Genomic DNA, 44406 nt, shown 5'->3' on the forward strand with positions numbered 1-44406 from the left:
CACCCCCAGGCACCCCCCGGAGCCGCCGCCGGGGCGGCACACCAAGCCCAGGGCCAGGGCGCGTACGCACCCGGACAGCATGGGACCGACGCGTACGGACCCGGACAGGCTGGAGGGCCCGCTGACGGGGCTGAGCCGCCGGACGGCGCTCAGGGCGCGGCGGAGCAGGCCCCGCCGCCCAAGCGGCCGCGTACGGTGCTGCTGGGGGTCGGCGCGGTGCTCGCGCTCACGTTGAGCATCGGCCTGCCGACGGCCGACCGCTACCTGTTCTACACGAGCGGCCAGCCGACCGAGACCGTCCACGTGGTGCCCGCCGGCCAGGAGAAGACGTTCGAGCACGTGACGTGGAAGTCGTCGATCGGCCCGATGGAGCCGCCGGCCAACTCCAGGCACAACACGCCCGACAAGCAGTGGCTCAAGATCGTGGTCACGCGCAAGGCGGCCGACGAGACGGGGTCGGTGCTCACCGGCGTGCCGAAGCTGACCCTGCAGGACAGGCAGGAGCGGGTCTGGCAGGTGGAGATCGTGGACGACGACCTGCCCACCGACAAGCACCCGGTCGGCGCCCCCTACTCCTACACCGCCGCGGCGATCGTCCCCAAGGCGGTGGCCGAGCAGGTGGAGCTGCACCTGGCGCCGAACATCACCTACCGCGCCGACACCCCGGTCGACAAGCTCATGCTGGTCACGCCGGAGGACGAGGCGAAGGTGGCGCGCAACGACGTGCTGGTCTTCAGGCGGTGATGTCCTCGCCCTGCAGCCGTGCCCTGCTGGCGGCGATGTCGAAGGCCGCCGCCAGCACGCTGTAGCTCAGGATGGTCACCAGGAGTTCCTTGACGAAGGTCACGGGCATGCCGGTGTAGAGCCACATGAACGGCACGTCCGACCCGATGAGCGTGCGCACGGCCCGGTCCAGGTAGTCGGCGCCGACGTGGATGCCCGTGTAGAGCAGGCACATGAGCCCGAACAGCGCCGCCCCGCCCTTGATGGTGATCCGGAAGGCGTTGACCACCGGCACCCAGCGCTCCATGAAGCCGCCGGCGACGCGGTCCACGGCCGACTGGGTGATCGTGTGCGACTGCTCCAGCCTGTCGACGCCCCGCTCCAGCCTGGTGCCGCGCAGCGCCCTGCGGGTGTCGTCCATGGATCCGCCGAACACCAGGACGGCCACCGCCAGCCAGGTGAGCGGCACGGCCAGCGCCTCGGTGATGTGCGGCCAGACCTCGGCGAACCAGTTCCAGAACGCCTCCCATCCGGGCACGCTGGTCTTGGCCTGCTCCCAGAAGTTCTTCGTGCTGTCGACGACGGCCCGCTGCTCGGCCCATTCGCCGCGGGCCAGCGCGATGTTGTAGAGGGCGTTCAGCGCGCAGAACACGAAGGAGAACTCGGCGAAGGCGGCCGCGATGCCGGAGTAGCGGCCCGAGCCGCGTTCGGCCTTCCGGCCGAAGAGCATCCGCAGCCCGAAGGTCACGACCATGGCCGCGAGCGAGACCCGCCAGTCCAGGCTGACCAGCCCGACGCCGTACGTGACCTCCTCGTCGGTGCCGTTGGCGACGTTGTTGAGGATGGGCGTGTAGAAGTTGTCGTCGAGGTTGTGGAACAGGTCCATCTGCTGGAAGTCGGCCGCGTCCTCGTAGAACAGCGACCACGCCATGTAGATGACGGCGAAGGCGGGCGCCACCCGGTTCAGCGAGAACCAGAACTGCTCCTCCGGCTGCCCGTCCGCGCGCCGGGCCCGGGTCTCCCGGAGGGCGCGGCGCAGCGACAGGAACATGCCGGTGATCACCGTCATCGAGACCAGGATGATCAGGGTCAGGAGCACGTACGCGACGATGAGGCGCGGCTGGCGGTAGCTCCCGTGCTGGATCTCGGTGGCCGCGTAGAGCAGCCCCCAGCGGAGCAGCTCGCCGACGGAGAACCAGAGGATCAAGGGCAGCGCGCACTGCCCCGCGAGCTTGAGGGCGTGCAGGGGCAGCGAGAACGGCGACGGCACTCGCTGAGCCGGCTCAGGCCCAGGCCGGGGCGGTGCCATCACACCTGACGATCCGGACATCTGCTGAATCGTAGCGGTCTGTCCCAAGTGCCGCAGCAGCAACTCCGGATTGCGGCCTCAGGCCCCGGCGTCCAGGCGGCGGGCCAGGTCAGCCAGCTCCGGCAGCCGCAGCACCCGGTCACCCGCCCCCGGCAGCGGCACGTGCAGCGGCTGCGTCCATTGCGGCGGGATCGCGCCGAAGCCGTGGACGGCGCCCGCCAGGCCGCCCGTCACCGCGCCCACCGTGTCGGTGTCGCCGCCCAGGTCGACGGCCGCCCGCAGCGCGTCCTCGAACCCCGACGTGACGCGCAGCGCCCACACGGCCGAGCCCAGGCAGGGCCACACCGCGCCGTTGAACTCCGTGGCCTGGTCCGGATGCCAGCCGGGCGCGAGCACGACCGCGTAGCGCTCGCGGTGCTCCGCCGGGACGTGCGCGAGCGCTTCGGGCAGGGCGTCCAGCGGGTCGCCGCCGTCGAGGGCGACGCGCAGGAGCTCGTGGTAGATCGCCGTGCCCGCCCAGGCCGCCGGGTCGCCGTGGGTGAGCGCCGCGATGCTGCGGGCGGCGTCCATGCTGGCGTCACGCCCCTGGCGGGCGAAGTAGACGGCGGACGTGGTGGCCCGCATCAGCGAGCCGTTGCCGGCGGCCCGCCGGGTGCTCTCGAAATGGAACGCGGCCGCGAGATCCCACGGCATCCCGTTGTTCAGCACCTGCTCGGTCTGCAGGCCGATGTCCTTCGGCTCGGCCGCCGCCCACCGCTGGAACCGGGCGAACACGTCGGGCAGGTCCAGGCCGCCGCGCTCCAGCAGCGACTCGGCCAGGTGCAGCGCCATCTGGGTGTCGTCCGTGGCCTCGCCCGGGTCCCAGCCGCCCCCGCCGCACATCTCCCCCGGGCCCGGCTTCGGGAAGCGCCCGGTGAAGGCGCCCGCCGGGCCGAACTCGAACGGCGCTCCCAGCGCGTCCCCCACCGCCGACCCCACGACCGCGCCGACGGCCCGTTCCGTACGTTCCATCCCGGCAGCCTACGACCTGTCCACGGCGACGGCGCGGGGCCCCTGATGGCCCCTGAGGTCAGGCCGCGGCGGCCGGGCGGCAGGAGCGGCAGGGCCGGTAGCCGGCGGCGCGGGCCTGCGGGAGGGTGCGGAACCCGTGGCGGTGGGCCGGGGTGATGCGCCGGGCGTTGTGGCAGGTGGGGAAGCAGACGACGCCGGTGGTGTCGCTGGCCAGGTAGAACACGCGGTCATGGGCCAGGCCGCGGAGCCGGTCGAGGTCCACGCCCTCGGCCGTCAGGAGACGCTCCTTGGCCTCGGCGCCGAAGACGTACTGGCCGGGGGCTCCGTCGGAGCGGATCACCCGATGGCAGGGGATCAGCAGCGGCACCGGGTTGCCCGCCAGCGCCGAGCCGACCGCGCGCACGGCCGTCGGGCGGCCGATGCGGGCGGCGATCCAGGCGTACGGGCGGACCTCGCCCCGGGGGATGTCCCGGGCGGCGAGCAGGACGTCGCGCTGGAACGGCGTCAGCCCGCGCAGGTCCAGCGTGAGCGTCGCGGCCCGGCCGGTGCGCAGCGCGGGCACCAGCCCGGCGGGCGGCCTGGCGGCGGGCAGCAGCGGCCGGGCGAAGCGCTCCCTGAAGGCCCCGGCGAACCCGTCGTCCCCCTCGTGCACGTACGCGACGCCCTGGTCGGTGAACGCGACCGACACCTCGCCGATCGGCCCCGGCACCCGCACCCAGCGGGCGGCGACACGGTCGAGCAGCCCGGCGGGGGCGTCCACCGTGAGCCCGGCCAGCCCTGCGAGCAGCGGATCGGAAGCGTTGTGGGTCATCGGGCACCTCCCAGGGCGCGCAGGCGCTTGAGTCCGCGCGAAATGTGCGACTTGACCGTCCCCTGCGGGACCTTGAGCACCGTGGCGATCTCGGCGACCGGCAGGTCCACGACGTGCCGGAGCACCACTGCGGCGCGCTGTTCGGCCGGCAGGTGGCCGAGCAGCGCGTGCAGCTCGTCGCCGGTCTCACGGCGGACGGCGGCGTCCTCGACGCCCTCGCGGGGGTCGGGCGTGTCGATGGGCTCGTCGCGCAGGTCGGGCGGCGGCTTGCGGGATCGGGTGCGGGCGCAGTTGCGCCACACGTTCAGCAGGATCGTCAGCAGCCACGCCCGTGGCTGGAGTGCGGCGATACGCGCAGCGTCATAGCCGGTCAGTGCCCGGTAGGCGCGCAGGAACGCCTCGGCGGTCAGGTCTTCGGCGTCGCTCCAGGCACCGCTCATCCGCAGCGCCGTGGTGAAGACCACGCCGCGATGCTCGGAGTAGAGCTCGGCGAAGCCCGCGTCGAGGTCGTCGAGCAGCGCCTTGCGCACCGGGTCGAGGCAGTCGGTCAGGCTCACGGTAGGAAGAACACCGGGACTCGCGATTTCGTTGCACGCGAAGAGCCCGCGCCCCCGTGACGGGGAAGCGGGCTCCGCGTGGACAAGATCAAACGGCGACGGCCAGCTCGGCAACCTCGCCCAGCTTGGCCTCGACCTGGACGTCGCGGGTGACGCCGCCGCCCGCGATGATGCGCACGGTCCAGTCGCCGGGCGCGGCGAAGAAGCGGAACACGCCCTCGTCGGACACCACGACCTCGCCGGTGAACTCACCGGAGTGGTCGAGCAGCCGCGCGTAGGCGGTGCCGGCCCCGGTCACCCGGCCCTGGATGACGGCCTGGTTGGACAGATCGATCCCGGCCGGCAGCGCGATGGTCTGCTCCGGCGCTCCGCAACCCTGTGCAGTGGTCATCAGCGGGCCTCCCCCAGCTCGATCGGCACGCCCACGAGCGAACCGTATTCGGTCCACGAACCGTCGTAGTTCTTCACGTTCGCCTGGCCGAGCAGCTCGTGCAGCACGAACCAGGTGTGCGCGGAACGCTCGCCGATGCGGCAGTAGGCGATCGTGTCCTTGCCGAAGTCGACGCCGGCCGAGCCGTAGAGGGCGCGCAGGTCGTCGTCGGACTTGAAGGTGCCGTCGTCGTTGGCCGCCTTGGACCACGGGATGTTGCGCGCGGTGGGCACGTGGCCGCCCCGCTGCGCCTGCTCCTGCGGCAGGTGGGCGGGGGCGAGCAGCTTGCCGGTGAACTCGTCGGGCGAGCGCACGTCGACCAGGTTGAGCTTGCCGATCGCGGCGACGACGTCGTCACGGAAGGCGCGGATGCTGTCGTCCTGGTTGGACACCACGTAGGTGGTCCTCGCCCGCTCGGGGGCGTCCTTGACCAGCTCGCGGGAGTCGAGCTCCCACTTCTTGCGCCCGCCGTCGAGCAGCTTGACCTGGTCGTGGCCGTACAGCTTGAAGTACCAGTAGGCGTAGGCGGCGAACCAGTTGTTGTTGCCGCCGTAGAGGATCACGGTGTCGTCGTTGGAGATGCCGCGCTCGGAGAGCAGGGCCTCGAAGCCGGTCTTGTCCACGAAGTCGCGGCGGACCGGGTCCTGGAGGTCGGTCCTCCAGTCGATCTTCACGGCGCCACGGATGTGGCCCTTGTCGAAGGCGCTGGTGTCTTCGTCGACCTCGACGAGAACGACACCGGGCGTGTCGAGGTTGGCCTCGACCCAGTCGGCGTCCACCAGGACGGCGGAGCGGCTCATTGGGAAACCTCCAGTTTGGCGGCGGGCAGTAGACGGCGGGTCAGCGGATACGTGTCGCAGCCGAGGCACATTCCCCAGGCTGCAGTGAGGAGAGCATCCCGATGACACCCCTCGTGGGGGTGCTGATGGCAGGCGCCACGCCGGTGCACGGCAGATCGGCACGCATCGATGGGATGCTCCTGAAGGGTCGGGTGGGGGCGCGGATGAACGCGCGAAGACCGTCCTCAGGCAGCGCGACAGAGCGCGGTGGCGACGCGGCAGAAATCAACCGCGCGCCGCTTCGTCAGCAGCTCTGTCGATGGGTTCACAGCGACGACACTACATCGCCGTCTCGCCATCTGTCACATCTCGTCCGTCACCTGAGACGGGCCGTGAGACGCCCCGTCGGACAGGGCTCCGGCGAGCGCGTGCAGCACGTCGGTCTTGCGCGGCTGCCCCGCCGCCTTCTTCACGACATTCCCCGAAGAATCAAGGACGAGCACCGTCGGCGTCGCCGTCACGCCGATCCGCCGCACCAGGTCCAGCCTCGACTCGGCGTCGATCTCCACATGGGCCACGCCGGGCACCAGCGCGCTCACGTCGTGCAGCACCCGGCGCGTGGCCCGGCACGGCTGGCAGAACGCGGTGGAGAACTGGACCAGCGTCGCCCGCTCGCCCAGCGGCGCGCCCAGCTCGATCTCGGTCAGCAACACCTCTGGTGCAACCAGCGGACGCCTCCGGTCATTTCCTCGGCACCGCGCTCACGTACACCTCGCCCTCGGCGCCGACGACGTCGACGCGGGCGATCTTCGCCACCGGGAACCGCGTGCGCAGGGTCAGTTCGCCGAGGCGCGTCCCGCGCGGCGCGCTCCACGACCTGGTGCGGTCACGCTCGCCGGCCGCGTTGTAGACGTGGATGCCGCCCTTGGCGCCGGCGGGCAGGCCGGTGACCTGGACGGTCAGCTCCGCGCCGTCACCGGCGGGCCGTGCCAGCACGGTGACGCCGCGGCCCCGGCGCTCGCCGGCGAACTCCCGGCTCTCCGCCCCTTCCATGAAGATCGACGGCGCCTCGGTCTTGGACGGCGACGTGCTGGGCAGCGCCCGCTTGGGTGCGGACTCGGCGTTGTCGTGCTGCAGGAACGGCTGTCCCGTCTCCGAGACCGCGGAGCGCTGTGAGGCCACGGCGGGCGCCGAGGCGGCGTGCTCCGTGGCGCCCTGCCGGGTCACGCCCCACACCGTGCCGCCCACGACGAGCACCGCGGCCGCCGCCGCGACGGCCGTCAGCCGGCGGCCGCGCCGGTGGCGCCTGGCCCGGTCGTGCAGCAGCCGGTCGAGCACCCGCCGGGGCGGGCTGGACACCAGCTCCACGTCACGTTCCGACACCTTGCCCAGGAAGCCCGCGACCCCTTCGAGGTCCAGCAGCTCGGCCCCGCACATGTCGCACGTGGCCAGATGGGTGTCGATCTCCTCCGCCTCGTCCGGCTCCAGCGCGCCCAGCGCGTGCGCGCCGAGCGAGAGCCGCACCTCCTCGCACGTCATCACGGCGCCAGCCCCCGCTCCTCCAGGGCGAGCTTGAGCGCCCGCAGCGCGTAATAGGTGCGTGACTTGACGGTGCCCGGCGGGATACCGAGCTTCGCCGACGCCTCCTTCACCGATCTCCCCCGGTAGTAGACCTCCAGCAGCACGTCCTTGTGCTCGGGCCGCAGCTCGGCCAGCGCCTCCGCCACCGCCCACGACTCGACGGCGCGCTCCAGGTCGTCGTCGGCCGGCAGCACGGCCAGCGCCTCGTCGCCGATCTCCGGCGGCCGCGCCTTGCGTGCCCGGTGCTGGTCGACGACGAGGTTGCGCGCCACGGTGAACAGCCAGGCCCTGATCGGCCGGTCGGTGAGCGCGTCAGGATGCCGCCAGGCCCGCAGCAGCGTCTCCTGCACGACATCCTCCGCCCGTCCCGAGTCGCCCGTCAGTCGCAGTACGTATCCGTACAGTGGCCCGGCGTGCTCGTCGAACAGGCTCCTCACAAGCTCCTCATCGGCGGTGCCAGCTGGACTCACACCCTCTTCACGTACGGGGGGCCGCACCGGTTCAGACTCGTCCACGGTTTCATCCACGAAGGGGCACGTCAGTCGCCTCGGCGGAGATCTGCAGCCCCGCGGGCACGCTCTTCACCTCGGTGATCTTGACGTCGAAGGGCAGCTTGCCCTTGAAGGGGATGGTGTAGCTGACCAGCCGGGCGAGCTCGTCGCGCACACCCTCGATCTTCTCGGCCTGGAGCCGGATGCCGCCGTCGGTCAGCTCGGCCCGCATCTCGGCGGTGAACTTCATCTTCTGCACACCCACCATCAGCTCTCCGGAGGCGACGAACCGGTCGCCCTTGCCGCTGACCTTGATGCCCTGCGGGGCGAAGCGGTCGATCGTCGCGCTGGACAGGGTGCCGCTGACGGCCAGGCGACCGGCCCTGATGTCGGCCCGGTTCTGGATGACGTCGGCCAGCGGGGCGGTCACGTCGTAGGCGGCGCCCTTGAGGTCCTCGATCGGCACGCCGCCGTAGCTCAGCGTGCCGAGGTCGAACCGTACCTCCGGATAGTGCCCCGACACCGCCTGGGTGAGGAAGGGGATGCCCTCGATCGTGACCTCGGGGGTGCCCTCGACGTCGGTGGCGGCGGCGATCCGGTTGGCCAGGTCGCGCTGCACGCCCGCGACCGCTACCCGGTCGAGGACGACAAGGAGGACGATCAGCAGCATCAGGAAAACGAGCAGCTTGCGCATCGGGCTCCCTGTCTCACGCGGGGGTCATGAGCTTATCCACTGATTCCCCACCAAAGTCCGTCATCACCCGCCGGCGAACGGCGGCAGCACCTCCACGGTCACGCCGTCGCCGAGCGGGACCTCGTCGTGCGGCCGCTTACCGACGGGAGAACCATCGATCAAGAATGACGACCTGCTCACGATCCGGGCGAGTTCGGCGCGATTCGCTGTGATTTTCGTCATCAGTTCGCCAAGCGTGGCGGCCTCGAACGTTTCTTCCGCCACACCGGCCGCCTGCTTCGCGGCCGCCCAATAACGTACTTTTCCCAAGGCCATCGGCACCTCACCGTAGATTCTCCACCATTGTGCACGTCCGTTAACACGGATGTTTCACGCGAGCCGTTGTTCACCGGGTGGACGCGCAATGGTCGCGACAAAGCCGTGGGATATCCTCGCCTACGGGACCTGGGCGACGTAGCCCCCGGGTCCTTGCGTGTTTAGGAGGCCGAGATGAGCAACCTGCTCCTGCTGACCAACGCCCTCGAACCCTCGTCCGAGGTGCTGCCGGCGCTGGGGTTGCTGCTCCATTCGGTCCGCGTCGCGCCCGCGGAGGCGTCCGCGCTCATCGACGCCCCGCCGTCCGACGCCGTGCTCGTCGACGCCCGCAAGGAGCTCGCGCAGGCCAAGAGCCTGTGCCGGCTGATCCGCACCACCGGGATCGACTGCCCGCTGCTGGTGATCGTCACCGAGGGCGGGCTGGCCGCGATGACCGCGGAGTGGGGCGTGGACGACGTCCTGCTCGACACCGCCGGGCCGGCCGAGGTCGAGGCGCGGCTGCGGATGGCCGTGGGCCGCATGTCGCAGGCGTCCGCCGAGGAGGTGCCCGACGAGATCCGCAGCGGCGACCTGTCGATCGACGAGGCCACCTACACGGCCCGGCTGCGCGGCCGGGTGCTCGACCTCACCTTCAAGGAGTTCGAGCTGCTGAAATACCTGGCCCAGCACCCCGGCCGGGTGTTCACCCGGGCCCAGCTGCTGCAGGAGGTGTGGGGCTACGACTACTTCGGCGGCACCCGCACGGTCGACGTGCACGTCCGGCGGCTGCGGGCCAAGCTCGGCACCGAGTACGAATCGCTGATCGGCACCGTGCGCAACGTGGGTTACCGGTTCGTTCCCGATCGGGCCGATTCCGCGCACGTGTGAGCAGTTGACACGCGCCTTGATCGGAGTTCCACTGATCTGACAAGTGTCGAGTCGTGGACACCGCCGTCCCGGGGAATGGTGGTGGCGGTGAGCCTGTTCCGGTCGCTGGTCGACGAGAAGGCGCGCGTCTACCGGCGCAACGAGCACATCTGCTCGCCGCTGCGGCCGGCCGGCCGGGTGCACCTGATCGACTACGGCTTCGCCCGCGAATACCTGCCGGGCGGCGACCGCGAGGTCATCCACGACCTGCGCTCCGGCGGCGACCTCGTGGGCGAGCTGGCGTTCTGGAGCCCGGGCGAGCGGGTCAGGGTCGACGCGCTGACCGAGGTGCGGGCCTGGCCGATCGACCTGCGGCGGCTGCGCGAGCACGTGGCTGCCAGCAGCGCGGCGGCGACGGCGATGGTGCAGGAGCTGTTCGCGCGCAACGTGGCCGCCCGCCACCACGAGGCGCTGTCACGGGCGCCGGTCGCCGCCCGGCTGGCCGTGTGGCTCTTACAGCTCGACGAGCGCTACGGGCTGGCCTCCGACGCGGCGCCGCCGCTGTCCATGGAGACGCTGGCCGACCTGGTCGGCAGCTCTCCCGACGTGGTGCAGCGCCAGCTCGCCGACTGGACGCGGCGCGGATGGCTGGTGCGGCCCGGCTACCGGCGGCTGCGGATCGCCGACCCGGTCGCGCTGCGGGCCGCCGCGGGCACCTGGGAGCACCTGGCCGAGCCGTGGACGGGCCGGGTGACGCCGTTCCTGGCCAAGCCGGACGCGCCGCTCGTCGCCGGCGAGGTGCCCCGGCCGGCCCAGTTGCCCGCCGACGTGCCGGACTTCACCGGCCGCCAGCAGAGCCTCGACCTGCTCACCTCCTGGCTCGAACGGCCCCGCAGGACGAACACCATGGTGGTCCAGGGGCTGCCCGGCGTCGGCAAGACGGCGCTGGTCACCCACTGGGGCCACCTGCACGCCGACCGGTTCCCCGACGGGCAGATCGTCATCGACCTGCGCGGCCAGTCGCCCAGCCAGCCGCCGATGAACCCGGCCGAGGCGCTCGGCCAGATCCTGCGCTCGCTCGGCGTCGGCGAGCACATGCCCGCCTCCGACGAGGCCGAGCTGATGCTGCTCTACCGCAGCAGGCTCGCCGGACGCAGGCTGCTGCTCATCCTGGACAACGCCGCCGACCCGGCCCAGGTGCGCGCGCTGCTGCCGGGCAGCAAGGACTGCGTGGTGCTGGTGACCAGCAGGACCAGGATGGGGCCGCTGCGCGCCACCGGGCACGCCGACCTGATGGACGTGCCCGTGCTCGACCCGGGCAACGCGGTGGCGCTGCTGGTGGCGGTGCTGGGCGAGGAATCGCCGCGCGCCGCCGACCGCGACGGGCTGGCCGAGCTGGCCCGCGTGTGCTCCTACCACCCGTTCGCGCTGCGCATCTCCGCCGCCAAGCTGGCCGAGAACCGGGAGCTCAGCGTCGCCTCCCGGGTGCGCGAACTGCGCCGGCCCGACCTGCGGCAGACGTTCTCGGGCGACCCGGAGGAGGCTTTCCGCTCGGCGCTCGATCTGGCGTACGAGTCGCTGAACCCGGCGCAGCGCAGGGCCTTCCGGCACGTCGGGCTGCTGCCGGGCGGGGCGTTCACGCCGGAGGTGCTGGCCGCGACGCTCGGCGTGCCGGTGAGCGAGGCGGTCGCGGCACTGGGCGGGCTGCACCGGGCGTACCTGGTGGAGCCGCTGCCCGGGGCCCGCTACCGGGTGCACGACCTGGTCAAGCGGCTGGCCAGGGAGCTGGGCAGGCACGCCGAGGCGGGGGTGCGCGAGGCCAGGGTGCGGCTGCTCGACCACTACCTGGCCAAGGCCGCCGATCCGGAGACGCCGGGCGAGTGGTTCGAGGCCGAGCGGCGGGCCCTGGTGTCCGTGGCGCGGCTGGCCGAGGAGACCGGCGCGCACGGCATCGCCTGGCGGCTGGCCGAGGCGGTGTTCAAGCCGTTCAGGCGGTTGCGCTACTACGAGAACAACCTGGAGATCCAGCAGGCCGGGCTCGACTGCGCGCTCCAGGTCGGCAACCGGCGGGCGATCGCGGTCATGCGCAGCCATCTGGGCTCGATCCACCGCGCCATCGGGCCCTCCACGCGCGCCGCCCGCTTCATCGGCGAGGCACTGGCCGACTTCGACCTGCTCGGCGACCGGGAGGGCCGGGCCAGGGCGCTGAACGACCTGGCCGAGGTGCACGGCATCGCGGGCAACGGCGAGGACGCGCTGAAGTGCGCGGGCGAGGCGCTGGAACTGTACCGGGAGATCGGCGACCTGACGGGGGTGGCCGGCAGCCTGCACACGCTGTCCCGGCTGCACCTGTCGCAGAACCGGCACGAGCTGGCGCTGGACCACGCCGGTCAGGCGCTGGAGGTGCGCGAGGAACTCGGCGACCGCCGGGGCACGGCGCAGAGCCTGATCATCCTGGCCCGGGTGCAGCAGAGCCTCGGCGAGCCGAACGCCGCCCTGTCGGAGGGGCTGGAGGCGTTGTCGATCTGCCACGAGCTGGGTGACGAGCACGCCGAGGCGGAGACGCTGCTCTGCCTGGCCGACGTGTACGACGCGCTGCGGCTGCCGCAGGACGCCCAGCGTGACGCCGAACGGGCGCTGGCCGGCTACACCGCAACCGGCGACCAGCACGGGTACGGCCGGGCGCTGTGCACGCTGGGCCGCATCGCGCGCAACGGCTCCCGCTACGACGAGGCGCTCGACCGTTACGAGCAGGCGCTGGCCGTACAGGTGGAGCTCCACCACGAGCAGGGCAAGGCCGAGACGCTCGGGGACATCGGGCTGGTGCACTGGCGGCTGGCCGACTACCTGCGCGCCGACGACTACCTCAGCCAGGCGCTGACCATCAGCCGGGTGATCAGCGACCTGCCCGCCGAGGCGCGGATGCTGAACCGGCTGGCGCGGGTGCGGCGGCGTCAGGGGCAGCCGCAGGTGGGGTTCGTGTACGCGCTGGAGGCGCTCGACATCGTGCAGGGCCTGGACAACCGGCGGGCCGAGGCGGACGTGCAGGAGACGCTGGCGTACACGTACCTGTCGCTGGACCGGCACCGGGACGCGCTGCGGGCGGCGCGGGCGTCGCTGGCGATCAGGGAGGAGGTCCGCGACGACCGGGCCAGCGCGCTGCTGTCGATCGCGCAGGCGCTGCACACGGCGGGCCGGCCGGCGGCGGCACTGGAGTACGCGACGCGGACGGTGGAGCTGCAGCACGAGACCGGCACCCGGGACCGGTGGGCGGCGGCGCTCACCACGCTGGCCATGATCCTGCTGGACCTGGACCGGCCGGAGGAGGCGCGGGGGTACGCCGAGCAGGCCAGGGACGTGCACCGGGGCTGCGGCACCCGGCGGGACCTGGGGTGCGCGCTGCGGGCGCTGGGCCTGATCGCGCGGCGGCAGGGCGACACCGGCGCCGCGGCCGGGTTGCTGGGCGAGGCGGTGCGCACGCTGGAGGAGGTGGGTGACGTGTTCGAGGCACGCAAGGCCGCCGCAGAACTCCGTGAAATGTCGTGATTTTTTGAGCCTGAGGTCGCAGATCTTCTCCGGCGTCTCCCGTTAGCTGATCTCACCAGCTACTCCAAGCGGAGGTGATCCGGATGCTCAAGAACCATCTGCGTCAAGACCTGCAGTGGCTGAGGCGACAGGCCCGCAAGGACAGGCGGATCACGCTCACCGTGCTCGCCATGGTGTCGATGGCGTGGGTCCGCCAGCTCGCCCCGGGCGCAACGCCGCCCGCCTCCGCGCCGCTGCTCGCGCTCTCCGGCGGCCTGCTCGCCTTCTCGGCGGCGGGCTGGCTGGTGGCCGCGTTCTTCGTGGCCAGGGCGGGGCGGCGGCGCGGGCGCGAGCCGGTCGAGGTGCTGCGCCGGGCGGGGCGGATTGCCCGGGCCAAGGAGTGGGCGTTCGGCTCGCTCGCCGCGTACGTGGCCTGGCACGTGCTGCAGTTCGTGACCGCGCTGCTCCTGGCGTGAGTCACTCGCAGTCGGGCGGGAACGCGGCCCGGTGCGGCCCGTGGTCGGGGTCGAGCTCGTGCCTGATGCCGCGGCAGGCGTCGAGCATCGCCCCGTACAGCGACCACAGGCCGACGTGCTCGGTGTCCTTGAAGGTGTCGGCGACGGCGCGGTCCTCCTGCTCCCCGTCGCGCAGCGCCTGGCGCAGGGCGGCGAAGTCGTCCTCGTTCCCGCAGCCGGTCTGCAGGCCGCCGAACGCGGTGAAGGCGCGGGAGATGGCCTCCAGCTCGTCGCCCAGCGCCACCGGCAGCAGGGCCGCGTCCACGTCCGGCAGCCCGCGGGCGCCGACGACCAGGTCGTTGAGCGCCCTGGCGATCCCCCTGAGCTGCTGGCAGGCGTGGTCCAGGGCGGTCATCGCCTCGGCGACCCGGTCCAGCCGCTCCTCGTAGCGGCGGGGCCGCACGCTCAGCCGTACGGACTCGACGGCCTGCTCGGCGACCTCCTCGCTGTCGTCGAGGTCGCGGGCCAGCTCGCGTGACCGGTCCAGCCACTCGCGGGACTCGTTCTCGCCCCAGCGGCCGTGCAGCCCCTCGCCGATGTCGCGGGCCAGCTCCGCCAGGTCGGCCGAGCGTTCGGCCAGGACCTTCTGCGCCTCCTCGATGTAGCGCGGCGGCAGCACGAGCAGGTTGGCCGCGATCCCGATGCCGACGCCGAGCAGCAGGTCGGCCAGGCGGTACATGCTGTAGGTGCTGCCCAGCGCGAACACGAGCAGGGCGGTGATCGGGATCTGCACGTTCTGGTTGGGCAGGTTGAGCAGCCGCGTCAGCACCAGCCCGGCGGCGACCAGCAGGCCCAGCGTGACCGCGTTGACGCCGATGAACATGATCAGCGCGATGGCCGCCGTCACCCCGACGACGACCGCCCCAATCTGCTGCGCGCCCCGCACGACCGTGCTGTAGGCGGTGACGGAGACCGTGGCGAGCACGCCGATCGGGGCCAGCACGGGCATGGGCGTCTTCATCACCACGGCCGCCAGCCACCAGGCGATCATGCACGCGGCCGTCACCTTGACCGTCTGCGCCAGCGACTCCCGCTCGGTACGCAGCCAGTCGCCGAGCCCGAGCCGCCGCGCCTGCTCCAGCACGACCCCGCCGTGCCTGGCGATGCGCGCCAGCGGCGGCAGGCTCCGGCCCCGTCTGCGCTTTTCCTCCTCCACACCCGGGTCCTACCCAGCATCACAGTGGGTAGGAGCCTGGTGACTGGAGGTGTCACAGGTGGATGTCGAGATATCCGGGCAGCTCGTGGTGCCCGACCACGCCCTCGGCGTGGTGGTGTTCGTGCACGGCAGCGGCAGCAGCAGCCAGAGTCCGCGCAACCGCTTCGTCGCGGGCGAGCTCAACGAGGCGGGGCTGGGCACGCTGCTGTTCGACCTGCTCACCCCGGAGGAGGAGCTGGATCGGGGCAACGTGTTCGACATCGAACTGCTGGCGGGCCGGCTGCTGAAGGCGACCGCACTGGTCAGGGAGGACCCGGGCGCGACCGGGCTGCCGGTCGGCTACTTCGGGGCCAGCACCGGCGCCGGCGCCGCCCTGTGGGCGGCAGCCGAGCCGGACAACATCGTCGCCGCCGTCGTCTCCCGGGGCGGCCGTCCCGACCTCGCCGGTCCCCGCCTCGCCTCGGTACGCGCTCCGACGCTGCTCATCGTGGGCGGCGCGGACGAGCCGGTGATCGAGCTGAACGAGTCGGCCCAGCAGCACCTGAGCGGTGAGAGCGAGCTGCGGGTCATCCCCGGCGCCACGCACCTGTTCGAGGAGGCGGGGGCGCTCGAAACCGTCGCCGGCCTGGCACGCGACTGGTTCACCCGGCACTTCACCGGCCGGTGAGCGGGCTCCAGGTGTATTCCATGACGTCGAGGTCGAACCCGGCGTGGAAGCGCTCCACGAACTCCTTGCCCGGCCTGCCGCCCATCCGCTCGTAGAAGGCCCTGGCCGGGGCGTTGTCGCGAAGGACCTCCAGGTAGACGGTCTTGCCCGGGTGGTGCTCGGCGGCCCAGCCGAGCCCCAGGCCCATCAGCCTGCTCCCGAGGCCGGAGCGCTTCAGCGTGGGCCGCACGTGCAGGTTGTCCACCAGCACCCGCCCGTCGCGCTCCGGCACCAGGTACGCGAACGCGCCGATGCCCGCCTCGTCCTCGGCCACCAGCAGGCAGGGCGGGTCGCCGCCGTTGAGGTACGGCTCGCTCTCGGCCCTGGCCTTCCACAGGTTCCGGTGGGTCGCCGGCAGCGGCCCTTCGAGGTACGCCTCGGGCATGATCCCGGCGTAGGCCGTGCGCCAGCTCTCGGTGTGCAGCGCCGCGATGGCGTCGGCGTCGGCCGCGAGGCCCGTTCTGATCTCCACGGCCACCGAGGTTACCGGCGCGCCTTGCGCCCCTCCGCCACCCGCTTCCACACGAACACCGCGACGGCCAGCACGATCAGCCCGATCACCACGTACGTGAGGACGCCGACGTACTGCTCCACCAGCGACCACTGCTGCCCGAGCAGGTAGCCGGCCATCACCAGCGCGGTGTTCCACAGGAAGCTGCCCATCGTGGTGAACAGCGTGAACGCCGGCAGCGGCATGCGCTCCACCCCGGCGGGGATGGAGATCAGGCTCCGGAAGATCGGCACCATCCGCCCGAAGAACACCGTCTTGCGCCCGTGGCGCTCGAACCAGTCCTCGGTCTTGCGCACGTCCTCGACCTTGACCAGCGGGATCTTGGCGGCCAGCGCGTGCATCCTGTCGCGGCCCAGCGCCGCGCCGATGCCGTACAGCGCGAGCGCGCCCACCACCGACCCCACCGTCGTCCACACCAGCACCTGCCACAGAACCAGCTCGCCCCGGCTCACCGTGAACCCCGCCAGCGGCAGGATCACCTCGCTCGGCACCGGCGGGAACAGGTTCTCCAGCGCGACGGCCAGGCCCGCCCCCGGCGCGCCCAGCGTTTCCATGAGACCCGTGACCCAATCGACGATCCCGTCAGCCATGCCTTCTCTCTAGCCCATGCGGGCGTGCCTATGCGCTACATCTTCGGCGGAAGAACGTTGTGGCAACCCTCCATGCCCCTTGCGGGAGAAGTGGTGTGGGATCGGATCCGGCATCCATCGCCTACCTGAGGAGCGGGAATGTACCGATTGCGCCTTCCCATCGTGGACGTGGCCAGGGTGGCCGTCTTCGCCGCGCTGATCGCCGCACTCGGCCTCGTCCCGGGAGTGAGCCTGTTCGGGCCGGTGCCGATCACCCTGCAGACGCTCGGCGTCATGCTCGCCGGGGCGATCCTCGGCTCCTGGCGCGCCGCCCTGGCCGTGGGGGTGTTCCTCCTCCTGGTCGCCGCCGGGCTGCCGCTGCTGGCGGGCGGGCGTGGCGGGCTGGGGGTGTTCGCCGGGCCGTCGGTCGGGTTCCTGCTCGGGTGGCTGCCGGGCGCCGCCCTCATCGGGTGGATCGTCGAGCGGGGTGGGCGCACGCCGGGCATCGGGCGGCTGCTGGTAGCCTCCCTGGCCGGTGGCCTCGGGGTCGTCTATCTGGTGGGCATCCCGCTGTACTCGCTCGTCGGCGGGCTGACGCTGGGGCAGGCGGCCCTGTTCACGCTGGGGTTCGTGCCGGGCGACGTGGCCAAGGCGGTGCTCACCGCGTTCGTGGCACGCGGGACCCAACGGGCCTACCCCGACGCGGTCCCGGCCGTGCACCGCGAACGGCTCCGAGCCGGAAAGGAACACTGAACCTGGCATGCCAGTCGCAGCACAGGTATTGCGGCACGCCTCGTCCCGCCCCGGCCGCCTGGCCCTGTCGGGGCCGGCGGGCGACCTCTCCTACGGCGCTCTCGCCCGCCGGGCCGAACGGCTCGCCGCCCGCCTGGCGGCCGACCGGTTCGCCGCCTCCCCGGCGGGCACGGGGCCGGCGCCGCTGGTCGCGATCCGGCTGGCCGATCCCGTCGACCAGCTCACCGCCGTGCTGGCGGTGGACCTGCTCGGCGGGACGCCGCTGCTGTGCGACCCCGCGCGCGAGATCCCGCCGGACCTGCCCGCCGCCCTGCGCGTCGACGCCGTCCCCCCGGCACCGCACGCCGCCCCGGCCGGGCCGTCGCGTGACGGGTTCGCCGGGCCGCGGCCGTCGGCCGGGGATCTGGCGTGGGCCTGCTTCAGCTCCGGGAGCACCGGGCGGCCCCGGGCCGTGGTGCGCACGCGCGGCTCGTGGACGGGCTCGTTCCGGCCGCTGAGCGAGCTCACCGGCATCGCCGCCGACGACGTGGTGCTGGTGCCGGGGCCGCTGATCTCCTCCTTGTACGCGTTCGCGGCCGTGCACGCGCTGGCCATGGGCGCGACGGCGCTGGTCCCCGGCCGGTGGTCGCCCGGCGCGCTGGCCGGGCAGCTCAGCCGCGCGACGGCCGTGCACCTGGTACCGCACCGGCTGCCCGAGCTGCTGGCCGCCCTGCCCGCCGGGAGCCCGCTGCGGGTGGCCGCCGTCGGCGGCGCGGCACTGCCCGACGGAGTGCGCGAGCGTGCCGGGATACGGGTGATGTCCTATTACGGGGCCACCGAGCTGTCGTTCGTGGCCGTGGACACCGACGGCACGGGGCTGCGGCCGTTCCCCGGGGTGGAGATCGACGTCAGGATCAAGCCCGGGCGGAAGCTCGGCACCGTGTGGGCCCGCTCCCCCTGGCTGGCCGAAGGCTACGTGGCCGGGGCGACGGGCCCGCTGCTCACCGACGGCGACGGCTGGATGAGCGTCGGCGATCTGGCCGAGCCGTACCGGCCCGGGGACGTGCTGCGGCTGCGCGGGCGCGGGGACGGCGCGATCCAGACCGGCGGCGCCACCGTGGTGCCCGAGGACGTCGAGCAGGTGCTGCGCGCCGTGCCCGGCGTCGGCGACATCGTGGTGATCGGCTCGCCGCATCCCGACCTCGGCTCGGTCGTCACCGCGATCGTCGAGGCGACCGGGCCGCCACCGCCCAGGTCGGCCCTGGAGGCCGTCGCCCGGGGCGGGCTCGACCTGGCGCAGCGGCCCCGCCGCTGGTACACGGTCCAGAAGCTGCCGCGCACCGCCACGGGCAAGCCGGCCCGCGCCCTCGTCGCCGCCCGCCTCGCCGACGGCGACCCCGGCCTGCGGCGGCTGCCCTGATGGACACCCCCGTGGTGGTGGCCGCGCGGCGGACGGCGATCGGGACGGCCGGGCACGCGTTCAAGGGGGTGGGCGCCGACCGGCTGGCCTCCCCGGTGATCGCGGCGCTCGTGCGGGACGTGGCCGGGCTCGGGCTGCCCGTGGACGACGTGGTGCTGGGCAACTGCATGGGGCCGGGAGGCAACCTGGCCAGGGTGTCGGCGCTGGGCGCCGGGCTGGGTCACGGGGTGCCGGGGGTCACGGTCGACCGGCAGTGCGGGAGCGGCCTGGCCGCCGTCCTCATCGCCGGGCAGGCCGTACGGAGCGGGGACATGGAGCTCGTCGTCGCGGGAGGCGCCGAGAGCGCGTCCACCGCGCCGCTCCGCACCCGACGGGGCGCGACCGAGCCGTACGGGCGCGCGCCCTTCGCCCCCGACGGCCATCCCGACCCCGACATGGGCGCGGCCGCCGAGGCGCTGGGCGTCGCGAAGGGCGTGGACCGGGACCGGCAGGACCGCTACGCGGAGGCCAGTCAGGCGAAGGCGGTGGCGGCGCGGGAGGCGGGCCGGTTCGCGGCGGAGATCGTCGCCGTCGAGGGGCGTGACAGCGACCAGCGGCCCCGGCTGCTGCGCCCGGGGTCGCTGGCGCGGCTGCCCTCGGCGTTCGTGCCTGGCGGCGCGGTGACGGCCGGCAACTCGGCTCCGAACAGCGACGGCGCCGCCGCGGTCGCCGTCGTGCCGGAGCGGCTGCGGGCCGGGCTGCCCGGGCTGCGGCTGGTGGCCGGGGCGGTCACCGGCTGCGATCCGGCGCTGCCCGGCTGGGGCCCGGTGCCCGCCGTCTGGCGCGTGCTGGACCGTACCGGGGTGACGACGGGACGGATCGCGGCAGTGGAGATCGTGGAGGCGTTCGCGGCGCAGACGCTCGCGGTGACGGACGCGCTGGGGCTCGACCCGCTCGGCGCGGACGCGGAGCGGGTGTGCGCCGACGGCGGCGCGCTGGCGCTCGGGCACCCGTGGGGCGCGAGCGGGGCGGTCGTGGTGACGCGCCTGTTCACGCGGCTCGTCCGGGCGGGCGCGCCGGCCGGGACGCTCGGGCTGGCGACGGCGGCGGTCGGCGGCGGCCTCGGGGTCGCCGCCCTGTTCGAGGTGGTGTGAGTGATCGATCTGGCTGACGTGCACGTCCGGCTCGGGCAGCGTGACGTGCTGCGCGGGATCACCGTCTCGCTGCCGGAGCGGCGGATCGGCGTGGCCGGCGCGAACGGGTCCGGCAAGAGCACCATGGCCCGGCTGTTCAACGGGCTGGCGATGCCGACGTCGGGCACCGTCACCGTGCTGGGCGACGACACGCGGCGGCACGCGGCGCGCATCAGGCGGCGGGTCGGGTTCCTGTTCACCGATCCGGACGCGCAGATCGTGATGCCGACCGTGGCCGAGGACGTGGCGTTCTCGCTGCGCCGCCACAAGCTGCCGGCCGGCGAGGTGACGCGGCGGGTGTCGGCGGTCCTGGCCCGCTACGGCCTCGACGGGCACGCCGACCACCCCGCGCACCAGCTCTCCGGCGGGCAGAAGCAGCTGCTGGCGCTCTGCTCGGTCCTGGTGCTGGAGCCGGAAATCCTGGTCATGGACGAGCCCACCACGCTGCTGGACCTGCGCCACTCCCGGCTGGTCGCCGAGGCGCTGCGCGAGCTGCCGATGCAGGTGATCGTGGTGACGCACGACCTGCCGCTGCTCGACGGGTTCGACCGGGTGCTGGTGCTCGACGAGGGCCGGATCGTGGCCGACGGGACGCCCGGGTCGGCCCTCGGCCACTATCGGAAGCTGATGGCGTGAACGGCCTCACCGGCGCCTACGTGCCGGGCGGCTCGCCGCTGCACCGGATGCCGGTGGGTGTCAAGCTGCTGTCGCTGGCGGTGTGCTGCACGGCGCTCGTGCTGCTGCCGGGCCTCTGGTCGATGGGGGCGGCGGCGGCCGTGACCGCCGGGCTCTACGTGGTGTCCGGCGTGGGCGTGGCGGCGGCCTGGGCGCAGATCCGGCCGGTGCGGTGGTTCGCGGTGGCGTTGTTCGCGCTGCAACTGCTGGTGGCGGGGCTGCCGACGGCGGCCATGCTCACGTCCAGGCTCGTCCTGGCGGTGGCGCTGGCGGCGCTGGTCACGCTCACCACCCGCACCTCCGCCATGCTGGCGACGCTGGAGCGCGGCCTCGGGCCGCTGCGGCACCTGGGCGTCGACCCGTTCCGGCTGTCGCTGCTGCTCTCCCTGACCATCCGGACCGTGCCGGTGATGGCCGCGCTGGCGACCCGGGTCAGGGAGGCCCAGCGGGCCCGGGGGGTCGAGTGGAGCCTGCGCGCGTTCGCGGTGCCGCTGGTGGTCAGCGCGTTGCGGCACGCCGACGCCCTCGGCGAGGCGCTCAGCGCGCGCGGCCTCGACGACTGATCAGTCGAGCGAGGTGTCGCCCAGCGACTCCAGGAGCCCGCGCAGCAGCGTGACGAACCGGTCCCGGTCGGCCGCGGGCAGGCCGGACAGCAGGCGGGCCTCGTTCGCCACGTGCCGGACGAGCACCTCGTCCACCAGCTCCAGCCCGTGCCGGGTGAGCCTGATGCGGACCGAGCGCCGGTCGCCGATGTCGCGTACCCGCTCGACCAGGCCCTTGGCCTCCATCTTGTCGATCCGGTTGGTGATCGCGCCCGAGGTCACCATCGCGGCCTTGAGCAGCGCCCCGGCGGTCAGCTCGTACGGCTCGCCGGAGCGGCGCAGCGTGGCCAGCACGTCGAACTCGAAGCTCTCCAGCCCGTGCGCCGTGAACACCTCCTTGACCCCGCGCTCGAACAGCCGCGACAGCCGCGACACCCGGCCGATGACCTCCATCGGCCACACGTCCACGTCGGGCCGCTCGCGCCGCCACTGGGCGGTCACCTGATCCACCGCGTCGCCCATCGTCAATCCTCTCAACATTCACAGACTTGACGTTCACTGAATCGCCGTGCTGTTATCTCAACATTGAGATTATCAATAAGGAGGGAACGCCATGGCAACCATCGCCGCGCCGCCGATCGTGGGCTCGCGCCTCGCGGGCGACCTCATGCTCGCCGCCCTGGCCCCGATGAGCTGGGGCACCACCTACGTCGTCACGACCACGCTGCTGCCCGCCGACCGGCCGCTGCTCGCCGCCACGATGCGCGCGCTGCCGGCGGGCCTGGTGCTGCTCGCCGCCACCCGGCGGCTGCCGACCGGCTCGTGGTGGTGGAAGTCCGCGGTGCTCGGCATGCTGAACTTCGGGGCGTTCTTCCCCCTGCTGTTCTTCGCCGCCTACCGGCTGCCCGGCGGGGTCGCGGCCACGATCGGCTCGGTGCAGCCGCTGGTCGTGGCATTGCTGTCGATGCTCGTCCTGTCCGCGCGACCGGCCCGCGCGGTCCTGTACGCGGCTCTCGCCGGCACCGGCGGCGTGGCCCTGCTGACGCTGACCGCCGAGGCCCGGCTGGACCCGCTCGGCATCGCCGCCATGCTGGCCGCCACCTCACTGATGGGCACCGCCATCGTGCTGGCCAAGAAATGGGGACGGCCCGAGTCTCCGCTGGTGATGACCGGCTGGCAGCTCACCGTCGGCGGACTGGTGATCGCGCCGCTGACCCTGGCCGTCGAGGGCCTGCCCACCGCCCTCACCGTGCCGAACCTGCTCGGCTTCGCCTACCTGGGCGTGTTCGGGACCGCGATCGCGTACGCGCTGTGGTTCCGCGGCATCGACCGGCTGGCGCCCACCTCGGTGTCGCTGCTCGGGCTCACCAACCCGCTGGTGGCCACCGTCGCCGGGCTCGTCGTGCTCGGCCAGACGCTCAACGGCTGGCAGATCGCCGGCTTCGCCCTCGCTCTCGGCGCCCTCGTCGCCGGTCAGGCGTTCGCCAGGAAGCCCTGAAGCACCTCGGCGAGGCCGGACAGCCCCGCCCCCGCCTCACCGTCGTCCGCCGGCCAGGAATCGCGCGATGACGTGCGCGCACTCCAGCGCCTCGGCCTTCGCGGTGTCGACCTCCAGGTCGTAGCGGACGCCCTGATGCACCACCTCGGCCTGCGACATCGCCATCCCGGCCACCCGATCGCCGCGCGCCGTCTCACGCGCCGCCGCGACCGCGCCCTCGCACCTGACGCCCACCCACACCACGTCGAGCCCGCCGAGGGCCTTCAGCCACCGCTCCTGCGAGGCGGCCCCGCCCAGGAACACCTCGTCCACGATGACCCGCGCGCCCGCCCGGGCCATCGCCGCCACCCCGGCGATCCAGGCCGCGTCCAGCGCCATGAACTCCGGCCCGACGGTGATCCCGCCGTCGGCGGCGAACTCGATCCCCGCGCCGGACGAACGCAGGGCCACGGGCATCGCCTCGATCATCGAGTCGACCCCGAGGGTCAGCCACGGCTCCGGCAGGATCGCCTGCAGGCAGCGGGCGATCCCGGACTTCCCTGAGCTCGAACCCCCGTTGAGGACGATCATCTGTACAGCCACCGCGCCACCCTACCGACGCCGGCGGTTGTATCGTCAACGTCTTGATCGCACGGAGGGCGGCGGCAGGGCATGCGCGTGACGATGGCGAGCGCCAGGAAACGGGCTGACCGCACGAACGAGGACTTCACCTGCGCCGGACCGACGACAGCGGTGCTGATCGACGGCGCCGGCATCCCCGGCACCGAATCGGTCTGCCGGCACGGTGTGGCCTGGTACGCCCACCGCCTGGGCGGCACCCTCTTCGGCCTCTTGTCACTCGTGCGCGACAGCGGCCTTCCGGCGCTGCTCGCCGAGGCCATCGAGCGGGTGACCGACGATCATCGTGACACCTGCGACGTCGCCGACACCATCAGCCCGTCGGCCACCGTGGCCGTCCTGCGCCTGTCCGGCGGCCTCCTTGAGTACCTGGTGCTCGGCGACTCGGTCCTCGTGCTCGACAGAGCGGCCGAGCCGCCGCTCGTCGTCTCCGATCCCCGAGAGGTGATCATCAGCCGGTCCTACCAGCCCGCCCTCGACGCGGCCGCCGAGGGCAGCGAGGAGTACCGCAGAGTCCTGCGTGACCTGCGCGCCAACCGCAACCAGCCAGGCGGCTTCTGGCTGGCCAAGGACAACCCGCGAGCGGCGGACGAGGCGATCACCGGAAACTGTCCGATCTCCGAGCTGACCGGCGCCGCGCTGCTCAGCAACGGAGCCGGCCGCATCGTGGACCGGTTCCAGCTCGCCGACTGGCCGGGGGTCATGGACATCCTGGCGTCGAGCGGCCCCGCCGAGATCATCCGCCGGGTCCGGCAGGCGGAGGCGCGCCACGCGGTGGCGGCGGACGATGCGACGATCACACACTGCACCGACTTGGACGAGTACGACCGAGGAGACGTTTCACGGGCAAGGTCGGCTACCGGGTGAGCACCGAGCGGAATGGCCGGCGGGCGGCCCCGCGAGGAGAGTCGCGGGGCCGCCTGCCGGATTGACCGGGTCAGGGACCAACCGTGGCGTGGTCAGCGGACGTACACGTCCGGGGGGGGCGGGGTGGGCATGCCGTTGCCGATGAAGAAGCTCGGGTGCGGCGGCTGGTTGTAGGCGGTGTTCTGCCAGGCGAGCGCGACCCGGTACTGCGGGTCGTGCAGCAGGGTGTGGATCTTGGTGGTGGTGACGTGCGGCGTCGAGTAGATCCGCAGGGCGCGGTTGTCGGTGGTCGGCCAGATCACCTCTTCGCGCCAGTCGCCGAGGATGTCGCCCGACAGCGAGGGGGTGGCCTTGGTGCCGTTGTTGGAGTGCACGCCGGAGGCCGTCAGCAGCCGGGTCTCGCCGCCGGTGCCGTACTTGTCGATCCTGGTCTGGTCCAGCAGTTCGCGCACCGGGTCGGCGTCCCACCAGGACAGGAAGTTGGCCGAGGACGGCTGGCGGCCGACGACCGTGCCGGAGGTGTTGCGCAGGCCGTTCTGCCCGGCGCCGGCGGCCCAGGACTCGGCGCCGGGGCTGCCCGCGTAGATGTCGGCGGCGACGCCGCGGCCGGGGCCTTCGCCGTCGGAGCTGCCCGTACGCCACAGCGCCGCGCCGGTGCGGGCGTCGACCATGTAGAGGCCGGGCGGGGACGAGGACTCAGAGATCTTCACGTACTCCTGGCCGGACCGGCTGGGGTCGAAGTCGCCGAGGTGGGCGGCGTCGCCGTGGCCCCAGCGGGTGTTCCACAGACCGCGGCCGTTGTCGTCGATGGCGGCCGCGCCGTAGAGGATCTCGTCGCGGCCGTCGCCGTCCACGTCGCCGACGGTGAGGGAGTGGTTGCCCTGGCCGGCGTACGAGCCGTTGCCGGAGGCGTTGGAGTCGAACGTCCAGCGCTTGGCGAGCCGGCCGTCGCGGAAGTCCCAGGCGGCGATGACGGCGCGGGTGTAGTAGCCGCGCGCCATGATCAGCGAAGGTCGTTCGCCGTCCAGGTACGCGGTGCCGGCCAGGAAGCGGTCGACGCGGTTGCCGTAGTTGTCGCCCCAGGAGGAGACGTTGCCGCGCGGCGGGTCGTAGTCGACGGTGGACATCGCGGCGCCGGTCTGCCCGTTGAACATGGTCAGGAACTCGGGCCCGGTCAGGATGTAGCCGCCGGAGTTACGGTGGTCGGCGCTCGCGTTGCCGATGACGGTGCCGCGGCCGTCCACGGTGCCGTCGGCGGTCTTCATCGCGACCTCGGCCCGGCCGTCACCGTCGTAGTCGTAGACCTGGAACTGGGTGTAGTGGGCGCCGGCGCGGATGTTGCGGCCCAGGTTGATCCGCCACAGCCGCCGGCCGTCGAGCGCGATGCCGTCGATGTGGACGGGGTCGGTGACGCCGGACTGGGAGTTGTCCTTGGAGTTGTTGGCCTCCCACTTCAGCACCAGGTCCAGCCTGCCGTCGCCGTCGAGGTCGCCGACGCTGGCGTCGCTGGCGTGGTGGCCGGAGGACGGCGGGCTGATCGGCACGTCGAGGTAGCCGGAGGCGAAGCGCAGCGACGACTCGGACGCCGGGCCTTCCGCGCCGCCGGTGACCGGGCGCACCGTGTAGGAGGCGTCTCCCGCGGCGCCGGAATCGAGGTAGTTGGTGGAGTTCGTCACGGTGGCGATCCGGGTGCCGCCCCGATAGACGTTGAACGTGGTCTCGCGCGCCTCGGTGCCGAGCAGCCGCCACGACACCAGGTTGCCGCTGCCGGAGCGCACGCTCACCAGGCCGCGGTTCAGGTCCTCGACCTGCTTGCCGCTCTCCGGGCCCGGCGTCGGGGTGATGGTGGGGTCGGGGTCCGGCGACGGTGACGGGTTCGCGCCGGTGCAGGCGACGCCGTTCAGGGAGAAGGACTCCGGTACGGGGTTCGCGCTGTTGTTCCAGGAGGCGTTGAACCCGAACGCCACGTTCCCCCCGGCCGGGATCGCGGCGTTGTAGCCGGCGTCGTTCATGGTGACGTCCGCGCCGCTCTGGCTCGCCTGCGCGTTCCAGGCTTGGACGATCTGCTGTCCGGCCCCGTACGACCAGGTCAGCCGCCAGCCGTCGACCGCGTCGCCGAGGTTGCGGATCGTCACGTTGCCGGTGAAGCCGCCCTGCCACTGAGTGGCGACGGCGTAGTCCACGTCGCAGGCCACCGCCGCGGAGGCGGGTAACTGCACGACCAGCGCGCCCGCGACCGCGAGCCCGGCCATGGCGGCCAAGCAGCGATTGAATCGATTCATCGCGAAGTCCCAACTGAGGGGAGGAATGGGGCGTCTCAGACGGTAAGAGCCGCCCACTCGGTGGTCAATCAGCCGGGCACCAGCCGTTGTATCGATTCAGGTCAAGCACCATCCGGAACTGAAACTTTCAGCGACGCCCAGAAGGCGTACCGGTGCTCCCCCGCGAAATCCACGGGGCCGATCGCACCCGGCGCGAGCGCCTGCACGTACGGCTCCGCGGCGGTGAACCCCGGCCAGCCCGGGTCGCCGGTGCGGGCGAACCCGGCCCAGTAGCCGATCATCCGATCGGCCAGCCGCTGCTGCTCCGCGTCCAGCGGCTCGTTGTAGCCCACGTCGAACAGGTACGGCAGCTCGGCCGCATGGTAGGCGCCCATGTCGTACGGCTTGGGGAAGGCGGCGAACCATGGCGCGGAGGCGTCGGCGAACTCGTAGGCGTAGGCCGCGACCCGCCGCGACAGCGCCGCGCCGGTGTCGACCGCGTGCCGCGCGTACTGGGCGTCGGTCAGCGCCGTGGCCAGCGCCTGCCCCGCCGAGGCGTAGCCGGCCGGCGGGTACGCGGCCAGCACGGCGTCCGCGTCGGCGCCGAAGGCCGCGCGCACCTCGTCCGCGTAGCGCTCCCCGGGGATCGGCCCGCCGTGGACGGCCATCTCCAGGCCCCACACGTGCATCCGCTGCTCGTGCCGGTTGATCCCGTACAGCACCGGCACCGGATGGAACTCGCCGGCGGCCAGCGCCGACGCCGGGTCGACGGGCAGCGCCCCGCCCCCGACGACCGGCCCGAACCCGGCCTGCGCGGGGTCGGCGGCGGCGCGCAGGAGCTCCTCGACCGGGACCTCGCGCAGCCGGCCGAGGTCGTCGAGCCCGAGGCGCGCCACCAGCGCCTCCCCGTCCCGCTCGGCCTGCTCCCGGGGACGCGGGTTGTTGCCCATGGCCAGCGACGGCGTCCACGGCGCGGTGACCGGCGCGCTCTGCAGGATCGCCCGGTGGAACAGCCCGGCCGACCCGGGCATCACCAGGTGGGCGCCGACGGCGACGCCTCCGGACGACTCGCCGAACAGCGTCACGTTGTCCGGATCGCCGCCGAACGCCGCCGCGTTGCGGCGCACCCAGCGCAGCGCCTCCCGCTGGTCCAGCAGCCCGCAGTCGGCCGACTCCGCGTCGAGCGCCGGATGGGCGAGGAAGCCGAGAGCGCCGAGCCGGTAGTTGACGGTCACCACGACCACCCCGCCCCGCACGGCCAGCCGCCGGGCGTCGTACAGGCCGCCGGCGCCGTCCTTGAAGCTTCCTCCGTGCAGCCACACCATCACGGGCAGCCCGGAGCCCTCGCGGGGCGCGGTCACGTTCAGGTAGAGGCAGTCCTCGCTCACGCTCCCGGCTCCCAGATGATCGCCGGTCTGCGCGCACATCGGGGCGGGCCGGGTGGCGTCAAGAGGCTCCGTCCAGGCCGCCGCCGGACGCGGCGCTCGCCAGCGCAGCTCACCCACGGGCGGAGCGGCGTACGGGATGCCCTGGTAGAGGCGGTGGTCGTCAGCGATGAGCCCGCGCACGGGGCCACGGCAGGTGGTCACGATGTCCATGCCCGGAACCCTACAGCGGATTTGGGCGATCGCGCAAGACGATCGCCTAAGGCGAACGCTCATCCTCCCGGCGGGCCCGGGCGCGGCGCTTGCCCTCGTGCATGGCCTGGACGCGGGCCACCGGGATCGTGTGCCCCTCCTCGATCAGATCGGCGGGAAGCCGCTGCTCAGCGGGCATCAGCTCGGCCCACGGGTCACCGGCGCCGAGCCTTTCCACAGCGGTGTGGACGGTGAAGTCGCGGGGCGACACCTTGTCGAGGTCCTCCCACGCCACCGGGAAGGAGACCGGCGTGCCCGGCCGGATGCGCGGGCTGTAGGCGGCCACGACCGTGGCGCCGCCGGCCCGGGTGGAGTCGAGGAACACCTTGCCGCCCCGGTCCTCCCGGATGAACGCGGTCGTGGCCAGCGACGGATCGATCCGCTCGGCGCGGGCCGCGAGGGCGCGCGTGGCGGCAGCCAGGTCCTCCATGCCGATCCCGGCGACCACCGGCACGAACACGTGCACCCCCTTGGCCCCGCTGGTCTTGACCGCCCCGGCCAGCCCGCAGTCGGCCAGCGCCTGCCGTACCAGCAGGGCCGCCGCCACCACCGGCCCGAACCCCTCCCCCTCGGGCGGGTCGAGGTCGAGCACCAGGTGGGTGAAGTGATCGCCGCGCACCAGCGCCGGGTGGTACTCGACGGCCCGCTGGTTGCCGAACCACAGCAACGTCCGCCGGTCGTCGCACAGCGCGTAGGTGACCTGACGGCGGGACGCCTCCGCCCACACGGTGGTGGTACGGATCCAGTCGGGGGCGTACTTGGGCAGGTTCTTCTGCATGAACGGCGCCTGGCCGGGCCGCACCCGGATCACCGACAGCGCCCGTTCGCGCAGCCCCGGCAGCATCCGGTCGCGTACGGCGTCCAGGTAGTCGACCAGATCCCGCTTGGTCGCGTCCGCGCCGTCGAACAGGGGCTGGTCGAGGTTGGTCAGCGCCACCCCGTCCCGTGTCTCATCGCTGGTCACCCGACCTACCATGCCCATCGGCCGCAACCCGGGTCAACCACCGCGCCTGGACAGGATCAGTGCATTTCCCGAGACCCCCGATCCGGCGTCCCGTCCCGTGGCGGGCACTGGTCGCGGGGGCATGCCAACACGGCGGCCGTGAACGGGGAACGGCGCGAAGCCCTCGATCCCCTAGGGTCTTGACCATGACCGAACTTGATCGTCTTCGCTGGCAGCTGGGGGTGTCCTGGTCATTGCTGACGCTCCACCTCGACCAGGTGACGGATCGTGAAGCCCTGTGGGAGCCCGGCCCCGACTGCTGGACGGTACGCCCCCAGCCCGACGGGACGTGGGCCGCCGACTTCGCCATGGAAGAGCCCGACCCGATCCCCGTGCCGACCATCGGCTGGGTGATGTGGCACATCGGCTTCTGGTGGACCAGGACGTACACGAGCTGTTTCGGCGAGCCGGGCGGCGGCGCTCCCGACTGGGGGTCGGCGGCGGCGGCCACCCCGTGGCCGGGCGGCGCGGCGGCCGCGGTGACGTGGCTGACCGGCTGTCACGACCGCTGGCTCGGCGCGCTGGAGTCGCTGAGCCCCGCGGACCTCGACTCCGCCGAGCGCAGCGGCTGGTTCGCCGACGGAACTCACTCGCTCGGCCACGTGGCCGCCTGGGTCAACGTCGAACTGATGAAGAACGCGGCCGAGATCGGGAACCTGCGCCTCCTGCACCCCCGTTAGAGGCGGCGACACTGGCCTTCCTTGTCGCCGGCGACCGCGTTGCGGCCGCCGGTCGGCCTCGGGCCGTTGTCCTCGCACTGCAGGTTGCCGTCGACCTTGTTGCGATAGATCCGGACGCCGCCGCGGTTGTCCTTCACCTGGATGTCGCCGTCCACCCGGGTGCCCTCGACCCGCTGGCGGCGGCGGTTGTCCTCAAGCTGGATGTTGCCGTTGACCCGCGACGAGGTGACCGTGGTGGCGCCGCCGTCCTTCACCTGGATGTCGCCGTCCACCACGGAGCGGGAGGTGACCGACACCGAGCGGGCGCCCTCCGCCTGCACGTTGCCGTCGATCTTCACCTTCTTGGCCACCAGCGTCGCGTTGCCGGCCACCTTCACGTCGCCCTCGACCCGGGTGCCGGAGAGCTTGCAGGTGGCGCCCTTCGGCACGTAGACACCGTCGACGGACACCGCGCCGATCGTGCCCCGGCAGGTCCGCTCGTCGGCGAGCGCCGGACCGGCCACCACGAACCCGCCCAACACGGTGCCGAGCGCGGCGCCCGTCAGAACCAGCTTGATGTTCCTCATGTCATTTCCTTCCATCGGTGCGGACATGAGAAGCATTTCGGTCAGCGGTGAGGGCCCGGTGAGGCGAACATTAGCCCTTTCTCATCGGAAATCGTCGGCGTTGTCCGCCACCCATCGCGCCCACGTCAGCGCCGGACGCCCGAGGACCTCCGCCACGTCGCCCGTCACGGTCGCCGACCGCTCGTCGCCCCGCGCGTACCGGGCCAGCAGCGCCGTGGCGAACTCCGCGCCCATCCCCTGCGCGACCCAGCGCTCCCTGACGACCTCGGGCGGCACCTCGACGAACGTCAGCGGCCTGCCGATCACCTCGCCGACCGTCGTGACCAGCTCCGCGTGGGTCAGCGACTCCGGCCCCGTCAGGCCGAGCCTGCGCCCCGTCAGCCCGTCGGACAGCAGCGCCCGCACCGCCACCTCCGCCACGTCCCGCTCGTGGATCGGCGCCTCCGCGAAGTTCGCGTACGGGCCGCGCACCACGTCTCCGGCGCGGATCTGGGCGCCCCACGCCACCCTCGTGTTGACCGCGAACGCGGCGCAGCGCAGGCTCACCCACTCCAGCCCGCTCGCCACGACGGCCGCCTCGACCTCCCGGTTCCGGTCGCCGTTCAGCCGGGACGGCTGGTGGTCCAGCGGCTCGTCCACGTTGATCGCCGACAGCACCACCACCTTGCCGACGCCGCGTTCCTTCGCCTCCCGCAGCAGCTCGGGCGCGTCCGAGCCGGCCACCCTCGGGTTCAGGAACATCGCCGTCACGCCTGCCAGCCCGTCGGCGACGCTCCCGGTCACCTCCACGCCCTCCGGCAGCCCGGCGTTGCCCGGGTCACGGCTGACCGCCCGCACCTTCACCCCCTCGGCGACCAGCAGCTCGACGATCGAACGCCCGATGAGGCCGGTCGCCCCGGTTACGAGAATCATCACTGTTTCCTTCCTGTCGTCCCCCTTAGAGCTCCACCGCCCCTGGAACGTGACATGCGTGTGTCGCCATGATGGCGGCATGCTCGTCCCCGAACTCACCGCAGAGAGCGGCTTCCTGGTGCGCCCGTGGCGGCTGGACGATCTCGCCGCGATCGCCGAGGCCGCCACGGACCCGTACATCCCGTTGATCACCTCCGTCCCGTCGGAGTACTCCGACGCCGAGGGCGTCGCTTTCGTCCGCCGGCAGTGGGCCAGGGCCGCCGACGGGGCCGGATACTCCTTCGCCATCGCCCGCGACGGCCGGGCCGTGGGCCAGATCGGCCTCTGGCCGGGGCCGCACGGGAGGGCGAGCGTGGGCTACTGGGTGGTGGGATCGGCCCGGGGGCAGGGCGTCGCCCGCGCGGCGTTGCGCGCGGTGTCCCCCTGGGCGCTGGGCCAACTGCGCATCGCGCGGCTCGAAGCGCATGTCGAGCCGTGGAACGTGGCGTCGTGGAAGGCCGCCGAGCGGGCCGGGTTCGCGCGTGAGGGGCTGCTGCGGCAGTGGCAGGAGGTGGGCGGCGAGCGGCGCGACATGTACCTGTACGCCAGGCTGGGGGGCTGAGGTTTTCCGCAGGTGGCTGTGCGGTCCGCCGCATGGTCCGGGCAGGGGCGCCGTCCCTAGCGTTGACGCCATGATCCTGACCAAGACCGTCGCGCTCGCCCTCGCCCTGACCACCCTCACCCCGGTGCACGACCAGTTGAAGACGCAGTTGGACGCGCTGGTCGACGCCAAGGCCATGACCGCCGCGCTGGCGCTGGTGCGGGAGGACGGCCGCGACCGGAGCATGGCCGTCGGCGTGCGGGACCTGCGGTCGAAGGCGCCGGCCGACCCGCGCGGCCACTTCCGCGTCGGCAGCGTGACCAAGACGTTCGTGGCGACCGTGCTGCTGCAACTGGCCGACGAGGGCAAGCTGTCCCTGGACGACAAGGTGAGCAAGCACCTACTGGGCGCCCTGCCGGAGGGCAGCCCGGTCACCGTCCGCCAGGCGCTCAACCACACCAGCGGCATCTTCGACTACGCGGGCGCCGGCATCCCCGGCTGGTCGGCGAGGGACTACCGGCCGCGCGAGACGCTGTACGACCAGACGCCGCAGGAGCTGCTGGCCGTCGGCCTGTCGAAGCCGGCGTACTTCAAGCCGGGCGGCGGCTGGCGATACTCGAACACGAACTACGTGATCGCGGCCATGCTCATCGAGAAGCTGACCGGCAACCCGTACGCCAAGGAGATCGAGAACCGCATCCTGCGCCCGCTCGGCCTGCGGCACACGCTGCTGCCCGGTCACCGCAAGGACCTGCCCAGGCCGCACGCCCACGGCTACGCGGCCTACCAGGGCAGGATGGTCGACGCGACCCGGATGAACCCGTCCCTGGAGTACGGCGCGGGCGAGATCATCTCGACCACCGCCGATCTGGCGACGTTCCTCGACGCGCTGCTCGGCGGCAAGCTGACCAGCGGGCAGGCGCTCAAGCAGATGCGCACGCTGGAGAACGCGGGCCAGGGCATGGGCTACGGGCTGGGCCTGCAGGCGTTCCCGCTGCCGTGCGGCGGCAAGGTGTACGGGCACAGCGGCGGCACCTTCGGCTACCTGACGTACGCCCTGCGCTCCGACTCGGGCCGCACGCTGGTCCTTTCCGGCAACCCGTACACCGGTGAGACCCCCGCCGACGCCCTCCCCAAGGTGCTGGCCACCGCGTTCTGCTGACCGGGTATACGTCGTACACCTTCGAGGTGTACGGTGTACACCATGGCTTCGACAGCGGAACGGGTCGCCGAGGCGGCGCGGACGATCCTCGTCAGCGAGGGAGCGGGCGCGGTCACCATGCGACGGGTGGCCGAGCTGGCCGGCATCACCGCCATGGCGATCTACAAGCACTACCCCAACCGGGAGGCGCTGCTGGGCGCCGTGGCGGACCGGACCTTCCGGGAGCTGGGCGACGGCTGGGGGACGCGGGTGCCCGACGGCGACTGGGAGGCCCGCACGCTGGGCCTGCTGGATGACTTCCTGGACTTCGCCCTGGGCCGTCCCCATCTGTACACGTTCCTCATGACCGACCGCCGCGAGCGGGCACGGCGCTTCCCCGACGACTTCGAGGGCGGCGGGTCGCCGGCCTTCACCCGGGTCGCCGAGCTGGCCGAGGAAGGCATGCGCCTCGGCCTGCTGCGCCCCGACGACCCGCTGGAAACCGCCCTGGTGCTGACCTCGTCCATCCAGGGCCTCGTCCAGCTCTACCTGGGCGGGCGCATCGGCCTGCCGGAGGACGACTTCAGGGCGCTCTGCGTGCGCACGGCCAGGAGGATCCTGCATGGCATCCAGGCTTAGGATCGCGGCCGCCGCCCTCGTGCTCCTGCCGGCCGGGGCGACGGCGTACGGCGCCTGGTACGGCAGCGACCAGGCCATCAAGGTCGTCCACCACGGGGCCAGGGACGTCTCGGTGCTCGCCGTCCGGAACGGCACGGTGACGCTGACCGACACCCCGGACACCCGCAAACCCGGCACCTACTGGCTGGAGTGGACCGGCTCGTACACGATGCTCGGCGACATCGTGTCGCGCGCCCCCGGCCGGGTGACGCGCACGCGGACCGGCGGCTCGACGCCTTCGGTCGGCACCTCCGGCTGGTTCGGCAGCGTCCCGCCGGGCGATCCCGAGGTCGCCTGGGGAGTCGGCTTCTCCGAGATCATGATCCCGACCGAGCTGGGCCCCGCCCCCGCCTGGCACGTCCCGGGCGACTCCGGCACCTGGGTCATCGCCGTCCACGGCCAGAACGGCAGGCGCAAGGCCGAACTGAAGGCGCTCCCCGCCGTGCACCGGCTCGGCCTGCCGTTCCTCGTCATCAGTTACCGCAACGACGAGGGCGCCCCCGCCTCACCGGACGGGCTCCTCCACCTGGGCGACTCCGAGTGGCGCGACCTGGAGTCCGCCGTCCGCGCCGCGCAGGGCATGGGGGCGCGGCAGATCGTCCTGTACGGCACGTCCATGGGCGGGCAGATCGTCGGCCAGTTCCTCGACCGATCCCCGCTGGCCGGGGCCGTGCGCTCGGTCATCATGGACGCGCCCATCACCGACATGGTCCGCGCCGGCCGCCAGGGGGTCGCGAATCTCCACCTGCCCCCGCCTTCGGCTGGCTCCCGGACCGCGTCATCGAATGGCGCACCGGGATCGACGTCGAACGGCTCAGCCTGTTCAGCCACCCGCCGAAGGTGCGCCCGCCCATGCTCCTCATCCACACCGACGCCGACACGGAGATGCCGGCCCAGGCCTCACGCGACCTCGCCGCCGTGGGCAACTGGCAGATCCAGTACGAGGAGTTCGCCGGCGGCGGCCACACCGAGGCGTGGAACGTGGACCGCGTCCGCTATGACCGGCTCCTGGACACGTTCCTGAAAGCTCACTCCTGACCCGCTTCGATCAGGAACCGGTGGTTGCGCACCGCGAAGCCCCCGTCCGAACGGATCCGCTCGTGCAGGGCGCGCAACGGGCCCGCGTAGCGTTCGTGGTCGAAGTCGCGGATCTGCCACGGGACGGCACGCAGGTGGAAGACGACGGCGCCGATGTCGTGGAAGACGTGCCCGACCATCTCCTCCCGGGCGTCGAGCACCCGCAGCCCGGCCCGGCGCAGGCTGTCGGCCGCGACGTCCAGGGTCCACTCCCGCTCCCCGGCGGCGGGCGGCGCGTCCAGGGCGTCGTTCAGCTCCTGGTCGTTGCGGCTGCCGACCTGCTGGGTGAGCAGCCGCCCCCCGGGCGCGAGAACACGGGCGACCTCGGCCCCGTCCAGCCCGCCGTGCCGGTTGAGCACCAGGTCGAAGGCGTGTTTCCCGGCGGGGATGCGCTCCGCCGCGCCGCCCAGCACAGCAACGCCCATCGGCCCGAGCCGCCGGGCGGCGACCGTCAGGTTGGGCGGCCATCCCTCCAGCGCGACCGTGCGCTCCGGCAGCGGCGCCAGGGACGCGAGGAACTCGCCGCCGCCCGTGTCCATGTCCAGCAGCCGCCGCGCCGGGGCGAGCAGCGCCGACGCGCGCTCGGCGTAGCTCCATGAGGGTGTCCCGCCGCTCGTCCTGCCGCGCTGCCGGGTGAAGTCCCACCCCCGCACGGGCGCCCGCACAGCCTGCCCGACCAGATGCTCGTAGCTGACCATCCGATCATGCTAGTCACCAGCTCAGCACCTTCGCCCGGCCCGCCGGCGCCACCGTCCGGCCGCGCAGCACCGCCACCCCCAGCGGGATCAGGGCCACACAGAGCAGTACGGTGACCAGCACGTCGGGGATCGAGGCGCCCTTCAGCACCCCCATCCAGGTGCCGCCCGCCAGCAGCAGCATCAGCGCGCGAGCGGTGCCGAGCACGCCCGAGCGCCAGGCGGCGACGGCCAGGAGGAGCGAGCCCGCGTACTGGCCGACGGAGGCCCAGACCGGTATCCGCCACGGCCCGTACGAGATGTCCACGTACTCCTTCATGATCCAGTTCGTCGCCTGCTCCAGCCCCGCCACCTCGGTGAGCTGGAACGCGGTCTGGTCGGCGCCGGCGAAGTACAGCCGGGCGAACAGCCCCGCGACCAGCAGCGTGCCGCCCCAGAACGCGAGAGCGCCGCCCACCCGCTGGGCCAGGGCGGCGAAGGCCGGAAAGAGCAGCAGCGCCCCCAGCGCGAACACCCCGTACGCCAGGGTGAACAGGGCGGGCTCCGAGGTGTAGGCGAGCAGCTGCCCATAGGCGGCGAACGGCTGCGCCTCGGCCCAGGTCTGCTGCTCGGGGGTCAGCGCGGCGGCCGTGCTCGTGTAGCGCAACAGGTAGCCGGCGGCCAGCACGGCCGGGCCCAGGACGAGGGCCGCGCCGCCGATCCACCGGCCGGGAAAGTACATGTTCATGACCGGCGAGCCTGTCACCGGCAACCCCGGCCGATCATCTGCCGATCGTCACGTCGCGCCTCTGTCGAAAGTCATGCTTCCCTTCCCTCATGGTGATCGAATGCCCCTTCTGCCTCCCGCGGATCGAACCTGACATCGTCCTCGCCAACGACCACTGCTACGCGATCTTCACGCGGGACGCGGTGCCCGAAGGGTCGGCGATGGTGCTGCCGCTGGCCCACCGCCGCACGGTCTTCGACCTGACGCCCGACGAATGGGCGGCCACCCGCCTGCTGCTCGACGAGATGAAGCGGAAGCTGACCGCGTCCCACGCCCCCGACGGCTGGAACGTGGGCTGGAACGTCGGCCCCGTCGGCGGCCAGAGCGTCGACCACGCGCACTGCCACCTGGTGCCGCGATACTCGGGGGAACCGCTGGCAGGCCGTGGCATCCGGGCGTGGATCAAGGACCCTGCCAACCGCCCGCCCGGTGGCAGCATGGATCATGTCTGACGTGGAGGAGGCCTCGACGCGAGACGGATCTGGGAATGTTCCGGCGTTTCGCCACCGAACCGGGTCTGATCGGGCTCGACTGGGGCGGCTTCCGTGACCCGCAGGCGCACGCAGTCGCCGCTTCGCCGCCGACGACGACCAGCCGGCGGGCTTCGTCGAATGGCGGGAGAGCGGCTACGGCCTGGCGAAGTTCTGGGAGATCGGCATCGCCCTGCTGCCCGACTACCTGTTCGCGCACACGCCCACCGAGCGGATCGAGGCGCGCACCCATCCCGAGAACATCGCCGAGCAGAAGTCGCTGGAGAAGGCCGGGTTCCGGCGGGAAGGCGTGCTGCGCGGCGACGTCATGGACGAGGAAACACGGGCAGAAGCCGAAAAGCCCTGGCCCCTTGCGGCGAGGTTCCGGACGATGAAGCGTTGCCAGCATTCGCCGGCCGGTTTCCGATCTCTGGGAGTTTCGATGCGCTTGTTCTCCGCCTTGGCCGGGTCACTCGCCCTGCTCACTTTTCTCGTGACGGGCTGCGCTGCCGCTGAAGGCGACCAGGGAATCGCCATTCCCGACAGCGCGGTGGGCAGGCAACTGCGGTGGTATCTGGAGGCCGTCAACCGGACTCCGCTCCCCGAGAACGAGGTCAAGGAGCACCTCAGCCCGGCATTCCTGAAGGACGTGCCGGCCGGGAAGTTCAACGAGCTCGCCGCGGATCTGTCCGGGCTGAAGCTTGACGGGGTGAGCAGCGCGAAGCCGACGGAGCTGATCGGGCTGACGTCCATCCCGATCGGGCAGAGGTACGACACGAGGATCTCCGTCGGGGACGACGGCAAGATCGACTATCTGCTTCTCGAACCCCGGTAGACCGGCCGACGGCAGGCACCGAAAACCGTCAGTCGCGGATCGCGTGCCCGCGCTTCCGGCGCTGGACGTACAGGCGGTTGCCCTGCGGGCCGGTCCATTCCAGGCGCACGACACCGGGCACGGCGGTGTCGTCGACGCGCGACGGGTCGGCCCAGTAGCCGAAGTTCGGGTTACGGAAGAACGTCGCCCACAGCTGACCGCTGCGGTCCACGAAGAAATTGTTGTGACCGGCGCCTACCCCGGCCGTCCACCGCTCGGAATACGGGCCCTCGAAGTTGTCCGAAACGGCGACGATCGCGTCGTACTGATACTGCGTGCGACCGGGACCGGGCGGATCGTAGGCGTACCGCGTGCTGCCGTCGGCATTGACCGAGCTCCGGTTCCAGGCGGCGTGCAGGAGGTAGTACTTGCCCTCGTACTTGAACACGTACGAGCCCTCCAGATAAGGCTCCGGCGAATAGGGCCGCTGCTCGAACTTCGGCAGGCCGGTCGTCGGGACGATGTCCTCCATGTCGTCCCGGAATTTCGCGTACAGGTTGTTGTGCAGCACCAGCCACGCGTCGTCGTCCTCGGTGTAGAGGCTGCCGTCGATGTGGTGGTACGCGCCGGGCTCGATGAATTTGGGCCCGCCGATGAAAGAGTCGCCGAACGGCTTATCGTGGTTGCCCTCGACTAGCCGGTACGGGCCCTCGACCCCGCCCTCGCTCACGAGCATGAACGAGCCGACCTTGCGCGAGTGGTCACCCATGCACGCGACGATGTACCACGTGCCGCGGAAATGATGCACCTCCGACGCCCAGACCTGGCCGCGCTTGCCGAACTGGTCGTCGTGCCAGTATTCCTGCCATGGGGCGACGACCGTGCGCCCGGCCCGGTTCTCGCCGACGAACTCGGGCGACCACACCTTGCCCTTCTCGGCGCCGGGCCGGATGCCGGTGGTGTCGGCCAGCCTCCACGGCCCCCGCAGGGAGGGGGAGGTCCACACGAAGATGCCGTCGTTCCACGGCCCGGCCGCCTCCAGCCCGGGCACCCGGGTGGTGCCCGTGGCCACGTAGATCGGGCGCCCGTCCACGACGAAGCAGTTGACGTACGTGTCCCGCATCCATACCTGGCCGCGCTCCTCGTCGCGGGGGCGCAGTTCGAGCGGGAGGACGAAGGAGTTGTCCTCGCGCGGCCACAGGTCGACCCGGGTGTCCGCGAGGCCGTAGGGCTTCGGATCCGGCCAGTTCGACGGGTGGCGCCGCGCCGGCGCGGCCTCCGGCGTGGCCGCCCGCGCGGCGGTCGCGGGCAGTGCCGCCGCTCCCACGAGACCGGCGACCCCGGTCAGCAGGGATCGCCGGTCGACGTTCAGCCCGTTGTCAGAACTCGTCATCAGTCACGTCCTCCTACGTCGGCGCTCGCCGAGAGTGCGCCCTCGTGCCGCATGCGGAGAGTCTGCACATGCCGCATTATTTTGGTCAATAACGCGGAAAAAATTCCGCGACGACCTCGCGAGCAACCCCGGGCGCACGAAAACGCAGGTCAGAGGAACCGCAATCGCGAGAGCGACGACCTCGCCCTCGCCTCGTAACGTTCGCGTAACAGACTCGCCTATCGGAGGCGGCTCCTTACGGGATGCCGACGACGACCTTCCCCCGGGCCGTCCCCCCGGCCAGATAGCGGATGGCCTGCGGAACCTCGTCCAGCGCGAACGTCCTGTCGACGATCGGCGTGATCGTGCCGGCCGCCAGGTGGCCCTGCAGCACGGTCATCAGTTCCTGCTTGCCGGGCGTCGAGGCGCTCGGCTTCGGCAATTGCTTCCTGAACGGCGAGAGCGCCATCAGCCGGAAGAAGTGCGGCAGGCTCCCCAGCATCCGGCTGCCGACGCCGCCGAAATGGTCGTGCCCGATGAGCACGTACATCCCGTCCGGGTTCAGCACCCGGCGGCAGTCCGCGAACGAATGGTTTCCCGGCACGTCGAAAATCAGGTCGTACCGCTCGGCTTTCCGGGTGAAGTCCTCCCGCGTGTAGTCGATGACCCGATCCGCACCCAGAGCGCGCACCATGTCCAGCTTCGCCTCGTGGTCGACGCCGGTGACCGACGCCCCGTACGCCTTGGCGAGTTGCACGGCGATGGCCCCCACCCCACCGGCGGCGCCGTTGACGAGCACGCTCTGCCCGGCCCGCACGCGGCCTTCCGGCAGATTCTGCAGAACGATCAGACCGGACGTCGGCACGGACGCCGCCTGCTCGAAGGTGACGTTGCCCGGCTTCAACGCCAGCGCGCTCTGCGGGACGGACACGTACTCGGCGAACGCGCCGCCATTTCTCCATTGCAAACCCCGTACCGTCTCCCCGAACACCTCGTCGCCGGGCCGGAAACGGGTCACGCCTTTACCGATCGATTCCACCTGGCCGGCCATGTCGGTCCCCGGAATGCGATTCTTCGGCCGGGTCAGCCCGTTTCCCATGAGGCGTAACACGTACGGGCGGCCACTGACGACGTGCCACACGTCCGGATGGACGGAGGCCGCGCGCACGCGTATCAGCACGTCGTCGTCCGCGACCGCCGGCCTGCCGATCTCGCGCACCTCAAGGGCGTCGGGCGAGCCGTACGCATCCTGAACGACCGCTTTCATGACGCCCTCCCGGCGAGAAGCATTTTCCCGTCATCTTCACACGCGCCGGGGCGTCGGCGATATCCATGGAACGACTTCCGCGAGGGTCAGAAATACGATTCCCAGCCGGGGCCGATCGGGGTGGCCGCGCCGAACCCATTGCCGCCCTTGCCGTTCCAGATGTACAGAGTCCCGGTCCCGCTGTGCACGGCGCCGATGTCGGTGCGCCCGTCCCCGTTGACGTCGCCCAGCGCCATCAGAGTGCTCGCGTACGGTTCCCAGCCCGGCCCGCGCTCGATGGCCCCGGTGAAGTTGTCGGCGCCCGCACCGTTCCACACGTACAGCTTGCCGGTGTCCTTCTTGACCGCCATCAGATCCCCGATGCCGTCGCCGTCGAAATCACCGGCGATCGGCCTGCTGAAGCCGGTCCAGCCGGACCCGATCCGCTTGGCGGAGCCGAACGCGTTGCCGCCCTTGCCGTTCCAGACGTACAGAGTCCCGGTCCCGCTGTGCACGGCGCCGATGTCGGTGCGCCCGTCCCCGTCGACGTCGCCCAGCGTCATCAACGTGTCCGCGTACGGTTCCCAGCCCGGCCCGAGCTCGACCGGCCCGGCGAACTCGTTGACGCCCGCACCGTTCCACACGTGCAGCTTGCGGGTGTCCTTCTTGACCGCCATCACATCGCTGAGCCCGTCGCCGTTGAAGTCGCCGGCGATCGGCCTGCTGAATTCGCTCCAGCCGGATCCGGCCCGCCGGGGCGGGCCGAACGTGTTGCCGCCTTCGCCGTTCCAGATGGTCAGCGTTCCGGTGGCGGCCGAGAAGAGGTCGCCCACGCCGTCGGAGTCGAAGTCCGGCAGGGCCGAGGCGGCCATCCCGGCAAGGTGCGGGTTCTGTGCGTGGGTGAGGGTCTCCCAGCCCAGGAAGTGCGACACCCCGACCGGGCGGCTCTTCTCGACCCACTGCTCGGCGTACGGAACGTCGTCGTAGCCGAGCCGGTGGTGCAACGCGTTGAAGCCGACCTCGAAATGCGCGCCGAGATCCCGGGTGACCTTCCCGCCGCACAACCACGACGGCACCTTGCCCCCCAGTTGCAGGCGGGCATGGAGGTCCATCGCGAACCGCAACCGGTGCTTGGCCTTCGCATACAGATCCACCCCCTGGTGACCGGCCGTCTCAGCCACGTGCGAGATCGCCGCCAGCCCCCAGCCGGTGTGCCAGAAGTCCCGGCACGTCTCCTGCGTCAGACCGTCCACGAACGTCCGCTGCCCGTGCCAGTAGTCGATGATCTCGGCCTTGGTGTCGTACTTGCTGCGCGGAGGCGCCTTGGGCAGCGAACCGTCCGTCTTGAGATAGATGTAGGCCGGCAGCCTGCCTCGCCACGTCGCCACCGCCCTGTCGAACGAGGCACGATCGTCCAGATGCACGGCGATGCCGATGGCGGCATCCGTCATGATCAGTTCCCAGTTGCCGTTGTTGTCCGGCCTGCCCGCGATCAACGTCGGCAGATACACGCTGCGCAGCTTCCCGGCCATCCGGCCCGCCTGCGCCCACCCCGGATAGGTGTGCTTGATCAGCTCGGCCGCGCGCGAGAAGTTGGCGCCCGCCCAGCCCGTCTGCAACGGCGCGTTGCTCCCGGTGTGCTTACTGATCAGCGCCGACCACGCATCCATGATCTGGATCGCCTTCTCGGCATACCGGGCATCCTTCGTCAGATACCACTGCAGCGCATGGGTGTAGGCCGCCATGGCATCCTTGCGCTCATCCGAGCAGCCGTGGTCCGGATTCGACACCGGCCCGCACTCCACCACCGCACGAGGCTTGGCCGCGTACGACAACGACGCGTACGAACTCTTCCGCAACGAATCCCACGCCGACTTCCACGGCTCGTCACCCAGATTGGCCCGGACGAAGTCCAGCTGGGCCCGGCTCACCAGCACCCCGGGATGCTTGAACGCCGCAGCCGCCGCAGCCTGGGCAGCCTGCGGAACCACCAACGCGCCGGCCATCAGCACAGTGACCGCGAGAGAACGAACGAGACGCACGGGCTTCCCTTCGAGATGGAGACCGCTCATTCCCCCAGCCCACCCCTCCGGCCGTCAAGGCGGAAGGCGCCACACATAGGCCCGGCATACCGTGCGCATACCGGCTCGGCTCACGCGACGTCGGGCCGTGTCATCAGCGGCGACCGTACGTGCAACACCAGACTGGGGCCGGTCAGGGGCACGATGTTCCACGTGGCCACCGCCGTCCCCGCGTCGGCGTCGACCACCAGCCGGACCCGGTGCGGGGTGGTGATGACGTAGAGCTCGGCGACGAACGTGTCGCCCTGCCAGGCGCCGGCCGCGACCAGAGGGCGGCCGAGCGGCGAACTCTCCCGCCATTCGCCGTGACCGGCCGCGACGTCGAGGGACGACCCGAATCGCAGAAGCCACCCACCTTCCACGGGATCGACGATCACCGTGGTCCCGCCGGGCAGAGCCGAGTCCTCGGCGGAGGCGTCGATCCTCGCCTTGACGGAACGCTCCGGGACGGCCGAACCCGGCACCGGCGCCAGCGACAGCCGCCGCAGCCGATCGGCGAGGATCTCGTCGTCCCGGCCGCTGTCCGCGCGGTCCGTGCCGGGCAGCAGGCACTCCCAGATCGCGTCGAGCACTGCCTGCGACTGCCGGTGCGCGCCGGTCACGGCGACCACGAGATCGTGCGACGGGACGACCACGCATTGCTGCCCGAAGGAGCCGTCACCGTGGTAGCCGTGACGCGACATCCAGAACTGGTAACCGTAACCGTGCAGGTAGTCGATGTCGCCCGAGCCGTCCTCCGACGGGAGGATGCCGATGTGCCGCCGGGTCGCGAGCTCCACCCATTCCCGGGGAACGAGCCGCCGGTCGCCCCAGAGGCCCCCGCGCAGCAGCAGTTCACCGAAGGCGGCGACGGCCTCGGTTGTCAGGTGCAGCCCGTGGAACCCGAACGCGGCACCGCTCGCCACCCGGTCCCATTCGGCGTGGTCGACGCCCATCGGCTGGAAGAGGCGCTCGTCGAGCAGCTCCGGGAGGCCGCGGCCGGTGACCCGTTCCACCATCCGGGCCAGGAGGAAGGTGGTCGAATTGTCGTAGGTGTGCCGGGTTCCCGCAGGCTCGGAGAACGGCAGGCGCAGGAAGCCCTTCACCAGGTCGCCCGGTTCCAGCTGCCAGGCGTCGGTGAGGCTGTCCGTGCGGTATCCGGCCGTCATGGACAGCAGGTGGTGCACGGTGATGCGGCGTCCCCGCTCGGAGATGTCGGCCGGAACGTGGTCGGGCAGCACGTCCACCACCCGATCGTCCGGCGAGAGCAGCCCGTCGGCGATCGCGAGCCCCACGGCGACCGAGGTGAACGACTTGGTCAGCGAGTAGAGAAGGTGCGGGCGTTCGGCCGAGTACGGCGCCCACCAGCCTTCGGCGACCACGTGCCCATGGCGGACGACCATGAGGGAGTGGCACTCGACGGATCGCGCTTCGAGCCGGTCGAGCAGCGCGGCGATCGAGCGGGACGACATCCCCGAGGCGGCCGGCGCCGAACGCGGCAGGAGGGTGCGCTGAGAAGACATTCGGACACCGTACAAGTCCGGATAAATTCGCCCAATCGAGTTTTACGGGTGACGCACCATGAACACGTCCACCTCGTCCTCGTTCTCGACGGTGAACCCGTGGCCTTCGTACAGCCGCCTGGCCGCACTGCCCCGCAACACGTTCAGGCGGACCAGGGCGCCTTCGCCGTCGCACCGCTCCAGCAGGCTGCCCAGCACACCGGAGCCGATCCCGCGGCCCTGCAGGTCGGGGTCCAGGTAGAAGTGCTCCAGCCAGTAGGCGTCCTTCGCCGGCCGCAGCGCCACGCAACCGGCCAGGGCGCCGCCCACCTCGATCACCCAGGTGTGCGCAGGCGCGAACCCGTCCCGCAGCCGCTGCCGCACGCGCTGTGCGTCGTACCGGCCGAGCCGCTCGAGGTCCGGCCTCAGCACCACGGCCCGCAACTCGGCCACTGCCTCGACGTCCGCCGGCAAAGCCGGACGAAGCTCCCAATCTGCCACGATCGAGATGTTATCGCCCTGGCTCCGGACCGTTCGCGCCCAGGACCACTCCGGTCGCCGAGAGCGCCAGCGCGGCGGCGCCGTACAGGCCGGCGTCCCGTCGCAGGGTGGTCAGGGCGACCTTCACGTGCCGGACGAAGTCCAGGCCCGCGCGCCGGGTCAGGCGTTCGCACAGGGGATCAAGGAGCAGCCCGCCGGCCGCCGCGACACCGCCGCCGATGACGACGTGGTGCAGGTCCACGACGGCGGCGGTGTTGAGGATGACGGTGGCGAGCGCGTCGGCCGCGCGGCCGAACGCGGCCAGCGGGATCGCGTCCCCCGCCCGCGCCGCGCCGGCGAGGTCCTCGGCCGTGGCGGGGCCGGCCGGGGGGCTGTCTCTTATACACATCTCC

General features: G+C 72.0%; 48 protein-coding genes and 1 pseudogene. 19 read left to right on the forward strand and 30 right to left on the reverse strand.

The features are described 5' to 3' along the window. Positions 1 to 744 (forward strand): annotated as a pseudogene (locus ADY59_RS25850) (hypothetical protein); the annotation flags it as partial. On the opposite strand, the gene ADY59_RS25855 reads toward ADY59_RS25850, so the two are convergent. The 12 genes from ADY59_RS25855 to ADY59_RS25905 all read right to left on the reverse strand — a co-directional run bounded on the left by ADY59_RS25855 (position 734) and on the right by ADY59_RS25905 (position 8701). Further along, the gene (locus ADY59_RS25855; RefSeq protein WP_049566748.1) at positions 734 to 1993 is read right to left on the reverse strand and encodes a hypothetical protein; all 1260 of its coding nucleotides are present in this window, start codon (positions 1991 to 1993) and stop codon (positions 734 to 736) included. The pseudogene ADY59_RS25850 and the gene ADY59_RS25855 overlap by 11 nt on opposite strands. 117 nt (positions 1994 to 2110) lie before the next feature. Beyond that, a complete protein-coding gene (locus tag ADY59_RS25860) occupies positions 2111 to 3043 on the reverse strand; it encodes an ADP-ribosylglycohydrolase family protein (RefSeq protein ID WP_049566750.1) in 933 nt (310 codons plus the stop codon). Between the two features lie 58 nt (positions 3044 to 3101). Next, complete coding sequence (locus ADY59_RS51635) at positions 3102 to 3854, reverse strand: methylated-DNA--[protein]-cysteine S-methyltransferase (RefSeq protein WP_049566753.1); 753 nt, start codon at positions 3852 to 3854, stop codon at positions 3102 to 3104. Further along, positions 3851 to 4411: an RNA polymerase sigma factor gene (locus tag ADY59_RS51640; protein ID WP_049566756.1), complete on the reverse strand. Its 561-nt coding sequence runs from the start codon at positions 4409 to 4411 to the stop codon at positions 3851 to 3853. Before ADY59_RS51640 ends, ADY59_RS51635 begins: the two co-directional genes overlap by 4 nt. A gap of 88 nt (positions 4412 to 4499) precedes the next feature. Further along, the gene (locus tag ADY59_RS25875; RefSeq protein ID WP_049566758.1) at positions 4500 to 4802 is read right to left on the reverse strand and encodes a DUF1416 domain-containing protein; all 303 of its coding nucleotides are present in this window, start codon (positions 4800 to 4802) and stop codon (positions 4500 to 4502) included. Continuing rightward, on the reverse strand, positions 4802 to 5641 hold the full coding sequence (locus ADY59_RS25880) for a sulfurtransferase (protein ID WP_049566761.1): 840 nt from the start codon (positions 5639 to 5641) through the stop codon (positions 4802 to 4804). Before ADY59_RS25880 ends, ADY59_RS25875 begins: the two co-directional genes overlap by 1 nt. A 224-nt stretch (positions 5642 to 5865) precedes the next feature. Further along, positions 5866 to 5979, reverse strand: a complete 114-nt coding sequence (locus ADY59_RS54100) for a putative leader peptide (protein WP_442937724.1) — start codon at positions 5977 to 5979, stop codon at positions 5866 to 5868. A gap of 3 nt (positions 5980 to 5982) precedes the next feature. Beyond that, positions 5983 to 6327 carry a TlpA family protein disulfide reductase gene (locus tag ADY59_RS25885; RefSeq protein WP_082310398.1) on the reverse strand — a complete coding sequence of 115 codons (345 nt, stop codon included), beginning with the start codon at positions 6325 to 6327 and terminating at the stop codon, positions 5983 to 5985. Between the two features lie 34 nt (positions 6328 to 6361). Next, positions 6362 to 7159 carry an anti-sigma factor family protein gene (locus ADY59_RS25890; protein ID WP_049566766.1) on the reverse strand — a complete coding sequence of 266 codons (798 nt, stop codon included), beginning with the start codon at positions 7157 to 7159 and terminating at the stop codon, positions 6362 to 6364. Then, positions 7159 to 7671 (reverse strand): sigma-70 family RNA polymerase sigma factor, encoded by a 513-nt coding sequence (locus ADY59_RS25895; protein ID WP_049566768.1) that lies wholly within the window; start codon positions 7669 to 7671, stop codon positions 7159 to 7161. Before ADY59_RS25895 ends, ADY59_RS25890 begins: the two co-directional genes overlap by 1 nt. 49 nt (positions 7672 to 7720) lie before the next feature. Next, complete coding sequence (locus ADY59_RS25900; RefSeq protein ID WP_049566770.1) at positions 7721 to 8386, reverse strand: LmeA family phospholipid-binding protein; 666 nt, start codon at positions 8384 to 8386, stop codon at positions 7721 to 7723. Between the two features lie 63 nt (positions 8387 to 8449). Further along, on the reverse strand, positions 8450 to 8701 hold the full coding sequence (locus ADY59_RS25905) for a MoaD/ThiS family protein (protein ID WP_049566773.1): 252 nt from the start codon (positions 8699 to 8701) through the stop codon (positions 8450 to 8452). A 174-nt stretch (positions 8702 to 8875) separates the two neighbouring features. On the opposite strand from ADY59_RS25905, the gene ADY59_RS25910 reads away from it, so the two are divergent. The 3 genes from ADY59_RS25910 (at position 8876) to ADY59_RS25920 (ending at position 13548) form a co-directional block, all read left to right on the forward strand. Next, the gene (locus ADY59_RS25910; RefSeq protein WP_049566776.1) at positions 8876 to 9568 is read left to right on the forward strand and encodes a winged helix-turn-helix transcriptional regulator; all 693 of its coding nucleotides are present in this window, start codon (positions 8876 to 8878) and stop codon (positions 9566 to 9568) included. A gap of 87 nt (positions 9569 to 9655) precedes the next feature. Then, positions 9656 to 13093 carry a tetratricopeptide repeat protein gene (locus tag ADY59_RS25915; protein ID WP_197093851.1) on the forward strand — a complete coding sequence of 1146 codons (3438 nt, stop codon included), beginning with the start codon at positions 9656 to 9658 and terminating at the stop codon, positions 13091 to 13093. Between the two features lie 83 nt (positions 13094 to 13176). Beyond that, entirely contained in the window at positions 13177 to 13548 is a 372-nt protein-coding gene (locus ADY59_RS25920) for a hypothetical protein (protein ID WP_049566780.1), read from the forward strand. 1 nt (position 13549) lies between these two features. Here ADY59_RS25920 and ADY59_RS25925 read toward each other — a convergent pair whose 3' ends face one another. Then, complete coding sequence (locus tag ADY59_RS25925; protein WP_049566788.1) at positions 13550 to 14743, reverse strand: FUSC family protein; 1194 nt, start codon at positions 14741 to 14743, stop codon at positions 13550 to 13552. A 58-nt stretch (positions 14744 to 14801) separates the two neighbouring features. Here ADY59_RS25925 and ADY59_RS25930 point away from each other — a divergent pair, with 58 nt between their 5' ends. Continuing rightward, complete coding sequence (locus tag ADY59_RS25930) at positions 14802 to 15410, forward strand: dienelactone hydrolase family protein (protein WP_063780786.1); 609 nt, start codon at positions 14802 to 14804, stop codon at positions 15408 to 15410. Here the strand turns inward: ADY59_RS25930 and ADY59_RS25935 are convergent. Beyond that, positions 15397 to 15921 (reverse strand): GNAT family N-acetyltransferase, encoded by a 525-nt coding sequence (locus tag ADY59_RS25935; protein WP_049566855.1) that lies wholly within the window; start codon positions 15919 to 15921, stop codon positions 15397 to 15399. The two genes, ADY59_RS25930 and ADY59_RS25935, sit on opposite strands and share 14 nt — an antisense overlap. Before the next feature lie 11 nt (positions 15922 to 15932). Continuing rightward, on the reverse strand, positions 15933 to 16550 hold the full coding sequence (locus tag ADY59_RS25940; protein WP_049566792.1) for a DedA family protein: 618 nt from the start codon (positions 16548 to 16550) through the stop codon (positions 15933 to 15935). A 138-nt stretch (positions 16551 to 16688) separates the two neighbouring features. On the opposite strand from ADY59_RS25940, the gene ADY59_RS25945 reads away from it, so the two are divergent. From ADY59_RS25945 to ADY59_RS25965, 5 genes are read left to right on the forward strand one after another with little or no spacing between them, the layout of a single operon-like run. Further along, complete coding sequence (locus ADY59_RS25945; RefSeq protein WP_049566795.1) at positions 16689 to 17282, forward strand: biotin transporter BioY; 594 nt, start codon at positions 16689 to 16691, stop codon at positions 17280 to 17282. Between the two features lie 7 nt (positions 17283 to 17289). Further along, on the forward strand, positions 17290 to 18681 hold the full coding sequence (locus ADY59_RS25950; RefSeq protein WP_049566798.1) for an AMP-binding protein: 1392 nt from the start codon (positions 17290 to 17292) through the stop codon (positions 18679 to 18681). Further along, the gene (locus ADY59_RS25955; protein WP_049566799.1) at positions 18681 to 19814 is read left to right on the forward strand and encodes a thiolase family protein; all 1134 of its coding nucleotides are present in this window, start codon (positions 18681 to 18683) and stop codon (positions 19812 to 19814) included. Before ADY59_RS25950 ends, ADY59_RS25955 begins: the two co-directional genes overlap by 1 nt. Beyond that, positions 19815 to 20489 (forward strand): energy-coupling factor ABC transporter ATP-binding protein, encoded by a 675-nt coding sequence (locus ADY59_RS25960; RefSeq protein WP_049566802.1) that lies wholly within the window; start codon positions 19815 to 19817, stop codon positions 20487 to 20489. It begins immediately after the preceding gene. Beyond that, positions 20486 to 21091 carry an energy-coupling factor transporter transmembrane component T family protein gene (locus ADY59_RS25965; protein WP_082310395.1) on the forward strand — a complete coding sequence of 202 codons (606 nt, stop codon included), beginning with the start codon at positions 20486 to 20488 and terminating at the stop codon, positions 21089 to 21091. The genes ADY59_RS25960 and ADY59_RS25965 overlap by 4 nt, the downstream gene beginning before the upstream one ends. Here the strand turns inward: ADY59_RS25965 and ADY59_RS25970 are convergent, their stop codons facing one another. Then, positions 21092 to 21592, reverse strand: a complete 501-nt coding sequence (locus ADY59_RS25970) for a MarR family winged helix-turn-helix transcriptional regulator (protein ID WP_049566805.1) — start codon at positions 21590 to 21592, stop codon at positions 21092 to 21094. It abuts the gene before it with no gap. A 91-nt stretch (positions 21593 to 21683) separates the two neighbouring features. Between ADY59_RS25970 and ADY59_RS25975 the strand changes: the two genes are divergently transcribed. Beyond that, a complete protein-coding gene (locus ADY59_RS25975; RefSeq protein WP_049566808.1) occupies positions 21684 to 22568 on the forward strand; it encodes an EamA family transporter in 885 nt (294 codons plus the stop codon). 36 nt (positions 22569 to 22604) lie between these two features. On the opposite strand, the gene cpt is transcribed toward ADY59_RS25975, so the two are convergent. Continuing rightward, positions 22605 to 23150, reverse strand: coding sequence for a chloramphenicol phosphotransferase CPT (gene cpt / locus ADY59_RS25980; protein ID WP_231618886.1), 546 nt, complete (start codon positions 23148 to 23150; stop codon positions 22605 to 22607). A gap of 69 nt (positions 23151 to 23219) precedes the next feature. Between cpt and ADY59_RS25985 the strand changes: the two genes are divergently transcribed. Then, on the forward strand, positions 23220 to 24053 hold the full coding sequence (locus ADY59_RS25985; RefSeq protein ID WP_049566811.1) for a hypothetical protein: 834 nt from the start codon (positions 23220 to 23222) through the stop codon (positions 24051 to 24053). 92 nt (positions 24054 to 24145) lie between these two features. Here ADY59_RS25985 and ADY59_RS25990 read toward each other — a convergent pair whose 3' ends face one another. From ADY59_RS25990 to ADY59_RS26000, 3 genes are all read right to left on the reverse strand, one after another. Then, positions 24146 to 26335 carry a rhamnogalacturonan lyase family protein gene (locus tag ADY59_RS25990; protein WP_049566814.1) on the reverse strand — a complete coding sequence of 730 codons (2190 nt, stop codon included), beginning with the start codon at positions 26333 to 26335 and terminating at the stop codon, positions 24146 to 24148. 101 nt (positions 26336 to 26436) lie between these two features. Next, entirely contained in the window at positions 26437 to 27912 is a 1476-nt protein-coding gene (locus ADY59_RS25995; protein ID WP_049566818.1) for a carboxylesterase/lipase family protein, read from the reverse strand. Between the two features lie 46 nt (positions 27913 to 27958). Further along, positions 27959 to 28915: a DNA polymerase domain-containing protein gene (locus ADY59_RS26000; RefSeq protein WP_197093852.1), complete on the reverse strand. Its 957-nt coding sequence runs from the start codon at positions 28913 to 28915 to the stop codon at positions 27959 to 27961. A 185-nt stretch (positions 28916 to 29100) separates the two neighbouring features. Between ADY59_RS26000 and ADY59_RS26005 the strand changes: the two genes are divergently transcribed. Beyond that, a complete protein-coding gene (locus ADY59_RS26005; protein ID WP_063780789.1) occupies positions 29101 to 29634 on the forward strand; it encodes a DinB family protein in 534 nt (177 codons plus the stop codon). Here the strand turns inward: ADY59_RS26005 and ADY59_RS26010 are convergent. Then, positions 29631 to 30200 carry a hypothetical protein gene (locus ADY59_RS26010; RefSeq protein WP_049566823.1) on the reverse strand — a complete coding sequence of 190 codons (570 nt, stop codon included), beginning with the start codon at positions 30198 to 30200 and terminating at the stop codon, positions 29631 to 29633. The two genes, ADY59_RS26005 and ADY59_RS26010, sit on opposite strands and share 4 nt — an antisense overlap. An 81-nt stretch (positions 30201 to 30281) precedes the next feature. Continuing rightward, the gene (locus ADY59_RS26015; RefSeq protein ID WP_231618887.1) at positions 30282 to 31112 is read right to left on the reverse strand and encodes an NAD(P)H-binding protein; all 831 of its coding nucleotides are present in this window, start codon (positions 31110 to 31112) and stop codon (positions 30282 to 30284) included. 79 nt (positions 31113 to 31191) lie between these two features. On the opposite strand from ADY59_RS26015, the gene ADY59_RS26020 reads away from it, so the two are divergent. From ADY59_RS26020 to ADY59_RS50315, 4 genes are all read left to right on the forward strand, one after another. Further along, positions 31192 to 31713, forward strand: coding sequence for a GNAT family N-acetyltransferase (locus ADY59_RS26020; protein WP_049566829.1), 522 nt, complete (start codon positions 31192 to 31194; stop codon positions 31711 to 31713). Between the two features lie 70 nt (positions 31714 to 31783). Further along, on the forward strand, positions 31784 to 32854 hold the full coding sequence (locus ADY59_RS26025) for a serine hydrolase domain-containing protein (protein ID WP_053175165.1): 1071 nt from the start codon (positions 31784 to 31786) through the stop codon (positions 32852 to 32854). 42 nt (positions 32855 to 32896) lie between these two features. Beyond that, positions 32897 to 33472 (forward strand): TetR/AcrR family transcriptional regulator, encoded by a 576-nt coding sequence (locus ADY59_RS26030; RefSeq protein ID WP_049566867.1) that lies wholly within the window; start codon positions 32897 to 32899, stop codon positions 33470 to 33472. Beyond that, positions 33456 to 34535: a hypothetical protein gene (locus tag ADY59_RS50315; protein ID WP_156325736.1), complete on the forward strand. Its 1080-nt coding sequence runs from the start codon at positions 33456 to 33458 to the stop codon at positions 34533 to 34535. Before ADY59_RS26030 ends, ADY59_RS50315 begins: the two co-directional genes overlap by 17 nt. Before the next feature lie 4 nt (positions 34536 to 34539). Here ADY59_RS50315 and ADY59_RS26050 read toward each other — a convergent pair whose 3' ends face one another. Both ADY59_RS26050 and ADY59_RS26055 read right to left on the reverse strand, forming a co-directional pair. After that, positions 34540 to 35286 carry a class I SAM-dependent methyltransferase gene (locus tag ADY59_RS26050; RefSeq protein ID WP_053175168.1) on the reverse strand — a complete coding sequence of 249 codons (747 nt, stop codon included), beginning with the start codon at positions 35284 to 35286 and terminating at the stop codon, positions 34540 to 34542. Between the two features lie 13 nt (positions 35287 to 35299). Then, positions 35300 to 36010 (reverse strand): hypothetical protein, encoded by a 711-nt coding sequence (locus ADY59_RS26055; RefSeq protein WP_049566840.1) that lies wholly within the window; start codon positions 36008 to 36010, stop codon positions 35300 to 35302. Positions 36011 to 36099: 89 nt separating this feature from the next. On the opposite strand from ADY59_RS26055, the gene ADY59_RS26060 reads away from it, so the two are divergent. Both ADY59_RS26060 and ADY59_RS50320 read left to right on the forward strand, forming a co-directional pair. Further along, positions 36100 to 36501, forward strand: a complete 402-nt coding sequence (locus tag ADY59_RS26060; protein ID WP_049566841.1) for an HIT family protein — start codon at positions 36100 to 36102, stop codon at positions 36499 to 36501. A 328-nt stretch (positions 36502 to 36829) separates the two neighbouring features. After that, entirely contained in the window at positions 36830 to 37354 is a 525-nt protein-coding gene (locus ADY59_RS50320; RefSeq protein WP_156325737.1) for a Cpe/LpqF family protein, read from the forward strand. Between the two features lie 28 nt (positions 37355 to 37382). Here ADY59_RS50320 and ADY59_RS26070 read toward each other — a convergent pair whose 3' ends face one another. From ADY59_RS26070 to ADY59_RS26095, 6 genes are all read right to left on the reverse strand, one after another. Continuing rightward, entirely contained in the window at positions 37383 to 38726 is a 1344-nt protein-coding gene (locus tag ADY59_RS26070; RefSeq protein WP_049566845.1) for a family 43 glycosylhydrolase, read from the reverse strand. A 235-nt stretch (positions 38727 to 38961) separates the two neighbouring features. Then, a complete protein-coding gene (locus tag ADY59_RS26075; RefSeq protein WP_049566848.1) occupies positions 38962 to 39972 on the reverse strand; it encodes an NAD(P)-dependent alcohol dehydrogenase in 1011 nt (336 codons plus the stop codon). 86 nt (positions 39973 to 40058) lie between these two features. Next, positions 40059 to 41957 carry an FG-GAP-like repeat-containing protein gene (locus tag ADY59_RS48040; protein WP_197093854.1) on the reverse strand — a complete coding sequence of 633 codons (1899 nt, stop codon included), beginning with the start codon at positions 41955 to 41957 and terminating at the stop codon, positions 40059 to 40061. Positions 41958 to 42103: 146 nt separating this feature from the next. After that, positions 42104 to 43534 carry a serine hydrolase domain-containing protein gene (locus tag ADY59_RS26085; RefSeq protein WP_197093855.1) on the reverse strand — a complete coding sequence of 477 codons (1431 nt, stop codon included), beginning with the start codon at positions 43532 to 43534 and terminating at the stop codon, positions 42104 to 42106. Positions 43535 to 43576: 42 nt separating this feature from the next. Beyond that, complete coding sequence (locus tag ADY59_RS26090; RefSeq protein ID WP_049566851.1) at positions 43577 to 44014, reverse strand: GNAT family N-acetyltransferase; 438 nt, start codon at positions 44012 to 44014, stop codon at positions 43577 to 43579. Positions 44015 to 44024: 10 nt separating this feature from the next. Then, the coding region (locus ADY59_RS26095) for an ROK family protein (protein WP_156325738.1) at positions 44025 to 44406 on the reverse strand (382 nt) is incomplete at its 5' end.

Source organism: Nonomuraea sp. SBT364 (assembly GCF_001083785.1).
GTDB lineage: Bacteria > Actinomycetota > Actinomycetes > Streptosporangiales > Streptosporangiaceae > Nonomuraea.

What these genes read in the sequence shown, in the direction of transcription:
- ADY59_RS25890 (WP_049566766.1), bottom strand. Translation starts at nt 7,159, where the DNA reads ATGACGTGCGAGGAGGTGCGGCTCTCGCTCGGCGCGCACGCGCTGGGC.
- ADY59_RS26070 (WP_049566845.1), bottom strand. Translation starts at nt 38,726, where the DNA reads ATGACGAGTTCTGACAACGGGCTGAACGTCGACCGGCGATCCCTGCTG.
- ADY59_RS25905 (WP_049566773.1), bottom strand. Translation starts at nt 8,701, where the DNA reads ATGGCCTTGGGAAAAGTACGTTATTGGGCGGCCGCGAAGCAGGCGGCC.
- ADY59_RS25900 (WP_049566770.1), bottom strand. Translation starts at nt 8,386, where the DNA reads ATGCGCAAGCTGCTCGTTTTCCTGATGCTGCTGATCGTCCTCCTTGTC.
- ADY59_RS26015 (WP_231618887.1), bottom strand. Translation starts at nt 31,112, where the DNA reads ATGATTCTCGTAACCGGGGCGACCGGCCTCATCGGGCGTTCGATCGTC.
- ADY59_RS54100 (WP_442937724.1), bottom strand. Translation starts at nt 5,979, where the DNA reads ATGGCGAGACGGCGATGTAGTGTCGTCGCTGTGAACCCATCGACAGAG.
- ADY59_RS25940 (WP_049566792.1), bottom strand. Translation starts at nt 16,550, where the DNA reads ATGGCTGACGGGATCGTCGATTGGGTCACGGGTCTCATGGAAACGCTG.
- ADY59_RS25970 (WP_049566805.1), bottom strand. Translation starts at nt 21,592, where the DNA reads ATGGGCGACGCGGTGGATCAGGTGACCGCCCAGTGGCGGCGCGAGCGG.
- ADY59_RS26050 (WP_053175168.1), bottom strand. Translation starts at nt 35,286, where the DNA reads ATGGTCAGCTACGAGCATCTGGTCGGGCAGGCTGTGCGGGCGCCCGTG.
- ADY59_RS26075 (WP_049566848.1), bottom strand. Translation starts at nt 39,972, where the DNA reads ATGAAAGCGGTCGTTCAGGATGCGTACGGCTCGCCCGACGCCCTTGAG.
- ADY59_RS25975 (WP_049566808.1), top strand. Translation starts at nt 21,684, where the DNA reads ATGGCAACCATCGCCGCGCCGCCGATCGTGGGCTCGCGCCTCGCGGGC.
- ADY59_RS25880 (WP_049566761.1), bottom strand. Translation starts at nt 5,641, where the DNA reads ATGAGCCGCTCCGCCGTCCTGGTGGACGCCGACTGGGTCGAGGCCAAC.
- ADY59_RS48040 (WP_197093854.1), bottom strand. Translation starts at nt 41,957, where the DNA reads ATGGCCGGCGCGTTGGTGGTTCCGCAGGCTGCCCAGGCTGCGGCGGCT.
- ADY59_RS25910 (WP_049566776.1), top strand. Translation starts at nt 8,876, where the DNA reads ATGAGCAACCTGCTCCTGCTGACCAACGCCCTCGAACCCTCGTCCGAG.
- ADY59_RS25990 (WP_049566814.1), bottom strand. Translation starts at nt 26,335, where the DNA reads ATGAATCGATTCAATCGCTGCTTGGCCGCCATGGCCGGGCTCGCGGTC.
- ADY59_RS25920 (WP_049566780.1), top strand. Translation starts at nt 13,177, where the DNA reads ATGCTCAAGAACCATCTGCGTCAAGACCTGCAGTGGCTGAGGCGACAG.
- ADY59_RS25945 (WP_049566795.1), top strand. Translation starts at nt 16,689, where the DNA reads ATGTACCGATTGCGCCTTCCCATCGTGGACGTGGCCAGGGTGGCCGTC.
- ADY59_RS26010 (WP_049566823.1), bottom strand. Translation starts at nt 30,200, where the DNA reads ATGAGGAACATCAAGCTGGTTCTGACGGGCGCCGCGCTCGGCACCGTG.
- ADY59_RS26025 (WP_053175165.1), top strand. Translation starts at nt 31,784, where the DNA reads ATGATCCTGACCAAGACCGTCGCGCTCGCCCTCGCCCTGACCACCCTC.
- ADY59_RS26060 (WP_049566841.1), top strand. Translation starts at nt 36,100, where the DNA reads ATGGTGATCGAATGCCCCTTCTGCCTCCCGCGGATCGAACCTGACATC.
- ADY59_RS25985 (WP_049566811.1), top strand. Translation starts at nt 23,220, where the DNA reads ATGCGCGTGACGATGGCGAGCGCCAGGAAACGGGCTGACCGCACGAAC.
- ADY59_RS25860 (WP_049566750.1), bottom strand. Translation starts at nt 3,043, where the DNA reads ATGGAACGTACGGAACGGGCCGTCGGCGCGGTCGTGGGGTCGGCGGTG.
- ADY59_RS25955 (WP_049566799.1), top strand. Translation starts at nt 18,681, where the DNA reads ATGGACACCCCCGTGGTGGTGGCCGCGCGGCGGACGGCGATCGGGACG.
- ADY59_RS26085 (WP_197093855.1), bottom strand. Translation starts at nt 43,534, where the DNA reads ATGTCTTCTCAGCGCACCCTCCTGCCGCGTTCGGCGCCGGCCGCCTCG.
- ADY59_RS26055 (WP_049566840.1), bottom strand. Translation starts at nt 36,010, where the DNA reads ATGAACATGTACTTTCCCGGCCGGTGGATCGGCGGCGCGGCCCTCGTC.
- ADY59_RS26020 (WP_049566829.1), top strand. Translation starts at nt 31,192, where the DNA reads ATGCTCGTCCCCGAACTCACCGCAGAGAGCGGCTTCCTGGTGCGCCCG.
- ADY59_RS25875 (WP_049566758.1), bottom strand. Translation starts at nt 4,802, where the DNA reads ATGACCACTGCACAGGGTTGCGGAGCGCCGGAGCAGACCATCGCGCTG.
- ADY59_RS26030 (WP_049566867.1), top strand. Translation starts at nt 32,897, where the DNA reads ATGGCTTCGACAGCGGAACGGGTCGCCGAGGCGGCGCGGACGATCCTC.
- ADY59_RS26005 (WP_063780789.1), top strand. Translation starts at nt 29,101, where the DNA reads ATGACCGAACTTGATCGTCTTCGCTGGCAGCTGGGGGTGTCCTGGTCA.
- ADY59_RS50315 (WP_156325736.1), top strand. Translation starts at nt 33,456, where the DNA reads ATGGCATCCAGGCTTAGGATCGCGGCCGCCGCCCTCGTGCTCCTGCCG.
- ADY59_RS25995 (WP_049566818.1), bottom strand. Translation starts at nt 27,912, where the DNA reads ATGGACATCGTGACCACCTGCCGTGGCCCCGTGCGCGGGCTCATCGCT.
- ADY59_RS51635 (WP_049566753.1), bottom strand. Translation starts at nt 3,854, where the DNA reads ATGACCCACAACGCTTCCGATCCGCTGCTCGCAGGGCTGGCCGGGCTC.
- ADY59_RS25950 (WP_049566798.1), top strand. Translation starts at nt 17,290, where the DNA reads ATGCCAGTCGCAGCACAGGTATTGCGGCACGCCTCGTCCCGCCCCGGC.